At 72.7% G+C, this 40,418-nt stretch carries 33 protein-coding genes; 17 read left to right on the top strand and 16 right to left on the bottom strand.

All coding sequences use genetic code 11. The features are described from left to right. Nucleotides 1-353 precede the first annotated feature (353 nt). Entirely contained in the window at nucleotides 354-1,238 is an 885-nt protein-coding gene (locus E9565_RS17850; protein ID WP_236836216.1) for a discoidin domain-containing protein, read from the top strand. A gap of 149 nt (nucleotides 1,239-1,387) precedes the next feature. Next, complete coding sequence (locus tag E9565_RS17845) at nucleotides 1,388-3,523, top strand: acyltransferase family protein (protein ID WP_236836214.1); 2,136 nt, start codon at nucleotides 1,388-1,390, stop codon at nucleotides 3,521-3,523. A gap of 243 nt (nucleotides 3,524-3,766) precedes the next feature. Here E9565_RS17845 and E9565_RS17840 read toward each other — a convergent pair whose 3' ends face one another. From E9565_RS17840 to E9565_RS17830, 3 genes are all read right to left on the bottom strand, one after another. Beyond that, complete coding sequence (locus E9565_RS17840; protein WP_236836212.1) at nucleotides 3,767-4,546, bottom strand: hypothetical protein; 780 nt, start codon at nucleotides 4,544-4,546, stop codon at nucleotides 3,767-3,769. A 1-nt stretch (nucleotide 4,547) separates the two neighbouring features. Next, nucleotides 4,548-4,937 (bottom strand): S-adenosylmethionine decarboxylase, encoded by a 390-nt coding sequence (locus E9565_RS17835; protein WP_236827112.1) that lies wholly within the window; start codon nucleotides 4,935-4,937, stop codon nucleotides 4,548-4,550. Between the two features lie 99 nt (nucleotides 4,938-5,036). Next, entirely contained in the window at nucleotides 5,037-7,355 is a 2,319-nt protein-coding gene (locus tag E9565_RS17830; protein WP_236836209.1) for a bifunctional diguanylate cyclase/phosphodiesterase, read from the bottom strand. Between the two features lie 113 nt (nucleotides 7,356-7,468). Between E9565_RS17830 and E9565_RS17825 the strand changes: the two genes are divergently transcribed. After that, nucleotides 7,469-7,756 carry a hypothetical protein gene (locus E9565_RS17825; protein WP_236836206.1) on the top strand — a complete coding sequence of 96 codons (288 nt, stop codon included), beginning with the start codon at nucleotides 7,469-7,471 and terminating at the stop codon, nucleotides 7,754-7,756. 7 nt (nucleotides 7,757-7,763) lie between these two features. Here E9565_RS17825 and E9565_RS17820 read toward each other — a convergent pair whose 3' ends face one another. Further along, nucleotides 7,764-8,546, bottom strand: a complete 783-nt coding sequence (locus tag E9565_RS17820) for a hypothetical protein (RefSeq protein WP_236836203.1) — start codon at nucleotides 8,544-8,546, stop codon at nucleotides 7,764-7,766. Nucleotides 8,547-9,280: 734 nt separating this feature from the next. On the opposite strand from E9565_RS17820, the gene E9565_RS17815 reads away from it, so the two are divergent. Further along, nucleotides 9,281-9,658, top strand: coding sequence for a hypothetical protein (locus E9565_RS17815; protein WP_236836201.1), 378 nt, complete (start codon nucleotides 9,281-9,283; stop codon nucleotides 9,656-9,658). Nucleotides 9,659-9,754: 96 nt separating this feature from the next. On the opposite strand, the gene E9565_RS17810 is transcribed toward E9565_RS17815, so the two are convergent. Together E9565_RS17810 and E9565_RS17805 are read right to left on the bottom strand one after the other, a co-directional pair. Then, nucleotides 9,755-10,564, bottom strand: coding sequence for a glycoside hydrolase family 16 protein (locus E9565_RS17810; protein ID WP_236836199.1), 810 nt, complete (start codon nucleotides 10,562-10,564; stop codon nucleotides 9,755-9,757). A gap of 87 nt (nucleotides 10,565-10,651) precedes the next feature. Then, the gene (locus E9565_RS17805; RefSeq protein ID WP_236836198.1) at nucleotides 10,652-11,449 is read right to left on the bottom strand and encodes a hypothetical protein; all 798 of its coding nucleotides are present in this window, start codon (nucleotides 11,447-11,449) and stop codon (nucleotides 10,652-10,654) included. Between the two features lie 246 nt (nucleotides 11,450-11,695). Here E9565_RS17805 and E9565_RS17800 point away from each other — a divergent pair, with 246 nt between their 5' ends. Together E9565_RS17800 and E9565_RS17795 are read left to right on the top strand one after the other, a co-directional pair. Beyond that, the gene (locus E9565_RS17800) at nucleotides 11,696-12,484 is read left to right on the top strand and encodes a sugar transferase (protein ID WP_236836196.1); all 789 of its coding nucleotides are present in this window, start codon (nucleotides 11,696-11,698) and stop codon (nucleotides 12,482-12,484) included. A 234-nt stretch (nucleotides 12,485-12,718) separates the two neighbouring features. Then, the gene (locus E9565_RS17795; protein ID WP_236836194.1) at nucleotides 12,719-13,093 is read left to right on the top strand and encodes a hypothetical protein; all 375 of its coding nucleotides are present in this window, start codon (nucleotides 12,719-12,721) and stop codon (nucleotides 13,091-13,093) included. A 217-nt stretch (nucleotides 13,094-13,310) separates the two neighbouring features. Here E9565_RS17795 and E9565_RS17790 read toward each other — a convergent pair whose 3' ends face one another. The 3 genes from E9565_RS17790 to E9565_RS17780 all read right to left on the bottom strand — a co-directional run bounded on the left by E9565_RS17790 (nucleotide 13,311) and on the right by E9565_RS17780 (nucleotide 16,268). Next, complete coding sequence (locus E9565_RS17790; RefSeq protein ID WP_236836192.1) at nucleotides 13,311-14,297, bottom strand: LCP family protein; 987 nt, start codon at nucleotides 14,295-14,297, stop codon at nucleotides 13,311-13,313. A gap of 223 nt (nucleotides 14,298-14,520) precedes the next feature. Next, complete coding sequence (locus E9565_RS17785) at nucleotides 14,521-14,694, bottom strand: hypothetical protein (RefSeq protein ID WP_236836189.1); 174 nt, start codon at nucleotides 14,692-14,694, stop codon at nucleotides 14,521-14,523. Nucleotides 14,695-14,822: 128 nt separating this feature from the next. Further along, nucleotides 14,823-16,268: a Coenzyme F420 hydrogenase/dehydrogenase, beta subunit C-terminal domain gene (locus E9565_RS17780; RefSeq protein WP_236836187.1), complete on the bottom strand. Its 1,446-nt coding sequence runs from the start codon at nucleotides 16,266-16,268 to the stop codon at nucleotides 14,823-14,825. A gap of 764 nt (nucleotides 16,269-17,032) precedes the next feature. Between E9565_RS17780 and E9565_RS17775 the strand changes: the two genes are divergently transcribed. After that, nucleotides 17,033-18,352 (top strand): UDP-glucose/GDP-mannose dehydrogenase family protein, encoded by a 1,320-nt coding sequence (locus E9565_RS17775; protein WP_236836185.1) that lies wholly within the window; start codon nucleotides 17,033-17,035, stop codon nucleotides 18,350-18,352. A 141-nt stretch (nucleotides 18,353-18,493) separates the two neighbouring features. Then, nucleotides 18,494-18,679 carry a hypothetical protein gene (locus E9565_RS17770; RefSeq protein WP_236836183.1) on the top strand — a complete coding sequence of 62 codons (186 nt, stop codon included), beginning with the start codon at nucleotides 18,494-18,496 and terminating at the stop codon, nucleotides 18,677-18,679. A gap of 869 nt (nucleotides 18,680-19,548) precedes the next feature. Here E9565_RS17770 and E9565_RS17765 read toward each other — a convergent pair. The 4 genes from E9565_RS17765 to E9565_RS17750 form a co-directional block, all read right to left on the bottom strand. Next, complete coding sequence (locus E9565_RS17765; RefSeq protein ID WP_236836180.1) at nucleotides 19,549-21,690, bottom strand: glycosyltransferase family 4 protein; 2,142 nt, start codon at nucleotides 21,688-21,690, stop codon at nucleotides 19,549-19,551. Between the two features lie 168 nt (nucleotides 21,691-21,858). Further along, nucleotides 21,859-22,830 (bottom strand): glycosyltransferase family 2 protein, encoded by a 972-nt coding sequence (locus E9565_RS17760; protein WP_236836178.1) that lies wholly within the window; start codon nucleotides 22,828-22,830, stop codon nucleotides 21,859-21,861. Between the two features lie 20 nt (nucleotides 22,831-22,850). Continuing rightward, on the bottom strand, nucleotides 22,851-23,420 hold the full coding sequence (locus tag E9565_RS17755; RefSeq protein WP_236836176.1) for a CHAP domain-containing protein: 570 nt from the start codon (nucleotides 23,418-23,420) through the stop codon (nucleotides 22,851-22,853). Beyond that, entirely contained in the window at nucleotides 23,414-24,565 is a 1,152-nt protein-coding gene (locus E9565_RS17750; protein ID WP_236836174.1) for a polysaccharide lyase, read from the bottom strand. Before E9565_RS17750 ends, E9565_RS17755 begins: the two co-directional genes overlap by 7 nt. 252 nt (nucleotides 24,566-24,817) lie before the next feature. On the opposite strand from E9565_RS17750, the gene E9565_RS17745 reads away from it, so the two are divergent. The 5 genes from E9565_RS17745 (at nucleotide 24,818) to E9565_RS17725 (ending at nucleotide 30,985) form a co-directional block, all read left to right on the top strand. Beyond that, nucleotides 24,818-25,849 (top strand): glycosyltransferase, encoded by a 1,032-nt coding sequence (locus E9565_RS17745; protein WP_236836171.1) that lies wholly within the window; start codon nucleotides 24,818-24,820, stop codon nucleotides 25,847-25,849. Nucleotides 25,850-25,899: 50 nt separating this feature from the next. Further along, on the top strand, nucleotides 25,900-27,405 hold the full coding sequence (locus tag E9565_RS17740; protein ID WP_236836168.1) for a lipopolysaccharide biosynthesis protein: 1,506 nt from the start codon (nucleotides 25,900-25,902) through the stop codon (nucleotides 27,403-27,405). Next, nucleotides 27,402-28,640 (top strand): polysaccharide pyruvyl transferase family protein, encoded by a 1,239-nt coding sequence (locus E9565_RS17735; RefSeq protein ID WP_236836166.1) that lies wholly within the window; start codon nucleotides 27,402-27,404, stop codon nucleotides 28,638-28,640. The genes E9565_RS17740 and E9565_RS17735 overlap by 4 nt, the downstream gene beginning before the upstream one ends. A gap of 219 nt (nucleotides 28,641-28,859) precedes the next feature. After that, complete coding sequence (locus tag E9565_RS17730; RefSeq protein WP_236836163.1) at nucleotides 28,860-30,023, top strand: acyltransferase; 1,164 nt, start codon at nucleotides 28,860-28,862, stop codon at nucleotides 30,021-30,023. Next, nucleotides 30,020-30,985, top strand: a complete 966-nt coding sequence (locus tag E9565_RS17725; protein WP_236836159.1) for a glycosyltransferase — start codon at nucleotides 30,020-30,022, stop codon at nucleotides 30,983-30,985. Before E9565_RS17730 ends, E9565_RS17725 begins: the two co-directional genes overlap by 4 nt. Nucleotides 30,986-31,082: 97 nt before the next feature. Here E9565_RS17725 and E9565_RS17720 read toward each other — a convergent pair whose 3' ends face one another. From E9565_RS17720 to E9565_RS17710, 3 genes are read right to left on the bottom strand one after another with little or no spacing between them, the layout of a single operon-like run. After that, nucleotides 31,083-32,573 carry a hypothetical protein gene (locus E9565_RS17720; protein WP_236836157.1) on the bottom strand — a complete coding sequence of 497 codons (1,491 nt, stop codon included), beginning with the start codon at nucleotides 32,571-32,573 and terminating at the stop codon, nucleotides 31,083-31,085. Further along, nucleotides 32,570-33,298, bottom strand: coding sequence for a YveK family protein (locus E9565_RS17715; protein WP_236836153.1), 729 nt, complete (start codon nucleotides 33,296-33,298; stop codon nucleotides 32,570-32,572). Before E9565_RS17715 ends, E9565_RS17720 begins: the two co-directional genes overlap by 4 nt. Then, nucleotides 33,295-34,314: an alpha/beta hydrolase gene (locus E9565_RS17710; RefSeq protein WP_236836150.1), complete on the bottom strand. Its 1,020-nt coding sequence runs from the start codon at nucleotides 34,312-34,314 to the stop codon at nucleotides 33,295-33,297. Before E9565_RS17710 ends, E9565_RS17715 begins: the two co-directional genes overlap by 4 nt. Before the next feature lie 316 nt (nucleotides 34,315-34,630). On the opposite strand from E9565_RS17710, the gene E9565_RS17705 reads away from it, so the two are divergent. The 4 genes from E9565_RS17705 to E9565_RS17690 form a co-directional block, all read left to right on the top strand. Continuing rightward, nucleotides 34,631-36,547 (top strand): hypothetical protein, encoded by a 1,917-nt coding sequence (locus E9565_RS17705; protein WP_236836149.1) that lies wholly within the window; start codon nucleotides 34,631-34,633, stop codon nucleotides 36,545-36,547. 2 nt (nucleotides 36,548-36,549) lie between these two features. Then, nucleotides 36,550-38,055 (top strand): lipopolysaccharide biosynthesis protein, encoded by a 1,506-nt coding sequence (locus tag E9565_RS17700; protein WP_236836147.1) that lies wholly within the window; start codon nucleotides 36,550-36,552, stop codon nucleotides 38,053-38,055. An 81-nt stretch (nucleotides 38,056-38,136) separates the two neighbouring features. Continuing rightward, nucleotides 38,137-38,940 carry a hypothetical protein gene (locus E9565_RS17695; RefSeq protein ID WP_236836144.1) on the top strand — a complete coding sequence of 268 codons (804 nt, stop codon included), beginning with the start codon at nucleotides 38,137-38,139 and terminating at the stop codon, nucleotides 38,938-38,940. Nucleotides 38,941-39,034: 94 nt separating this feature from the next. Then, nucleotides 39,035-40,418, top strand: a 1,384-nt coding sequence (locus tag E9565_RS17690) for a hypothetical protein (protein WP_236836142.1), incomplete at its 3' end; no start/stop codon positions are given.

The raw sequence follows: 40,418 nt of genomic DNA, 5'->3' as shown, positions 1-40,418 counted from the left end.
CCACGTACTTCGGGTCCTTGGTGCTGGCGGCCGGGTCGCTGCTCACCCGCTTCGGCGTCTTCGAGGCCGGCATCGCCAGCACCAAGGACCCGAAGTACGTGGTGGTCCCGCAGAAGGAGCGGCTGGCCGCCCGGCAGCAGGAGCACGCCGACACGACCACCCGCTGACCCGGGGAACGGCCGGGTCAGCGCTTATCGTGACCGGGCGCCCGGAGGACGCGGCGCTGATCGATGCGCTGCGCGCCCGCGACCGGCGGGCGCCCCTGGGGGTGGCGGGACCTGCTTCACGACGACGGCTCGGCCACGGCGGCCCCGGTACCCGCTGACCCGCCGCCACCCTCGGGTACCGCTCCGGTGACCCCGCTGCCCAGCGTCGGGCCCCAGGCGTGGCTCGCGGAGGCGGTCGGCAACCTGCCGGCCGCGCGGGAGAACGCCCCGCCGCCGCCCGCACCGCCCGCGCCGGCCGCACCGCTCGCGCCGCCGCCCACGATGCCGACGCGCGAGCTCCCGCTCCCCGGCCGGCCCGCGGCCCAGGCCCCGGCGCCGGTCCAGGCTCCGCCGCCGGTGCCGCCGGTGCCGCCGGTGCCGCTGGTCACCGCCCGCCGGCGGCCGGCGCGCACGTACCTCGTCGCCGGCGGGCTGGCCCTGGCCCTCGGGTTCGTGGGCGCCCTCGCGGCGGCCGGCGTCTCGGGCCCGCCGGCCGAGCCCGGCGCGGGTGCCCCGCAGGAGGCCGGGAACGGCGGCGGCGCGGCGGTCGCGGGCACCGGATCGGCCGCCCCGCTGCAGCCGGTGTCGGTGCGGGCGACCTGCCAGGCGCCCTCCAGCGCCGACTCGCTCGGCAACCAGATCACCTACGAACCGCAGCTCACGCTGGACGCCCTGGGCGCCACGGCCTGGCGCTGCGCGGGCGCCGCCGTGGGGCAGCGGCTCGTCTACGACTTCGGGGCGCCGGTCACGGTGACCTCGGTGGGGCTGGTGCCGGGCTACGCGAAGGTGGACCCCGCCGACGGGACGGACCGCTTCCTGGAGAACCGGACCGTCACCGAGGTGGCCTGGCGGTTCGACGACGGCACCGTGCAGCGGCAGTCGATCGCGTCGCCGACCCCCGCCGCGGTCGACCTCGGTCTCCCCGGCGGCGTGCGCACCCGCCAGGTGGTGCTGGAGATCGCGGGCACCGGCAACGACGCCGCGATCCGGGACTTCACCGCGATCAGCGACGTCCGCTTCGCCGGGCACTGACCCGGGCGCCCCGGGGCGCTGCCGCGCTGGTCACCCGGGCGGACGCACCGGCCGCGACCGGCGTCGGGCACCGCCGGGATGCACCCGGCCTGGGGAACCGGGCCGGAACACGCTCCCGGTGGCCCGTCCGCGCCAGTACGTTCGTGCGCATGTCCGCTACCGACCAGGCGACGACCCGGACGACGCCGCGGCCCCCCGGCGGCCCGCTGCGCTTCCGCGCCGACGTCCAGGGCCTGCGCGCCGTCGCGGTGGCGCTGGTCGTCGCCGACCACGTGCTCGGCTGGCCGCACGGCGGGTTCGTCGGCGTCGACGTCTTCTTCGTGATCTCGGGCTACCTGATCACCGCGCTGCTGCTGCGCGAGCTGGCGAAGTCCGGCCGGGTCTCCTTCCGCGACTTCTACATCCGGCGGGCCAAGCGCATCCTGCCCGCGGCGATGGTCGTGCTGGCGGTGACCGTGGCCGCCGGGTACGCCGTCTTCTTCCTCCCCCGGGCGAACCAGACCGCGCTGGACGCGCTGGCCGCGGCGCTGTTCGTCGAGAACTGGCACCTGGTCGCCGCCGGGGCGGACTACCTGCAGGCGCAGGGCCCGGTGTCGCCGGTGCAGCACTACTGGTCGCTGTCGATCGAGGAGCAGTTCTACGCGCTCTGGCCGCTGCTGCTCTTCGCCGGCTACCGGGCGCTCGACCTCCGCCACCGGCCGGGGCGGCTGGTGTGGTTCATCGGCGCGGGGATCGCCCTCTCGCTGGCGTGGGCGGCCTACCGCACGAGCACCGCCCCGACGGCGGCCTACTTCGACACCCTGGCGCGGGCCGGCGAGCTGCTGTCCGGTGCGCTGATCGCCGTCCTCGCCGGGCGGGTGGTCATCGCCGACCGGCTCCGCCCGCTGCTGACCCTCGGCGGGCTGGCGGTCATCCTCGGCTCCGCCGTGGTCATCTCGCCGTCGTCGGCGTTCCCCTTCCCGTGGGTGCTGCTGCCGGTCATCGGGACGGCGGTGGTGCTGCTGGCCGACCCGCCGGCCTCCCCGGCCACCGTGGTGCTGACCAACCCGGTGTCGCAGGCGATCGGCCGGTGGTCGTACTCCATCTACCTGTGGCACTTCCCGGTGGTGGTGTTCGGGTTCGCCACCTTCGGCGACGAGCTCCCGGTGCAGCTGGCGCTGCTGGCACTCACGCTGGTGCTCTCCGCCGCCTCCTACCGCTGGGTCGAGCGGCCCGTCCTGAACCTGCGTCCCCGCCCCCGCTACGTGTCGGGGTGGGAACGGCCGCCGGGGACCGGGGTGCTGCTGCCCGTCACCGTGGCCACGGTCCTGCTCGCGGTGGGCCTGGCGCAGTTCTGGGGCCCGTCGTGGCTGCGCGGCACCGGTACCGCCGGCGAGGATGCCGCGGTCGTCGCGGGGGAACGGCCCAGCGCCGCCGAGCTCGCCGAGCAGGTGGAGGCGGCGCTGGCCGCCGACTCCTGGCCGGCCGACCTCACCCCCTCGCTCGACGGGCTGGGTCCCGAGCAGCAGGCCGAGGAGATGGGCACCCAGGCACCCGGCTGCCGCAACACGGTGACCGCCGGGGGCGAGCCGCTGGTCTGCCAGGACGGGCCGGAGGACGCGCCGCGGACGGCGCTCCTGGTCGGTGACTCGGTGGCGATGAGCTGGGGGCCGACGGTCGACGCGCTGTTCGAGGGTGACGACTGGCAGGTGCTCGGGCTGGGTTACGCCTCCTGCCCGTTCGTCGACGTCGCCGTCGCCCCGCCGGCCGAGCCGCCGGGCTTCCCGGAGGACTGCGCGGCCGCGCGGGAGACCACGCTGCAGTTCATCCAGGAGACCGAGCCCGACGTGCTGGTGCTGTCGGCCGGGCAGGGGTACTTCGGCAACTTCGTCAGCGGCGCGGTCGACGAGGACGCCGTCGAGGAGTGGCAGAGCGGCCTGGAGTCCACCCTCGAGACGGTGGCGCCGTCCGTCGGCTCGGTGGTGGTGCTGGGCAACCCGCCGCTCGGCGAGGACCCGCGGGAGTGCGGTGGGCGGCTCGGTGGGCCGGACGACTGCGTGCGGACGATCAGCCGCGGCTTCCAGGACAAGGCCGCGGCCGAGCGGGCCGCGGTCGAGGCGGCGCAGGCCGACGGTGCGGACGTCACCTACGTGGGCACCGAGGAGATGTTCTGCGCCGACGGCCGCTGCCCCGCGTTCGCCGGCTCGGTGCTGCTGCGCACCGACGAGACGCACCTGACCGCGGCCGCCGCGGACCTGGTGGCGGGCGCCGTGCGGGAGATGGTGCCGGACGGCGTGCGGTCGTGACCCCGGTGCCGCCCCGGGCGCTGGTGCGGGTGGGCCCGCCGGTCCGGCCGCCCGCCGCACACCGGGGGGCGGGGCAGCAGGTCTCTGCCCACCGGGGCGGGGCAGAGCGCGACTGCTCGAGGAGCACGTGCTGACCTCCGGGAGCCCCGCCGGCGTCGGCACTTTGTGCACGAAGTGCCAGCTGCCCCGCGTCTCCCGAGTCTCTCGGGAGGCGCGGGGCAGCGGCGTTCCGGCGGGCGCCGGCTACGCGAGCGGTACCTCGGAGCGGCGGGCCGTCGGCGGCCGCCAGCCGGTGGTGTCGCGGCGGGGGGCCTCCTCGAGCGCCGGCTCCGCCGCGTCGGCGAAGGTGCCGCGGGCCGCCGCCAGGTCGGCCGGGTCGACGGTGATCGAGCGGAAGATCCCGTGGTCCAGCGCCGGGGCCAGGTCCGGGCGGGAGCCGTACACCTCGGCCTCCGCCGTCGCCACGGCGAAGACGCACGGGGTGCTGGCCGGCGAGCCGAGGTAGGGCTGGGAGGTCGCGCCGGCCATGGCGTGCCAGGGCAGGCCCATCGCGCGCACCAGCCGGTGCACCCGGTCGTCGAGGACGGTGACCATGCCGGGGACGCCGCAGTTGCGGGCGTACCGCCAGATGCCGTGGCACAGCGCGACGCTCACCTCGGCCCCGGCCGCGCCGGCGCGGTAGCGGGGGTCGACGGCGAGGCTGGCGACGTCCCACACCGTCCCGGGCTCCAGGTCGACGGTGGCCAGGCTCTCGGCGACCGGCAGGTGCCAGGGGGCGCCGGCGATGTCGAGCAGGGTCTTCACCGGGGTCGCGCCGTCGGTGATCAGCCGCGCGGTGCCCAGGGCGACGCCGCTCTCGTCGTCGATGACGGTGACGAAGCGGGAGCGCTGCTCGAACGGGCCGTACTCCTGCGCCAGGAGCTCGGGGGTGTTGCCGAACGCCTGGAGGAAGACGTCGGCCTCGACCTGCCGCGCGGCCTCCCGCTCGGCCGGCGTGTGCGCGACCAGCAGCCGGAACGCCATCTCAGAAGCCCTTCGCCACGACGGTGCGGGCGTCGAAGAAGTCGGCGGTGAACGCCACCGCGACGTCCGGGTCGAACGCCTTGCAGGTGTAGATGTCCACGGAGAAGAACAGCCGCGGCTGCTCCCAGGCGTAGAAGTGCGCGCCCGAGGTCTCCCAGTGGATCCAGCCCGCCCAGCCGTACAGGTCGGAGCGGTGCGTCACCGGCTCGAGCAGCTGCACCATGTCCACCTCGCGGGAGAGCGCCGAGAGGTACGTGCGGATCTGGGCGTCGTCCACGGGAGCGGCCGGGTAGCCCTCGATCACCAGGCGCTGGCGGAGGATCTCCGGGGCGAGGTCGCGCCAGGCGAGGGGGAGGGCGACCAGGTCAGAGGCAGGGGAGGGCGGCGTCACCCGCTCATAGTCCACATCCGGTAGCGGACAGTGTTCACCCAGGTCGGCGTGTCGCCCGGTCGTGCGTCACCCCGAGGGCGTCGTCCTGACCCGGAGGGGTCAGCCCGCGCTACCGCCCGTGTGCAGCTGCGGGATCAGCGCGCAGTCGAGGAGCCCGGAGTCCGAGGCGTCGAGCCAGTCGAGGAAGTCGTCGACCGGCATGGGCCGGGCGATCGCGTAGCCCTGCGCGACGTCGCAGCCGAGGCGGGCGAGCGTGGCGCTGGTCGCCAGCGTCTCCACGCCCTCGGCGACCAGGCTCAGCCCGAGGGCGTGCGCGAGCGCGACGGTGCTCTGCACGATCGCGGCGGCCCGGGGGTCGCGGTCGACGTCGGCGGTGAGCGTGCGGTCCAGCTTCAGCTCGTCGGCGGGCAGGTGGCGCAGGTAGGCCAGCGAGCTGTAGCCGGTGCCGTAGTCGTCGATCGAGGTGCGGACGCCGGTGGCCCGCAGGTCGGCCAGCACCGTGCGGCCGCGCTCGGGGTCGGCCATGAGGGTGTCCTCGACCAGCTCCAGCGTGAGCGCCCGCGGGGGCAGGCCGTGCCGGTGCAGCGCCGCGGCCACCTTGCCGGCGAGGTCGAGGTCGGTGACGTTGGCCGCCGACAGGTTGACCGACACCGGGATCTCGCGCCCGGGCCACCAGCGGGCGGTCGCCTCCAGGGCGAGCTCGAGCACGCGGTCGGTGAGCGGGCGCAGCAGGCCGGCCTGCTCGGCGGCGGGCAGCAGGGCGGCGGGGGAGAGCAGCCCGCGGGTGGGGTGCTCCCAGCGGACCAGCGCCTCCGCACCCACGATGCGGCCGTCGCGCATGTCCATCTGCGGCTGCAGGAAGACCCGCAGCTCGTCGCCGGCCAGCGCCGTCCGCAGCTCCTCCATGGTGCGCAGCCGGTCGCTGCCGGCGGTGCCGGTGACCGGGTCGGGCACGTAGACGTGCACGCCCTCGCGGGCGCGCTTGGCGCTGTACATGGCGACGTCGGAGCAGTGCAGCAGCTCCTGCACGGTGCGCGCGGGCACCGGGGTGGTGGTGACGCCGATGCTCACGCCCACGTGCAGCCGGACGTCGGCCACGGTGAAGGGGGCCAGCAGCAGGTTGCGCAGCCGGTCGGCCAGCGCGCGGGCCTCGGCGGTCGACGCGGCGGGCATGAGGACGGCGAACTCGTCGCCGCCGAGCCGGGCCAGCAGGTCGCCGGCCCGCAGCGAGCCGCGCAGCCGCGGCCCGATCTGCCGGAGCAGGTCGTCGCCGGCGGTGTGGCCGAGGCTGTCGTTGATCTCCTTGAACCCGTCGAGGTCGAGCAGCAGCAGGGCGGCGGGCCGCTCGGGGGTGGCCGCGGTGACGACGCGCTGCGCCCGCTCCAGCAGGGCGCGGCGGTTGGCGAGGCCGGTCAGCTCGTCGGTGCGCGACTCGAGCACCACCTGGTTGTAGCCGCGCACCTCGCGGAAGGTGACCGCGATGCGGACGACGCCGGCCAGCACGCAGGCGATCGCCAGCCAGCCGGCGAGCTCGGGGACGGGCTGCGACCACGGGCTGAGCACGACGAGGCTGGCGCCCAGGCAGGCGAGCGGGACGGCGATCAGCCGCCAGCCGATGCGCGAGCCGCTGCTGCCCAGCCGGCGGGGCGGCTCGACGGCGCCGTCGGCGGCCCAGGCGGCCAGGATCACCGAGAGCAGCCAGCCGAGCTCCAGCGGCCCGCCGTCGACGTAGGTGCCCCGCACCTTGAGGGCGAACAGGATCAGGTCGGAGACGGCGATCATGCCCAGCGCCGCGCCGAGCAGCACGAAGGTGCGGTCCAGGCGCACGCCGAGGATGCCGCCGACGGCCATGACGACGGCGATGAGCAGCACCGTGGTGATCGGGGCCATGAGGTCGACGGCCGCGATCGGCTTCTCGCCGGGGTCGGTGAGCAGGTAGGGGCCCAGCAGGAAGGCGACGCCGGCGGAGAGGCTGCCGAGCGCGGCGACGACGCCGTCGAGCCACATGCTGGGGTGGAAGCGCGGCACCCGGGCGCGGATGAGCACGACGACCGGCACGTACATGGCCAGGTAGGCCGCGAACATGACGCCGTGGCTGAGCGTGGAGGCCGGTTCGTTGCCCTGCAGGCCGGAGGAGAGCACCCGCAGCGCGTTGCCGAGGGCGCCGAGGACGAGCGCGCCGCCCAGCGCGGCCCAGGCGAGCCGCTCGGTGCGCACCCGGCGCGCGGTCAGCAGGCAGGCCGCGGCGGCGGCGAGGTAGGGCAGGTTGTAGAGGACGACGTCGTACGCGCGGTCCCAGGCCGCTCCGGCGGGCCGCGGTCCGATGCCGGTGGCGTAGAGCGCGGTGAGGCCGATCGCCAGCAGCAGCGCACGCCCGGGACGGCGACGCGTGGTCGCCGTCTGCTGCTGCTGGTCCATGGAAGAGGGCATCGGCCGCGGGGCGGCTGTTCTTCAGTGCCGCGTGGGCGGGCTCACCCCGTGGGGGGAGCCGTCCCGTCACGGGCGGGCCCGCGGCTGCCGATGAGTGCGGTGTGGAGCGAACGCACGAGCAGGAGTCGGCGACGGCGGAGCGGATGAGCGCCACGGTCTCCTTCCGCACCGGGTCGGCGGAGAGCTACGGCCGCCACGCGGCCCCGCCGTCGGCGTACGGGCCGGCCGACGTGCACCGGCTGCCGCCGGTGTCGCGCGCCCGCCTGCAGGCGGCCGAGGAGGCCGGGGACGACGCCGAGGAGGCCGCCTCCGCGCGTGCGGAGGGCGAGACGCCGGAGAGCAGCAGCGGCTTCTGGGCCCGGCTGCGCCTGCTGCCCAAGGCGGCGTAGCGGCCCGTCACCGGCAGACGGGGACGGCGAGGTCGGTGTTGTGCAGGTACGGCCCACCCGGCGGGTCGCCGTTCATGTAGGAGTTCGCCGGCGTCCAGAGGCCGTTCCAGGGCTCGGTCTCGATGAGGTACCAGAAGCCGTCGGGGCTGACGCTGGGCACGCTCGGCGCGTAGTAGCGGCAGCGCACGTGGATCGTGGTGTGCGGCGGGACCGGTGCGCCCCGCCCGGAGAGCGTGCGCGGGTCGGCGAAGGTGTTGGCGCCGATGCTGCCGGCCTCCTCCTCGACGAGGGTGCCGTCGCCGGTGCTGGGCAGCGGGAGGTCGACCAGGTCGGTGGCGCCGATCGTCGGGTCCGCTGCCGTGCCGCGCTCGCCGATCAGGAAGGCGGTCAGCGCGGAGGAGAGGACGGCGGTGAGCACCAGGGCGGCCGCCACCAACGCCCAGGGCGGCAGCCGGCGGCGGGTCGGCGCGGGCTCCGCGGCCGGGTCCACCTCCAGCACGAGGCCGGCCGCGGTGGCGCCGCGGTAGGGGCCGCAGGAGTCGACGAGCGCCGGCACACCGGCGGCCTGGGGGTAGCCGGGCAGTTCGGCGCGCGCCCAGGCGTCCAGGTCGCGGACGGCGCCGGTGACCTTGGTGCGGGGGTAGCTGCCGGCCATCCAGTTGTCGAGGGTGCGGGCGCTGACCAGGCCGCCGCTGCGCGTGACGAGCTGGTCCTTCCCGCCCGCCGAGGCGATCAGCCAGCCGACCTGGGTGACGAAGGGGTCGGCGGCCGTCTCGCTCGTCTCGCTCATCGGCACCCCCGTGCTCCGGAACTGGTCCGGGCAACCTAGCGCAGCGGGCGAACCAGCAGGTGGAGGCGGCGCAGATCGGCCTGCGCCCAATCTGCGCCTCTCCTTCGTTGCCCGTGGGCGGCGGCGCCGGGTTCAGTGGCGGAGGCGCGCGACCCCGATCCGGACGGGGGCAGCGCGCACCCCACCGCCCGCACGTGGGCCGACCGCGCACGGGGGTGGTCGGCCCGTGACGGCGGTGCGGGCGCAGCGGCCGTGACCCCGCCGCTGCGCCCACCGGTCCGGGGCTGCGCCCACCGGTCCGGGTGGGAGGGCTGCATCCCGCACCTGGTGTGCGGCTGGCGGATCTGCGGCCCGCTGCGGGTGGGTGCTCGGCGGCCATGGGGCGTGTCCCCTCGGTGACCGGTCGGCGCAGCGCGGAGTCCCGTAGACGCTCTGTGCCGACGTACGCGCAGCTCCGACCGCTGACGGCCGACCCCGGTGAGGTGTGCGGTGACTTCCACCGCGTAGAACCGGTGCGCCCAACAAAGTCGTGAGCCATGCGTGTCATGCGTCACTGCACCGACCGGCTTCTACTTCGCCACCGGCAACGCGCCGGCCGCGATCTCCCTGCTCCCGCTCGTCGCGGCCTACGGCCCCTACCTCGTCTGGCGACAGCTGCACACCTTCTGGATGCAGCGGTTCAACGTGGGGCCGGAGCAGGAGAGCGGCTGGCAGGGCGGCTGGTCGGCACGGGGGTGCAGCCGGTCTACGCGCTCGCGGTCGCCTACGCGCTCGTCGGCCGACGGCTCACCTTCAAGGTCACGCCCAAGGGTGTTGGCTCCGAGCGGGTGACGCCGCTGCCGGTGTTCCGACAGCACCTCGTGATGGCTGCGCTCATGGCCACCGCGGTGGTGTGCGGGTTCATGCTGGGACGTACCGGGTGGCCGATGCTGGCCTGGGCGACGGTCATCGTCGCGGCGATGGTGGTCGTGCCTCTCCTGGAGCTGCCCACCCGCGTCACCGCCATGGCGGGGCGCCGGCCGGCGGCCGCGGTGGTCGGCCGGCATCGTGCCTCGCACCTGCCGGTGAGGTGGTCCTTGTGGGGGCGGGCATCCCCCGGCAGGAGGGCCTGAACCACACGTCGCCGTCCTGCCGCCGTGGGCAGCGGAGCAGGACGTGCGTCCGGTGGGGCAGCCGGCGCCCGAGCCGGCTGGGGCAGCGGCGCGCGCTCACTCCGGGGCGTAGACCCGCACCCAGTCGACGAGCATGGTCGCGGTCCGTGGCGTGGAGGCGTCGGGGGGGCCTGGGAGCCGGCCCCCCACCGCGACGTTTAGCAGCACGTACTGGGGGCTGTCGAACGGCCACCGGCCGCCGTCGGGCACGTCCGCCCGGCTGACGCTACCGGTCGTCCGGTCGTCGATGGAGAAGGTGATCCGATCGTCGGACCAGTCAGCTCCGTAGACGTGGAAGTCCTCCGACAGCGGCTCGTCCACCGGTGTGACGACGCTCTGCAGCCAGTTGGTGCCGTCGGGTCGCGGTCCGTGCACCGTCTGGAGCGCCTCGGTGGCCGGGCCGATCGACTCGATGATGTCGATCTCCCCGCAGGCCGGCCAGCCCACTCGCTGGATGTCCTGGCCGAGCGTCCAGGCGGCCGGCCAGATGCCGTTGCCCGATGGCACCTTGGCCCGCACCTCGATGCGTCCGTGATGGAGCGTGCGAGCGCCGAAGGTGGTGACGCGGGCCGACGTCCAGAGCGGATTATCGGCGGGGCCGGTAGCGCGCGCGGTGATCGCGAGGTTGCCTTCGCCGTCGAGCGCCAGGTTCGCGCGCTCGGCCGTGTAGGTCTGGAGCTCCTCGTTCCCCCATCCGCCGCCCCCGAGTTCCGGCGTCCACACGTCCGGATCGGGCGGGGTGCCCGCGGGCCCGTCGAACTCCTCGGCCCACAGCAGGGGCGCGTCGTCCGACCGTTCGGCGCCGCAACCGGCGACCACGGCCACCAGGGCGAGGCTTCCGGCGGTCGCCACCAGCCGTGTCGTCATGCGCACGCGTTCCATCGTCCCAGTCCGCAGGGCGGCGACAGGTCGCTCGAGATCGGGAGCCTTGACCCGGCGATGGGCCGCCCGCGATCAGACCAGACGGCTGTCGATCGACTGCTGCCAGGCCAACTCGTCGATGACGGCGCGCTTCTCGACGTCGTCGAAGCGGACGTCCTTCCACCGCCGGCGCTCCTCGCCGAGGGGGCCGCCGCGGTGCCACTCGCCCTTGCGGGTCAGAAACCAGGAACGGCCGTGGTAGCCGGTGCCCTCGAAGGCCCAGCCGGTCAGGCGGGTGAGGCCGGTGCGCCGGGTCTCCGGTTCGCGGGCGTAGGGGAGCAGGTAGAGGCAGACGTCGGTGAACTGGGCGGCGGTGAGCCGGCGCAGCACGTGCACCGCGGAGCGCACCTGCTGCTCGGTGCGGCGCTCGTCGCGGGCGTAGAGCAGCCAGAGGGCGTCCTCGTCGGCGAGGTCCAGCAGGGTGGTGCGCTGGCGCAGCCGCTCGGCCTCCGCGGCGGCGGACTCCTCGGCGCCACGATGCTCCTCGGCGACGGCGGCCGCGCGGGCGCGCAGGCGGGCGGTGGCCAGGTCGCGGTCGCAGACCCGCCAGCCCTGCCAGAGGTCGGAGTGGTCGGCGCAGACGGCCTTCGTGCACTCGGTGCACTCACCGACGGCCGGCTCACCGCAGCGGCAGGTGGCGCCATCGTCGTCGCGTGTCTGGATGTAGACGGTGCCGCAGCGGCGCGGTGCCGGCGGTGAGGGAACCGCCGCGGGCTCTGCCCCGGCAGCTGCACCGACGAGGTGCTCGACGCGGGCCTCGGCGTCGCACCGCCAGTAGCCGGTCAGGATCTGCGTGCGGCTGTCCGTCGCTCCACAGCAGGGGCAGGGCATGCTGCGCAGCGTAGGAGCGCCAGCGTGTCTGGAAGCTATAAGAAGGACGTGTCGTCGATACCTCGGCACGCTCGCCACATGCGTCACGACGTCACCCCTGAGGGGCTCAAGCGGCCTATGAATCAGCCCGAAACCTACTGCGTCTGCGACTGCACTGGCCCGCCTGCCCACTGAGTGTGCGGCTGACGGTCCACGTCAGCTGTCGGCGGCGACCGCCGTCGTGGCGGGGTCATCGAGGTCGACACGGTGGCGGTCCTGCCCTCCCCTGAGCTCGACGGCCCTTCCCTGCGGCAGCTGGGCTGGGATCTGGAGGACACGCAGGCCGAACTGCTCCTGGCGCCCGCGGTCACCGAGGTCGCCGGCCCGCGCGTGCGGATCCGGCCCGTGGCCGAACTGCCCCTCATGCATGTCGAGCGTCCCGAGTTCACGGGTCACCGCCGCATCGTCAAGAACCTCTTCGACCGCTCGGCGGCGCTGTTCGGCATCCTGCTGATCTCGCCGATGCTGGTCGCTCTTGCCCTGGCGGTGAAGCTGACCAGCCGTGGGCCGGTGTTCTACAAGCACGAGCGGATCGGCCGGGGCGGCCAGCCCTTCGAGGTCTACAAGTTCCGCAGCATGGTGCCGAACGCCGACAAGCTCGTGGACACGCTCTTCGAGGAGAGCAACGAGGGCAACGACGTCCAGTTCAAGATGAAGCGCGACCCGCGCGTCACCCGCGTCGGCGCGGTGATGCGCCGGTACTCGCTGGACGAGCTCCCGCAGCTGTTCAACGTGCTGAACGGCAGCATGAGCCTCGTCGGGCCGCGCCCGCACGTCACCCGCGAGGTCCAGCAGTACGGCTTCGACATGGCATGTCGACTGCTGGTCAAGCCCGGCATCACGGGTCTCTGGCAGGTCAGTGGCCGCTCGGACCTCTCGTGGCACGACTCGGTGCGACTCGACGTCCGGTACGTCGAGAACTGGACCCTGACGTTCGACCTGATGATCCTGTGGAAGACCTTCGGCGCCGTTCTCCGCGGCTCGGGCGCCTACTAGCGCTCGCCGCACCGAGACGCACCCGGACTCAGCCCGCTGGCGTCCCTAGGTGCCGACCGAGACCTTCTCCGGAGGTGCGGATGGCATCTCGGTTCCCCTAGTAGGTGACCGAATCCAGGGGTTGGTGACGTTCCCGCGGGAACGTCACCGGCGCTTCGGCGTACTTGATCACGTGAGGGGCGAGGGTGCCCAGGCTCGGCGTTGCTGATCCGACGTCGAAGCTCGTAGGTACTCGTGGACGGCGATCTGGACGCCCTCGCCACGGCACTTCATGTACGCACCGACGATCTGTTGAAGGCTTCGCCCGAGCGGGCACCGGTACGCCCCGCGGTCGGGATCGCGCCGCGGATCAACGACGCCCAACTGATAACCCTGGGGGTGATGCAGGCTCTGCTGGGCCGCACCAGCGAGGCGCGCAGGCTGCGCTGCGCGCACGCCCAGCTGCGGCACCTTTTCCCGCATCTGCCCCAGCAGCCCGGCTACAGCAAGCGGCTGCGCCGGCTGGCCGACACCCTCCGCTGGCTGATCGCCGTACTGCCCTTGACACGGACCTGTCGTCTGACGACGTGTGGGTCTGGGTGCGCGTCCTGCAACGGGTCCTGGCGCTGACCGCCGCGATCTGGCACAACGACCACATAGGCGCAAGACCCCACGAGCACTGATCGCCTACGACCACTGAACCTTGGGATCAGTCATCTAGCTTCCCTGTAGCAGCGGATCGCGCCTTCACCGGCCGAGATGAGTCGGCTTAGCCGAAGGCCGTAGAGATGGACGCTGCGACGCCTAGGGCGGGACGTGTCGTGCCAGGGGCGGGATGGGTGCGGCCTCAGCGGGGGACGTCGGGGAGTGCCTCGTCGGCGAACTCGGCGGCGTTCTGGCCGAGCGAGTCGCTGCGCAGGTACTCCCACATCCGCTCGGCTGCGTTGCCGTCCAGGTAGACGACGCTGGCCACCCCCTCCGTGCCGGTGCCCAGCACCGGGGCGGTGAAGAACTCGACATCGCCAGGCGTCACGCCGCGCATCGAGTAGGCCAGGCTCAGCAGGTCGCCGTTGCTGAGGGTGTCGTCGACGCTCACGGCACTCGTGATGGCCAGCATGGCCGCGTCGAGCTTCGGCGGGCTGGTGAAGGTCTCGGAGCTGAACAGCTTGTCGAACACGGCCCGCAGGTACTGCTGCTGCCGCTTCACCCGGTCGAAGTCCCCACCGGGCAGGCCGTAGCGCTGCCCAAGGTACCAGCGGGCCTCGTCCCCGTTGAGGTGGTTCATGCCGGCCTCGAAGGTGTACGGGCCGTTCTGCGTCGTCTCGGCGACCACGACGTCGACGCCGCCGAGGTCGTCGGTCACCTGGATCAGGCCGTCGAAGTCGATGGCGACGTAGTGGTCGATGCGCACCTGGGTGAGCTGCTCGACGGTCTGCACGAGCAGCGACGGCCCGCCGAACGCGTAGCTGGCGTTGATCTTGTTCATGCCGTGGCCGGGGATCTCCACCCACGAGTCGCGGGGGATGGAGATGAGCTGGGCGTGCTGCCGGTCGGCCGAGAGCCTGGCGAGCATGATCGCGTCCGAGCGGCCTCCGGGGGCGACGCCCTCCGCGCTCTCCGTCCGGGTGTCCGAACCGACGAGCAGGAAGGTCACCGGCTCTTCGCCGGCGGTCTGCTGCGGGGTGGCGGGCGCCGGGCGGGCTTCCTCAGGGAGCCCGGCGAAGACGTCGGAGACGCGGTCGATGTTGCCGGCCCACCGGTCGGCGAGGAACCAGAATCCGCCACCGAGCAGCAGTACCAGCGCGAGCGTCAGGACGCCGAGGCCGATCAGCACCCGCCGCGGCCCGCGGCGGCGGGCGCGGTCCTCGTCCGGGTTCTCGGCACCGGCTACGACAGGGATGGGTGTGGTGTCACCCGTGCGCCCACTTCCGCGCCCTCCATCGCCGTCGCTCTGCATCGTCTGACCCCCGTCGCCGTGGAACCCGGCCGAGGGTACGGCGACGCTGGAAGGGCGGGGGCGGCCCTGCCCCTCCTGGGTGAGGCTCAGGTGCCTTCGATCAGCGCGAGCCGGCCACCCGCATCGTCCACTCCGTCGGCATGAAGTCGGGAACGGTCCAGGCACCTGGCGCTGATCCCCGCATATCTGCGAGGCGGACCGACTTCCCGATGAGCAGGGCCACAGGCAGCGCGACGGCCGCCCAGGTGCTCAGGAGCATCAGCATGCCGCTCACAGTGTCCTTCTCGACGGAATGGCAAACCGGCTCCTGCAGTCCGACCCCGGAACGTCACGTTGCTGAGCGCGGTTCCGCCCCACCTCCGCGTCGTCGCGGTTGCCCTCGGCATCGCTGCCGCCGGACCGTCAGAGATTGCGGCGCAGGTAGCCGGCCCGCCGCAGCCGCCCGGTCACCGCCCGCCGGACCTCGCGCACCGCCCGGTCGAGCAGGTCCCGGGTCATGAGTGAGCGGTACTCCGCGATGAGCGGATCCATCCGGCGCCAGAACAGGGCGAGGTCACCGGTGTTCCTGGCCTCCCGGAACGCCTCGTGGCTCAGCGCGCTCATCGCGCTGCGGGCCTCGAAACGGCGTCGCTCCCGCCGGGTCAGGTGGCGTCCTGTCGCCACCACCCGCTTCGGTGGCACCCACCGCCCCTGCGCACGAGCCGCCGCGACCCGGTAGGCGAGGCCTTCCCTCCGGTGCCGGAAGTTGGCGTCCTGGGAACGCAGGCTCGCAGACGTCGACACCTCCTCGAGGCGGACGTCCCCGCGCGCAGCGCCGTCAGCGAGCAGCGCCGACAGGGCCGGATCCCGCACGACGACCAGGCTCGTGCCGCGCCAGTCGGCGGTGTACTCGGGCAGCCAGGCGTCACCGAACGACACGTCCGCGGTCTCCCCGCTGATGTCGTCGCAGAAGTCGCACGCGTCGAACTTGAACAAGCCGAGGCCCCAGTCGGTGCCGGGCAGCTCCTTGACCGAACGCGTGACGCTCTCGCCGTCAGACCGGGTCGCTCTCGTCCCGTACGCGTTCGCCGGTAGGCCCTCGAGCTTCTCCCGGAAACTGACGGCGGCGAGCTCGTCGGGGGGAACGGCCATCTGCCAGCCGAGGAGCTCGCCGTACGCCGTGCTCTTCATGTGCCCGCAGAAGATCGCGGCGGTGTAGACCACGCGGCTCCGCAGCAGGTCGTCGACCCGCATGAGATTGCGCAGACCCTTGATGAAGCACGGGACGCCGATCACGAGAACGCGTTCATGGGCGCTCACCGCTTCGGGCAGCGCTGCGTGCAGCGTCACCGAGTGGTAGTGCGACTTGCTGCCCGAGAGGAGTTCCTCGACCGTGGTCGAGACGGCGTACCGGAACCGTGGGTCCTGGGTGGAGCTCTCGGGCAGGACGTGGACGACGGCGTCGATGAGGTTCCGGCGGAGCAGCGTCGCAGCGAACCACGAGGCCAGTCCACCGGAGCTGCCGGCCCGCCGGTACTCGTCACCGGCGTGTCCGGCCCAGATCCTGTCGTGGTAGCCGACTGGCGGGTCGTATCGGAGCTCGGAGGTCGGGAGGAAGCGTCGCGCGAGCGCGTCCTCGTCCTCCGACTTCTCGGCGAACGGGCAGATGGCCGTCAGCGGTCGACCGGCCGATCGCCCGGGTGCATCCTTCAGGTAGGCCTGCCACCGGCCGTGCTCGTCCAGTCGCATGCCCAGCACGTCGGGCTCCGCCACGGCGCACGTGCCGCAGCCGATGCAGAAGCCACCGTCGATCACCGTCGACGCGAGCGCGGACGCCTCTTCAGGGGCCGGTGTCGGCGGCGCCGTCACCGGGCGCCTCTGCTTCCGGCGCGGTCGCGAGCGGAGTCGGAGGCCGGGTTCCCGGGCCACTCGACCGTGTTCATGCCCGACCCCCCGTGTGTGACGACGACGGCCCCGAGGGTAGGCGGCGAACGGAACCGAGAGCCCGGCTCCCCCCATGGGGATGGACGCGGCCGTGGCCGGCGACCGGTAGCAGAGGGCCGCGTCACCCGAGGTGTCGGCGCTGGCCCGCCCCTCGCCTGCTCGGTGGGAGGTACGCGGACTCACCTGTCGCGGTCGTGGCCCAGTCGCGTGTCGACAGGGGCGAGTGGGGTCGTCCGTCGTCCACGACGACGTTCGGTCGGTGATCGAGGATCGACTCCCGCTGGTCGGCCAGTCGGATGGTCCGGCCGATGAACAGCGCCAGAATGAGAGCGCACAGCACCCACAGACTCACTGCGAGCAGAGCCCATTCCATACGACTCTCGCAAGGAAGGCGGATCCACCCGGTGGACCCGATTCGGTGTGGGATTGTGCGCGCCCGACGCGGGCTGTCTGGAAGTGTTCCACCGTTTCCATTGTCGGTGCCAGTGCGTTGGGGGGATGTCCGGTGTGTGACGCCCGCCGGAACGGTGCGGGAAGACGCGGTGCGGGGCGCGCGTAGCCCTACGTGGTGACGGCGGCCCGCCGCTGTCTGGCCTTCGCGGGGAGCGGCGACGTAACGTCCGGGTGCCACGGCGCTGAGTGGCGAGACAGCTCGCCCAGTGAGCCGTCCTGGGCTGGAGGAGAATCGCATGAAGATCTCGGTCATCGGTTGCGGCTACCTCGGTGCGGTGCATGCCGCCTCGATGGCCGAGCTCGGTCACGAGGTGGTGGGTGTCGACGTCGATGCTGCGAAGGTCGAATCCCTGCAGCGCGGGGCCCCGCCGTTCCACGAGCCCGGCTTCGGGGAGCTGCTCGGCCGGACCCTCGCCTCCGGGCGGCTCACGTTCTCCACCGACTTCGCCGACGCGGCCGGCTCCCGGGTGCACTTCGTCTGCGTGGGCACCCCGCAGAAGCGCGGCGAGTACGCCGCCGACCTCCGGTACGTGGAGGCGGCCACCGAGGCGCTCCTCCCGGTACTCGCGTCCGGAGACCTCGTGGTGGGCAAGTCGACCGTGCCGGTGGGGACGGCGGCACGCCTGGCCGAGATGGTCGAGGGGAAGGTGCCCGGGGCGCTGCTGGCGTGGAACCCGGAGTTCCTGCGCGAGGGCTTCGCCGTCCAGGACACCCTGCACCCCGACCGGCTGGTGTACGGCCTGCCCGCGGGCGCCGACGGCGACACCGCCCGCGCGCTGCTCGACGAGGTGTACGCGCAGATCGTCGAGCGCGGCACCCCCAAGGTGGAGAGCGACTACGCGACCGCCGAGATGGTCAAGACGGCGGCGAACTCGTTCCTGGCCACCAAGATCTCCTTCATCAACGCGATGGCCGAGCTGTGCGAGGCCACCGGTGCCGACGTGAAGCTCCTGGCCGACGCGATCGGCTACGACGACCGGATCGGGCGGAAGTTCCTCAACGCCGGCCTGGGCTTCGGCGGCGGCTGCCTGCCCAAGGACATCCGGGCGTTCATGGCCCGCGCCGGTGAGCTGGGCGCCGACCAGGCGCTGACCTTCCTCAAGGAGGTCGACAACATCAACATGCGCCGCCGGATCCGCATGGTGGAGCTGGCACGTGAGGTGTGCGACGGCTCGCTGCTGGGCAAGCGGGTCGCCGTCCTGGGCGCGGCGTTCAAGCCCGACAGCGACGACATCCGCGACTCCCCGGCGCTCAACGTCGCCGCGCAGCTCCAGCTCCAGGGCGCCGTCGTCCGGGTGACGGACCCGGCCGCGGTGGAGAACAGCCGCCGGCAGTGGCCGCACCTGGACTACGCGGACAGCCCCGAGGAAGCAGCCGAGCAGGCCGACGCGGTCCTCGTGCTCACCGAGTGGCGGCAGTACCGCGAGCTGGACCCGCAGGAGTTCGGCAAGGTCGTCCGGTCCCGGCGCATGCTCGATGGACGGAACGCGCTCGACCGCGACCTCTGGGAAGCCGCTGGCTGGACCTACCGGGCCCTGGGCCGCCGCGCGACCTGACGACTGCCCGGGGCCGGCGGCGGGGGAGTCGCCGGCCGACCCGAGTGCCACTGGTGCGACTGCTGTGACGCATGGGACGACACGGCATCTCCAGTAGTCGAGCGGTGACACCCAGCGAGGACCACGGTCCATGATCACTGCATGCTGTGGGCCTGGAGCGTCGGGATCGTCGTGTGGTTGTTCCTGTCAGGGGTCGTCGCGGTGACGCTCGGCCGTGGGATCCGACTCGCCGACGACCGGGCGTCCGTGGACGGGAGCCAGCACTGGGTGGGAGCTCGCACCGTCACGGCGCCGCGCGGGCAGGCCGCCGCCGCATCGGGCGCCTGACCGGCTGTCGCCCGAGTCGGCGGGGCGACCTCCTCCGAGACTTCCGGTAGTCGGTCAGATCCTTTGGGTGAGGGCGCTCGGCGCTAGACCGGCACGCCGACTGCAGCGACCGGGATGCCGGCGGTCGGTGTTCCGGCGTGGCCTAACTTCGCGGGCATGGCGCGTCGACCCTCCCCCTCGGTGGACCGTTCGGGACGGCGCTGGGCGGTCGGCGCGGGCCTGGGCGTGCTCGGTCTGCTGGTCGTCCCGGTTGCAGTCGTGCAGGGCTCGGTCGGCTCGACCGCCGACCGGCTCGCACCGTTGCCGGCGGTGCCGCACGAGAAGCCCTTCGATGAAGCGCTGGCCCCGAGGCCGGCCGAGGGGATCGCCGTCGCCCCGGACGTGGCTACCGAGACGCCAGGCGAGTCCGGCAGCGCAGCCACGGCCGCCGGCGCCACTCCCGCCACGCCCTCTCTGCTGCCCCGGGCGGTCGCATCGCTGCTCGAGTCGTCAGCCCCCTGGGCCCCGCTGTCGTCTGCGCCGAGTGGCCGGTCATCGGCGTCGGCGCCCTCGATCCGCTCGGTCGAGAGAACCGGCGCGGCAACCCGGCCCAGTCCCGTGCCCCGGTCGTCTCCGCCGTCGCCGAGCGGTTCCGTGCAGCCCACCCTCCGGTGACGACGACGCAGCCTCCGGTGACGACGACGCAGCCTCCGGTGACGACGACGCAGCCTCCGGTGACGACGACGCAGCCTCCGGTGACGACGCAGCCTCCGGTGACGACCACGGCTCCCGAGGAGACGACGGTGCCCGAGGAGACGACGGCTCCCGAGGAGACGACGGCGCCACCGCCGGAGTGACGGCGGCGCGCCTGGAGCGTGGGCGCCGTCGGTTCAGGAGCGGACCGATGCCCCCCTGCGCTCGGCGAGCGCCGCCAGCCACAGGGCCTCGACTCGCGGGAACACCGCCGCCGAGCTGAAGCGCTCCTCGAACGCCGTCCGGGCCGCCCGGGCGAGATCGTCCCGCCGGTCGGCATCGGAGATCACGTCCTGCAGGGCGGACCGCAGCGCGTCGGGGTCCGCGGGCGGGACCACGACGCCGCAGCCATCGAGCACGGCGGCGATACCACCGACGTCCGTCGAGACGACGCAGTTGCCCCGCGCCATGGACTCGAGGATGAACATCGGCATCGCTTCCTGGCGCGACGGGAGGACCGCGACGCGCGACTGGTCCAGCAGCGCCATGAGCTCCTCGTGCGGCAGGGCGCCGGCGAACGTGAGCCCGCGGATGTCGCGGCGGATGAGCCGCTCGTCCTCCACGGGCCCGGCCACCACCAGTTCCCAGTCCGGCGCGTCGATCTTCTCCCAGGCGTCCTGGAGGACGTCGATCCCCTTCCGGTAGGAGACCACACCGCCGAACACCACCAGGTTCCGCTTGGGGCTGGGCCGGCTGCCGGGGATGGCGTTGGGGATCAGCGCCACCCGCGACTGCGGCACGGCGCGCTGCACGACCTCCGTCGCCTCGCCCGAGAGGGTGATGACCCGGTCGGCGCCACCCAGCACCCAGGCGGTGAGGCGCGGGTGCCGGGCGGCGAACAGGGCGAACGAGCTGCCGTGCAGATGGGCCACCGTGGCGAGCCCGCGCAGGTGTGCCACGCGCAGCAGGACGCCTTCCCGGAGGAAGGAGCCACCGCCGGAGAGGTGCGCCACCAGCACCGAGGAACGGCGCGGCAGCCGCAGGATCCGCAGCAGAGCGGATGCCCCCTTGACCGCCGCGGCCCGCAGGTCGTGCGGGTTGCCGCGCGAGGTGATGACCTCCACGTCGACCTCGGGGAACCGCCACTCGAGGTAGCCGTTGACGACCTGCGTCATGCCGCCCGCGATGTCTCCGACGCGGCCGAGGTGGTGGACGGAGGGCCGAGGGGCTCCCGGGGATCGCCCCAGCGCCTGCTGGATCTCGCCGCGGTGCCTGCTCAGCCGCTGACGCGCCTCCAGCAGGTGGTCGAAGAGCTCGGTCCGGCGAGCGGCGAGGGCGCTGAGGCGCCGAGCGATCTCGTCCTCGTCATCCGAGCCGGCGTCGACCGTGGCCCCCTCGATCCCGATCGTCCGCAGGTGCCGGTCGACCTTGTCGGAGGGGATGACCGGCGAGCCCACCGGGACGGCGCCGTCGGTGAATGCCGCGATGACCACGTGCAACCGGTCGGAGATCACCATCGCCGCACGCCGGTAGACCTCGCGCAGCCGGTGCTCCTGCAGGTCGTGAGGCGTGTCCGGCGGCCAGTGGATCGCCTCCCCGCCGAGATCGTCGGCGAGCCGCCCGGTGCGCTCGTCGTCCACCCGCACCTGGGTGACCACGGTGATGCGCCAGCCGTTGCTCTCGGCGAAGCCGCGCACCGCGCGGATCCATGCTCGGCTGGGGTACGGCCGGTCCACGTCGCCACGCATGGAGACCACGAGCACGTCGCGTTCGGGCGCGAGTTCCCGGAAGGACGCGACGTCGGCGTCGCCGCCGCCCTCGCCGAACGCCAGGTCCGGCATGACCCCACCTCGCCGCATGTACCGAGCAGTGGCGTCGTCCCGCCAGAGCGTGACGTCGGACAGCAGGATCGACGGCAGCATCAGCGCTCGGGGTAGCGGTGCGAAGTCTCGCGTGCCCACGCCCGCGCGGACGGCCGCCCCGCGGCGAAGCCGCAGCGCCATCAGCAGGGGGAGCAGCGAGAGGTGCTCCTTCATGCCGATCAGCGTCAGCTGGATCTCGCCTGGTTTGAACGCGTAGGCGGCCCGCCCCCGCAGCGCCGCGGACAACGCTGCGCCGTACCAGGTGCGCAGGGACCGGTACACCTTGTCGTCCGGAGCGAGCTGCAGCCCCTCGTCGTAGCCGGCAGGGGAGCGGCCGACGTAGACGTGCAGATCGCCCGCGGGCCGGATCCAGTCGAGGAGCTGCCGACGCAGCACGATGTCGCCGATGTTGTCGTACTGGCCCCGGGCGACCGCGAAGACCTGGGTCGCCCGTGGAGCGGAGTGCCTGGCGCTCATCGGGCCACGTCGGAGCGACCTCGGGAACGCCTCATGCCAGCTCCTCCACGCCTTCGGGCGGCGGCGCCGCCGGTACGGATCTCCGCCGACCCTACTGGCCCGGCCGGCGGCCGCAGTGGGCTCGAGACGGGGTCGTCACCCGACAGGTGGAGACGTTGCGGGGATGCCTCACCGGTCAGCGGCGGCGAGCAGCTTCCGGTACAGGGGCAGCGACATCTTCGCCGACACCGCGAACGCGAGTCGCTTCAGGTCACGGCGCCGGGCGAGCAGCAGCATGTCCGGCACGCGGACCCGGGACCGCAGCTGCCGGATGCGCTGCCGGCGCGCCTCCGCCGTGTAAGGCCCCTGTACCGCGTCCTTGAGGCCGGAGAGCGTGAGATACCGGAGGGCGAAGTAGCGGTAGTCGTCGCTGTCGACCACTTCCTGGCCCAGCCGTCTGGCGGCGGACTCGACGGCGCCGGCGAGGAGGTCCAGCGACTCGGCGCGGCTGGAACGGCTGGTGATGATCGAGCCCGGGCGCACCCGGTAGTCGTACACGTGCGCCGGGGTGAAGCAGACCTGATCGGCAGCGGCCAGGGCCTGGGCGACCAAGGCCAGGTCGGACTGCACCCGGGCGGGCGTGAACTCGACGGACAGCAGGAGGTCCCGGCGGAAGAGCTTGTTCCACAGGTGGCCCGTGACACGCCCGACGAGGAGCAGGTGGAACGCGTCTGCGCCCGTCACCGGGGGGCCGGTCGGCGGTACGAGCGGAGCCGGCGTCCGACCCGACTCGAAGACGTACCGAGCCGCAGCCACCACGACGTCGCTGCCGGGATTCTGCTCGGCGGCCGTCACCAGGTGCTCCGCGGACCCTGGCGACCAGTCGTCATCCGAGTCCACGAACCAGATCCACTCCGAGGTGGCCTGCTCGACGCCGCAGCGGCGGGCGCGGGCCACCCCCCCGTTCTGCGGCAGTTCGATCAGCCGGATCCGGGGGTCCCGGTCGGCCGCGGCGCGGGCCAGCGCGCGGGAACCGTCCGTGGAGCCGTCGTCGACCACGACCAGCTCGACGTCGACGCCCGTCTGGCCGAGGATGCGGTCGATCGCGTCGACGAGGTGGGCCGCGTCGTTGAAGACGGGCAGGACGACGCTGATCCGCATGGCACCTCCGCGACCGGTTCTCAGGCGTACGAAGGGTAGGCGTACGTGATGCGTGCAGCGTCCCACGGCCGGGCGAAGCGCCGTACGAAGCGTTCCGCGGGCGGCAGGCTCACCGGGTGGTCGCCCTCCATCGTCTGCGCCACGCCGTCCGTCACGGAGGTGACCAACCCCACGCGGTACGGGAGGACAGGTCCATCGGCGTAGAAGATCAGGGCGCCGACCTCCGGCCGGTCGCCGAGCGAGTCGGCGCGGTCGAAGAAGTCGTAGAGCTCGGCCACGTCGTCGGTCCTGGGGAGGCCCCGCGCGCGCAGGAGCCAGGAGATGAACAGCGCGCTCCACTCCTCTGCGGGGGCGCCGTACCACTCGGCCCACTGGCTGCCCAGCAGGCGCACGCCGGCGGAGGCGTCCGCGTCGGCGAGCACGTCGGCGAGCGCCGGTCGCGGGTCCTCGGCGGGCTCGGTCGGCGTCGTCGCCCCGGGCGTGGTCGGCGGCCCGTCCTGCTGGGAGGTGACGACGGCGATCCCGCCGAGCAGCAGGGCGCCGGCGCCGGCCCCGAGGAAGGCGCGCCGGGAGATCCCGTCCCTCACCACGCCGCCGGCTCCCGGTAGGAGCGGGGATCCGCCTCCTCGACCGTCTCCGCGATCCGGTGTCCGGTGTGCCACACGGTCACCCGGTCGAAGCGGTCGTTGATCCGGTAGATCTGCATGTCGGTGCGGAACTCCTCGGAGTCCTCCCGGAAGAGGACGCGCGGGATGCGGTGCAGGCCGTGCAGCGGCATCGGGCGGACCCGCGTGGACTCCCCCTGGTTGGCGTAGACCTCGATCCACCCCGCCTCCACCATGGCCGAGGCGCGGATGCGGAGCACGACGTCGGTCCAGTGCCCCCGGCGGTAGGGCAGCCACAGCAGCGGCGCCGGATCGCCGGGGTTGAGGTCGTTGCCGCTCAGCTTGAACTCGTCGAGGGGCGTGTCGACGGTCGGCCGGCTGGCGTGCAGCACCAGCGGGGCGCTGGTGTTGTACGGCGGGCCGTAGAACTGGAACAGCGCGATCCACCCGGTAGGACGGTCGCCCGGGTTGGTCACGTCGTCGTCGGGATAGGACGTCGGGAAGTCGTCATCTGGCAGGAACGCGAAGCCGACGCAGAACTCATCGCCCTCCTGGATGACCTGCGGGCTCGACGACTGGAAGCGCACCGTCGACGTCGTCGGCTGGTCGTCGTCGTCCTGGGCCCGGTCGGGGACGGAGACCCGCACGACGCGTCGCACCGGGCCCAGCAGGGGGTCGTCCTGCACGGACGCGTACCGGCCGCCGACCACCGCGGAATGGCCGGCCTGCCACCGGTCGGTCGATGCGCTGTAGTCGGCCGCCCACGCGAGTTCCGCCCGCCATCCGCCGGGGGGCACGTCTCCGGGCCCCGGCGGGTCGTTCGCCGTGACCACCGGTACGGGCTCGGAACGGACCGCCACCCCGTCCACCACCGCGGACGCCGTGAGCCAGAACATCGCGTCCCCCGGCGTCGCGACGTCATCCTCGTCGGACGCCTCGCCACCGGCGTCGCCTCGCCGGGTGGTGTCCCAGCGGATGACGTACTCCCGCCCGCTGCTACGGGTCGCTTCGAGAGGTTCCCCGGCGAGATCGCCGGTGAGGAGCCGGACATCCTCGACCGTGTCCCCGCCGGTGACCCGGATGCGGACGTCCTCCGTGCCGCTGACCCGTGCCCCGGGGGCGGGAGCCATCACTGCTATCCGGTTCATGTCCCTCCCGCGGACGATCGTACTGGGCGATCACGGGCGGGCGGCCCGGCCGCAGGCCCGCGGACCCGGCGGCCGCCACCTCGGCCGTGGGACGCTAGCGTCCTACGAAGAGCCGGGATCAGGGCGCCCGTCCGCGCGTGGCGCCGGTGGGGCCCTCGGCCCCGTGACGCGGCGGCCGAGCCGCACGGAGGAGGGAGCGCCGCCGTCGCCATGACCGTTGACGGTGGACAGGGGATGGATGAGGCCTCGGAGGCCCCGGGCCGCGGGCCCCGTCCGCTGATCGTGCTGCACTCGCTCCGGCCGCCCGACGGCACCACCAAGTACGTGGACCAGATCGTCGAGGGGGCGCCCCCGGACGTCGACGTGCGCCTCTTCACCTGGTGGACCGCCCTCTTCGGCCGGTACGACGTCCTCCACGTCCACTGGCCGGAGTTGCTGGTTCGCGACAGCCGGGGCATCGGCGCCCGCATCCTCAAGCGGCGGCTCCTGGCCGTGCTGCTCCTGCGGCTGCGGCTGCAACGCATCCCGCTGGTCTGGACAGCCCACAACCTCGGGCCGCACGAAGAGGGCAGCGCGGCGGAGCAGAGGGCCCTCGCGAAGCTCTCCCGGCGCATCGATCTGGTGATCCGGTTGAACGAGGCGAGCCCGGCCGTGGGCGGCGAGGTCTGGCTGATCCCGCACGGGCACTACCGCGACGCCTTCGCGCCGCACCGGAAGCCGGAGGCCGAGCCGGGTCGGGTCCTGTACTTCGGGCTGATCCGGCCCTACAAGGGCGTCGACCAGCTGATCGAGGCCTTCGAGAAGCTGCCGCGCAGCGATGCTCGACTGCGCATCGTGGGACAGCCGCACCCGGGGCAGGCCGAGGGCGTGCTCGAGGCGTGCGCGCGTGATCCGCGGATCAGCAGCACCCTGAGGTTCGTCGACGATGCCGAACTCGTCGACGAGATCTGCCGGGCGCAGCTCGTCGTCCTGCCCTACCGGGGCTTCATGCACAACTCGGGCTCGCTGCTCGCCGGGCTGTCACTGGGACGGCCGGTCCTGGTCCCCTCCTCACCGACCAACGAAGCGCTCGCCGAGGAGGTCGGACCCGGATGGGTGCTCCAGCACACCGGCGACCTCACGCCGGAGGTCCTGGAGGCGGCGCTTGACTCCACCGTGGCCCTCCCGGACGAACCGCCCCGGCTGGACGGCAGGGACTGGGCCTGGATCGGCTGTCGGCACCGCGACGCCTACCTCCGTGCGCTCGCCCTCAGGCGCGGTCGGTGACACGAGCAGCCGGGACCGGCCCGGCCGGCCGAGGCGGCGCGAGCCTGGGGGTGGCCGCCTCGCGGGGAGCGGTCGTCTCCCTGGGCGGGCAGATGGCCCGGGCGCTGCTGCAGGTGGTCGGCATCGTCGTCCTCGCCCGCCTGCTGTCCCCGGAGGACTACGGGGTGGTGGCGATCGTGGCCGTCATCGTGGGCATCGGGGAGTTGTTCCGCGATTTCGGGCTCTCGACCGCCGCCGTTCAGGCTTCGACCCTGAGCCGGGCGGAGCGGGACAACCTGTTCTGGCTGAACTCGGGCATCGGGGTGGTGCTGGCCGCACTGCTCTGCGCTGCTGCCCCGTTGATCGCAGCCGCCTTCGACGATCCGCGGCTCACGGCGGTGGCCATGGCGCTGTCCGTGACCTTCGTGCTCAACGGGCTGTCCACGCAGCACCGTGCGATGCACGTCCGCTCCCTGCGATTCGGCGTGCTCGTCAGCACGGAAGCGGCAGGGCAGGCCGTCGGAGTGGCCGTCGGCATCTCGCTGGCACTCCTGGGCCACGGGTACTGGGCGCTGGTGGCCCTGCAACTCGTCCAGGGGGCGGTGACGCTCCTGCTGCTCGCAGCCGGCGGGAGGTGGTTGCCCGGAGGCATCGACCGGGGCGCCACCATCCGGCCGTTCGTGGGCTACGGGCTGCCCTTGCTCGGCGCCCAGGTGCTCAACCTGGCGGGCACCAGCGCCGCAACGTTGACGATCGGGGCACGTTTCGGGACGGCGCCCGTGGGCCTGTTCGACCGGGCGTCGCAGCTGGTCAGACTGCTGCTGCTCCAGCTGCAGGCGCCCTCCACGCGGGTGGCCGTCCCGGTGCTGTCGCGGCTGCAGTCGCAGCCGAGGCGGTTCTCGGACTTCGTCTCCTACGGGCAGGTGGTGCTGCTCACGCTGATCGCCGTGATGTTCGCTCTGCTGGTCGCCCAGGCACCCTCCGTGGTGCACATCGTGCTCGGTGACCAGTGGGCCGACGTCGTCCCCCTGCTGCGCGTCCTGCTCATCGCCGGCTTCTTCCAGTCGGCGGCCTACGCCGTGTACTGGGTGTTCCTGGCCAGGGGGCTCACCCGGTCGCAACTGCGCTACGCGCTCGTGACGAGGCCGGCGATGGTGCTGCTCGTGATAGCCGGGTCCTCCTGGGGCGTCCAGGGCGTGGCGGTGGCGTACGCGGTCGCCGCGGCCTGTGCGTGGCCCGTCGCCCTGTGGTGGATCCGCCGGGCTGTCGAGGGGCTCTCCGGCAGGTTGTTCGGCAACGGGGTCCGTGCCGGTGTCCTGCTGGCCCTGGCTGCGACCGGTTCCCACCTGGCCGTCCTCCCGATCCCGGCGGATGCGCACCTCCTCCGGCTGCTCGTGGGGAGCGCCGGCGTGCTGGCGGTGGTCGTCGCCCTGGGGCTCCTCTGGCCGGCGTTCCGCAGGGACCTGGGGGCGATCGCCGCCCTGCGCGGCACGGTACGCAGCGCCCGGGGCGGTGGGACGACGACGGAGCCGGTGGACCCGCGGCCGCCGGCGCCGCGCGTGGAGGTGGAGTCGTGACCGTGCTCTTCTCCCGCGCCCTGCGGGTCTGGCGCCGGTCCGTCGTCGGCAGCGGGCTCCCGGGGCTGGTCGACCGGACGCTGGTCCGCCGGTCGTTCCGGGCCCGCACGCGGACCCCCCGGGCCACGCTCATCGTCTCGGCACCGGGCAACGGCAACATCGGGGACCAGGCCCTGCTCGAGGCGCTGATCGAGAACATCGGCGGTCCGGTGACGGTCATCGTGCCGGACGCCGCAGAGCCGGAGATGTCCGACGACTGCCGCCGGCGCGTGTCCGTCTGCCGGCTCCCCGGGCTGCTCTACGGCAACGGCGCCGAGCACCGTGCCGCGGTAGCGGGGTTCGGCGAGGCGCTGGCGGATGCGGCGCACCTCTGCATCGTGGGGGCCGACGTCATGGACGGCCGCTACTCGCTGCCCGCCTCCGTGCGCCGGTCGACGCTGGCCACCGCAGCGGCACGGGCCGGCGTCGACACGCGCGTCATCGGCTTCAGCTGGAGCGACCGGCCACGGTCAGCGGCCCGCCGATCCCTCGCCGCCGCCGGACGGAGCGGCGTCCGACTGCTGCTCCGTGACCCGGTCTCGGCAGCGCGGGCGCGCCGGGACGGGATCGTCGGGGTGCGCGAGGCGGCGGACGTCGTCTTCGCCGCTCGCTCGGTCGAGCGGTCCGCGGCAGCGGACGTCCTCGAGGGCGTCGACCGACCGGTCGCGCTCGTGAACGTCAGCGGTCTGCTGGCCGAGCGACTGGACCAGACCGACGACTACGTCGCCGTCGTGGACGGGCTCCGGTCGCGGGGCCTGCACGTCGTGCTGCTGCCGCACGTCGCCCGCGAGCGGGCCGGTGACCTGGCGGCCTGCGCGGCCGTGGCCGAACGGGCCGGGCCGACGGACGTGACGCACGTGCGCAGGCTCCTGACCCCCGCCCAGGTCCGCGGGCTCGCGGAGCGGTCGACGATCACGGTAACCGGTCGGATGCACCTGGCGGTGATGTCCCTCTTGCAGGGGGTACCGGCCGTGACGCTGGCGACGCAGGGCAAGGTCGAGGGTCTCATGCAGCTCTTCGGAGTTCCTGGACTGTGCGTGTCACCGGAGCACGGCTTCTCCGCCGACGTCATGGACGCCGTGGAGGGAGTGCTGGACGAGGCGTCGTCAGCCCGACGTGCCATCCGGACCGCGCTGCCACGGGTCGTGGAACTCGCCCTGCGCAACGTCGAAGGGTTGCCGGTGAGCGTGCGGTGACCGGTTCTCCGCGCCGGCCGCTGAGCAGCCCACCTTCGGCAGGGCCGCCCGGGCAACCGGTCTGGCGGGACGAGACCCGTCCGGGGGACCGTGACCTCCACTCCTTTCGCGTTCACTCGCCGGTTTCGTAGCATTGCGCACCGTTGGATCGATGCGTCGACGCATCCGAGCGGATCCACACCGCCGGCCGACGAGGGCCGGTGGGGGAATGGGGTGAGGATGTCGGGCAGCGCCGGCGGAGCGACGGCAGGGCGCCTGGCGTGGCTCGAGCCCACCAAGGGCGTCGCCATGTTCATGGTCGTCGCCTACCACGTCATCCTGTACCTGCAGTCGGCCGGCGTCGACGCCATGCTCGGCCGAGCCCGGGCGGCCTTCGAGCTGTTCCCCATGCCGGCGTTCTTCCTCCTGACGGGGATGTTCGCCGCCCGGCAGGCGCAGTTCAGCTTTCCTGCCCTGTGGCGCCGCAGACTCCTGCCGATCCTGTACCTGTACGTGGTCTTCTCCGTGATCCGGAGCCTCTTCACGTACCTGGTCCCCGGGATGGACCTCAGCTTCGGGGAGGAGGCAGCCACCCCGCCCGCCGAGCTGCCCTTGATCCTGGTGTGGCCCCGTGGTTACTGGTTCCTCTTCGCGCTGTTCCTCTTCACCCTGCTCCGCTGGCTGATCGCCCGGTTCCCCGGGTGGGTGCAGGTCGCGGGCAGCGCGATCGTCTCTACCCTTTTCAGCACCGGTCTCGTGGACGTCCAGAACGTCGGGTGGAACCGGGTCGGCGGGCTCTTCTTCTTCTTCGTCGTGGGCGCCGTGTGGTCCCGGCAGATCAGGGACCTCGTGGCACGCGCCCACCTGGGCCACCTGGTGGCCGCGGGCGTGGTGTTCGTCGTCGTCTCTGTGCTGATCCTGCTGGGCCTGCGCTGGATCCCCTTCCTGGCGCTGATGGGTCAGGTGGCAGCGGTCGCGGCCGGCATCATGGTGGTCGCCCGCCTCGTGCGGTGGCGCCTCATCGGGGTGTTCGAGACGCTCGGCGTCAACAGCCTGAAGATCTACCTGCTGCACATGTTCATCGTCGCGATCCTGGTCGCGCCGCTGCCTCTGCTCGATCCGGAAGGCTGGCCGCGGTGGCTGGCGGTGGCCGTCCAGCTGATCTACACCGTCGTGGCGGCGGTCGCTGCGCTCGCCCTGGCCCGTGTCACCAGCCGTGTGAGATGGCTGTACGTGCCACCCGCGTTCCTCCGCTCCTCCGCCCGCTCGGGTGGCGGCACCCAGGGTGCACGCCCTCTGCCCTCCGCAGACGGGAGCGCCGCGACTGCGCAGCAAGCGGTCGGGGACGCCGCCCCGGACGAACGTTCCGCCCCGCCCGCCACGACGTCTGAGGACCCCCGATGAGCCTGTCGCCCCTGCCCGACCTCCAGGACGGGCGCCGGCGCCGGCTCGTGCTGGCCGCTTCGACCGGTGGGCACCTGGCGCAGCTCGTCCGACTCGCGCCGGGACTGGGCGCCTCCGACGACTCCCTGTGGGTGACCTTCCGCAATCCGCAGAGCGAATCGCTCCTCCAGGGCCGCGATGTCCTCTTCGTGCCCTACATCCGCCCCCGCGACGCGAAGTCGATCGCGCGTGCGTTCCTTGAGATCCTGCCCCGCATCCGCCGGGGCAGCTATGCCGCGGCGGTGAGCACCGGTGCCGCCGTGGCCCTGGCCGCGTTGCCGGCCGCACGACTCGCCGGAGTGCCTTCGCTCTACATCGAGAGCGTCTCCCGGCTGCAGGGGCCCTCGCTCAGCGGGCGCATCATCGCCGCGCTCAGGTTCGCCGAGATGAGGAGCCAGCACCCGGGGTGGGCGGGGGGCAGGTGGGGGGTGCACCCCAGCGTGCTGTCGACCTACCGGCCGCAGGCTCTGTCCGGGGTCACCCCCGGGAAGCCGTCCCTCTTCGTGACCCTGGGGACCATCCGGGGGTACGAGTTCCACTCCCTGATCGACCGGATCATGCAGCTGGGCCTGGCCGACGAGCGCACCGTCTGGCAGCTGGGCGACACCCGACCGCGCAGGCACCTGCCGGGACGGGTCGTCGCCGAGCTCCCGTCCGCAGAGTTCGATCGGCTCACCGCGCAGGCCGACGTCGTGATCACCCACGCCGGCGTGGGAACCGTGCTGCAACTGCTCGACCGGGGCATCGCGCCGGTCGTCGTCCCGAGGCGGCGGGCACGGGGCGAGCACGTCGACGACCACCAGCACCAGCTCGTGCAGCTGCTCGCCGACGCCGGCGTCGGGTTCGCCGTCGAGGTGGACGACCTGACCGCCGACGTGGTGGCCACGGCCGCGGCGACCGGGGTGCAGCGGCTCACCGCCTGACGACAGCCGAGCGAGCACCGCCTCGTGCACCGGCGAGCCGGCTGCCGACCGAGCCCCGGGTCGGGCGCGGTCTCCGCCTGCCCGGGCGCCGTGCCGCTCAGCTGTGGACGGCACCGGCCCGTGGGCCGTCGTACGCCGGCGATCCGGCCTGCGGCCGGTCACCGCCGGCCTCCCGAGCGCGCGACCCGGAGCGGAAGGATGCGGCGATGCCGGCGACGGCGAACATGAACGGATAGGACGGCGGGGACACGAAGACAGGGGACGCCAGGGACTCCACCAGCAGGAGCACCATCCAGCCGATCCCGGTGAGCCGAATCCAACGGACCAGCCTGTCCTCGGCGGGTGAGGTCCGACGCATGAGAGACACCAGCATGGCCAGGACGCCCGCGGCGAAACAGGCTGCGCCGAGCCACCCGGTCTCGCCGAGGATCGCCGGCCACTGGTTGTCGTTCAGGTACTGCCCCGTCCCCGGGCTCAGGCCGTAGCGGCCGGGAAAGCCGAGTTCGTAGTAGATCGGGCTGTAGATCGCGGCGGCCGTGGAGCTGCCGTACATGCCGAAGCCGGCACCGAGCGGGAAGTACTGTGCGGCGACGAGGAAGCCGCCGTACGTCAGCTCCGACCGGGCCGAGTCCTGGAGGACGTAGAGCGCGAAGTCCGCACCGACCAGTTCCAGCAGTGGTGGCGCCGCGACGAGCGCGAGGACCGGTGCGGCGCAGAGCAGCGCCATCGCGCCTGCCGGGCGGAGGAACCGGGCGCCGATCGCGCTCATCGTGGCGAGCAACCCGACGATCGACTTGACCTGGAAGGTCAGGAAAGCGAGGCCTGTGGTCACGGCGGTGAGCAGCGTGTTGGCCAGCGAGCGGCGGACGACGAGCCCATAGGTGAGGCAGGCCACGGCCAGGGCGCCGCAGAAGCGGCTGAACGCGGCGGGGTGCTGGAAGAGGCCGCTCAGCGCGGGAAGCGGGCCCACGCCGTTCATCGGTGGGTTGCCGGTCAGGAGGTTCGCCCAGGTGGCCGGTGCGACGAGGTTGAGCAACCCGGTCAGTGCCACGACGGCGATGGTGGCGAGCCCCACCCGGATGAGGACGACCAGGTCGTCCCGGGTCCAGCGCAACTGCGCCAGCGCGAGGGCGAAGAGCACCCCCTTGACGGCGATGAAGGCAGCCGGGACGGCGATGCTGAACGGCCCGTCCGCGGACACGGTGCTGAGCAGCCCGATGGCGACGAATCCGACGAACCACCCGAGGCCCGGGAGCCAGACGATCCGCCCCTCGGTGATGAGCCGCCGGGAGAGCAGCGCGGTGACCGCCAGGGCGATCATGCCTTCGTCCGCGTAGCCCCCGAGCGTCCCCAGGAAGGCCTCCAGCAGCGTCGAGGTGACGATCACCAGCGCCGTGATGAGAGCGAAGGCCTTGGGACGGAACGCCGCCACCAGCAGCATCGCTCCCGCGGCGACCGCCACGATCGGCAGGACGGGATGGAGGTAGGACAGCCCCACCAGCAGCAATGCCGTGGCAGCTGCCAGCGCCGCCCACGCGACAGCCCGGGCGGCTGCCCACCTCGGCCGCACGGACGACTCGGTCGTCATCGCGATCGGGACGGACCCGCCGCGAGTGCCTGGCGGAACACGATCGTGACGAAAGCCACCAGCAGTCCGATGGTCAGCGCGATCGCCAGGTTGACCAACAGGATGGGGGAGACGGGTGTGGTCGGGACGATGGGCGATTCCACGACGCTGCCGCTCACCTGCACCGCGCCGTCCGCGGGCGTCTGCTGCTCGATCTGGTCGATCAGCGTGGTGGCGATCGCGTTGGCCAGCTCGGCGGCCTCCTGGCCGGAGGAGCCCTCGACGGTGACCCGGATGATCGACGTCTGCGGAACGAGCTCGCTGGTGACGGCGTCGACCACCTCGGTCGACGCCAGGCCGGCACCGGACAGCTCGAGAGCCGGGTCGAGCACCGCCGGAGTCTCCGCGAGAGCGGCGTAGGTGGCCACCTGGTTGGACACGAACGACGATGCCTGGGCCATCGTCACGGCGTCCCCCGAGACGGCGGGCGAGACCAGCACCGCCGCCTGGGTCTCGTAGGTCGGGGGAGTGACCTGGGTGATGGCCCAACCGCCGACGAGCGCAGCGGTGAGCGCCGCCACGACGATGAGCCAGTTGCGGCGGATGATCTGCAGGACGTCCCGCAGGGTGGCGTCACCGCTGGATGCGTGGGAGGGGGACCCTGAGCGGGCAGGACCGTGCCCGTGGTCCGTGGGGTGGTCGTTCAGCGGGACCTCCGAGGCGGCGGGTTCACGGATCGTGGTCACAGGTGCGTCTCCAGGAACGAGATCATCGAGCGGCGGGCATCGGAGTCGAGCAGAGCGAGTCCGTGGTTGGACGTCTCCCGGATGATGAGGTCGGCAGGAACGCCGGCGTCCTGTAGCGCCGCCGCCATGGCTTCTGCCTGCTCGGCCGGCACGATCTCGTCCGTGCCGCTCACCAGGAGCATCGGGGGATCGGACGGGTCGAGGGCCGAGATGGGCGAGGCCTCGGCGGCCTGAGGGCATTCGGCCACGGAGCTGCAGCCCAGGTAGCCCAGCACCAGGTCGGTCGCCCGAGGGCTGGGTTCGCCGAGTTCCTGCGCCTCTGGGGTCATCAGGGAGACCCCGCTCAGCGACACGACGGCGCCCACCCGCTGACCGGTGTCCGTGGGCCCGGAACCGCGGGTGCCGGTGGACTGGGCGATGATCGCGCCTGCGGAGCTGCCCACGACCCCGATGCGAGCGGGATCGATGCCGAAACGCTCCACCTGTGCCGGCTCCCGCAGCCAGGCCACGGCGTTGCCCACGTCGTCGATCTGCGCCGGGTAGGTGTGCGCGGGCGCGAGCCGGTAGTCGACCGGGAAAGCCGCCATGCCCTGTTGGGCGATGTACTCGCACAGCCGGCGCATGCCCTCGCTGTCACGGTCGCCCGAGGTGAACCCGCCCCCATGCAGGAGGAGCACCGCCGGCGTGGCCTCCTCGCTGTTGCGCGGAAGGCAGGCGTCCAGCTCGAGCACCTCCGCGCCTTGCGACCAATAGCTGAGGTCGGCCTGCACCTCGACCCCCGGCGGGGTGGTCAGGCGCTCGGGAGGTGCGCCCGGTTCACCGCAGGACGCCAGACCCACGATGGTGAGGACCGCGGCGAGCGGGACTGCGATCCGCCGGCGCGTCGAGATCACAGCAGGCGAGCGGGCAGGCATCGACGTCTCGGCTCCCGTCAAGGTGGCTGTGGACGAGAACCGTCGTCGCGCAACCGCTTCTCGTTCCAGGCCGTCGGTGGACCGGCACGGTGCCGGTCGCATCTCTCAAGCTCGTCTGCACAGTAGTTGCGAAACGGCGATCACAGGGCCACGCCTCGGACGACGTCGCTCTTTCGGGCTGCCCGATCCCTGCTCCATGTGGGTGAGAGACGTCTTTCCCGGGAGCAACACCGGTCGAATGCGGCGTGACGTGCGCCAGAATGCACGGGAGACGATGCGCGCGGGCGTGAACAGCTGCGGGCCGCGCGGTACCAGCCGACGGGGAGCGCGACCGCGTCCCGTCACGGAAGAGACCCGGCCCCGGCCGGTCGCAGGAAGTAGGACGATGTCCGGAATCAGCTCCGTCTCGGGTCGATGCGTGACGGTGGCTCGGCGGGCGCTGCCGTTCCGCCGGACGCGGACGCGGCGCTACCTCAACGCCGGCGTGGACCTGGACGACTTCTTCGACTTCCTGAACGGTCAGGGCATCCGGTACGCCGTCCTGCGCTGGTTCGAGACGCTTCCCGAGGTCGCTCCCGGTGAGGACATCGACATCTTGGTCGCCGACGAGGACCTCGACCTGGTCGGGGCCGTGCTGACGTCCCACCGGCTTCCGCCACGACGGCAGAAGTTCGACGTCTACTCGGTGACGGGCCTGCCGGGCTCTGATTACCGCAGCATCCCGTACTTCTCGGAGCCGCTCGCCCGCGCGGTGCTGGAGCGGGCGGTGCTGCTGCGGGACCGCTACCGGGTGCCCTCTCCGCTCGACCACTTCGATTCCATGGCGTACCACGCCGTATACCACAAGGGTGACGCATCGGGGCTGCCTCGATCTGCCGGGGCGGCCCCGCTCGCCACGGCGGGTCTGGAGCACGACTACCTGGAGATCCTCGGGGAACTCGCCGAGGCGGCCGGGGTGTCGGTGCCTCTCACCATGGACGATCTCGACGCCTACCTGACCGGCAAGGGACTGCGCCCCCCGCTCGACACGCTCGACAAGCTCTCCGCGTCCAACGACTGGCTGCGTCACCGGATCGAGGAGCAGTACGGCCCCGTCGACGGCGGCATCCCTGGACTGAGCGTCTTCGTCCTGCGCGAGCGCGCGATCTCGATGCTCGCCCGCCTGCAGGACGAACTGCCCCGCGAGGGCTTCGAGCCCTTGGAGACGGTGTGGCTGGATCCCGCCGCCGTGCAGCGGGCCACCGCCGCCGTCCGCGGCGGCAACTGGGGGCGGGGCCCCTTCGCCGTCGGTGGGGGTCCGCCGGCGGCCTACGTCGTCGCCTACGACTTGCGTGCCGCCCTCCCCGGGGCGCCCGTCGGGACGGCCGGCACCGATGACGCGCGCCGGGTGCTGGAGTCCAAGCTCGCCATCCGGCGGCGACTCCTCGCCGGGGTACCGCCGGAGCATCGCTACAACCCGGTGCACAGCTCCGACGATCCCCGTCAGGCGCTGGACTACCTCGCGGTCCTCCGCGACGACGACGTCCTCGACCGGTGCCGCCAGAAGATCGGGCGCATCCGCGCCGAGACGGTCTTCCCCTTTCCGGTGGTCGAGTTGCTTCCGAGCCACCGCCGCAGGGCGATCTCCGCCGTGGTCGTGCACCCCGAGTTCGGGGAGTGCGTGTGCAAGCTGTTCTACCCGAGCGCGGTCCGTTTCCTGGCTCGCGAGCTTCGTGCGCGGACCGACTTCGCGGCTCTCCCGGAGGTGCCCGCCATGCTGGCATCCGGGGCGAACTGGATCCTCTCGCCGCGGTACACCGACACGGGCGCGCACGTCCGTCGCAGGCTTCCCGGGGTCCAGCACGTGCAGCTGAAACCCCAGGTCTCGCTGGCGATGGCGGAGCTCGCCCGGGCCCTGCACGAGAAGGGCAGCTTCCTGCTGGACCTGTCGCCGGCCAACCTCCTCACCGACCGGGCCGAGGGGCTGAAGGTGATCGACTGGGAATTCCTGCAGGAGTTCCCGGGCGAACCGCCGGGCCTGCTCCGCTCACCGACCGTCCTCGGTCGTGCCGACGACCTGGTCGACGTGGACACGCCGCTCGGCGTGAGCACCTCGGGCTCCGCGGCCGTCACCGTCTTCAACCCGATGGTCACCGGGCTGCCGCGCCGTCTCCTGCTCGGTGCTGCGCGGCGCAGCAGCCCGATCGTGGCCCTGGCCGAGCTGGGCATGGTCGTCGGCTGGTTGCGCCGGGGGGTGCGGTCGGCCGTGAGGGACGCGCTGAGGGGATCGGAGCGGGTGGCTCGGCGGTCGGTCCGCCGCTCGGTCGCCGCCCTCGCGCAACGCAGAACGGTCTGACCATGGGCTTGGTCCGAACGGCGATCCGGGGCCTCTCGTGGTCGATGCTGGCCGCGGTCGGCCAGGCGGTCCTCCAACTCGTCGCCATCGTGGTGCTGTCCCGGCTGGTGACCGTGGAGGAGTTCGGCATCGCGGCCGCGTCGATGGTCGTGCTGAGCCTCGTCGTCATGGTCAGCCAGCTCGGGGTGGGGCCCGCGCTCGTCCAGGCCCGACGGCTGGACGGGGCGGACGTCGCGACGGCGTTCTACCTCTCCACCGCGCTGAGCATCGTGCTGGCCGCCGGACTGTTCCTCCTGGCCCCCCTCGTGGGACCCCTCGTGGGGCTGCCGCCGGATGGCTCCTACCTGCGGCTGGTGAGCATGGCGCTCGTGCTGGGGGCGCTGAGCGCCGTCGCCACCGGCCTGTTGCAGCGGCGGCTGCGGTTCCGTGCCCTCGCGCTGCTCCAGCTGTTCTCCTACGGCTTCGGGTACCTCGGAACCGCAGTGGTGCTCGCCTACGCGGGCGCAGGCGCCGCTGCGCTGATCTGGGGGCAGATCGCGCAGTCGCTGCTCCTGGCGATCGGTGGGTACGCGCTCGAGCGGCACGACGTCCGGCCGCACCGCCCCGCGGCGATGCTGGCGAGCGGGAAGAAGGTGTTCCGGTTCGGTTCCGGCTACTCGCTGTCGCAGCTGGGCAACTGGGTGGGGACCAACGGCGACAACCTCGTGGTGACGTCCATGCTCGGGCCGGTGGCTCTCGGCCTCTACTCCCGCGCCTACCAACTGCTCGTCACGCCGGCCCAGCTGATCGGGACAGTCGCGGACAAGGTGCTGTTCCCCGCGATGTCGCGGGTCCAGCACGAACCAGACCGGCTCGCCCGGGCCTACGTGGTGGCGAACTCGCTGGTGGCCGTGGTGACCTTGCCGGCGAGCGTCCTGCTCTGCGTGCTGGCGCCGGAGATCGTCCGCATCCTCCTGGGGCCCGGCTGGTCCGGCGTCACGCTGCCGCTGCAGATCCTCGCGGTGGTGCTGCTGCCACGCACCGCGTACAAGATCAGCGGATCGCTGACCCGCGCCACCGGGGCCGTCTTCGGCGGAGCCTGGCGCCAGTGGCTCTATGCGGTCGAGGTCGTGGCAGCGTGCTGGATCGGCAGCCATTGGGGTGTCGTCGGTGTGGCCGCAGGCGCGTCCGGGGCCATCGTCGCGCACTGGGCCACGATGCTGAAGTTCTCGGGCCGGGTACGGCCAGGACTGGTGCACTCGGTGCTCCGCGCCTACGCCCGGTCGCTACCCACGACGGCGGTGACGGCGGCCGTGGCCGTTCCCGTCGCCGTGTGGCTGCGCTCCTACTCGTCGGAGGTCCTCACCCTCCTGGGTACCGGATCGATCGCGGTCGCGGCGGGCGGACTGACGCTGCTCCTCACCCGGAGGCTCTTCCAGGAGGAGTTCCGGTTGCTCCGCTCCGGGCGGCGGCCCCGCCGGGCCGCGCCGGCTCCGGTTCCACCGACTCCCGAACCCGCCGACCTCTGAGGTGACCGGAACGCCGACAACCCGCTCTGCCTCTTTCCAACACGGAGGGTAACGGAGCGCCGCACCTTCGACTGGACCGACGTGTCGATCCGGCGACGATCGAGCCCGGTCGTGACCGGGAAGGCAAACCTTGGACGTATGGGCAACGGGCACAGGTGGCGTGCGGGCTCGTCGGCGGCTGCGATGGTGGCCGTCCTGATCACGCTGGGTGCGTGCGCTCCCGGCGCGGCGGGCGGCGGTGCCGTCGGTACCCCGGGCGCGGGGGAGGACGCGGCGGGCACGACCGTTCCCGGTCAGGGCGCGGGCCGGGCCGGGACGCCCACTCAGTCCAGCGAGCCCGCAGTGCACCCCGTCACCACGGTCGTGATCAGCGGTGATCCAGCCGTCGCCACTGCCGTGGCGTCTGCAGAGGGTGCCTGGCCGACCGTTCTGGCCGAACGGCTGGGCCAGGCGGGCGCTCCGATCGCGGTGACGACTGCAGGGGAGGGTGGAGGCGCTTTCGTGCCGGACCACCCTGCCGCGAGCTCCTTCGTCGATCTGGTGCGCGCTGAGGTCCAGCACTCCACGCAGCTCGTCGTGTTCCACGACACCAGCACGGAGGAGGCAGCGGCCGGGGCGATCGAGGAGGCGGCTGCGGCCGCCTTCAAGGCCACGGAGGAGGCGGCGCCCGACGCCCGGATCGTCCTGATCGTCACCGCGACGGAGAGCGACACCCGAGAGGCGCTCGCGTCGGCCGCCCGAGGTGCCGAGCTCCCCGTCACCCTGGTTGACGCCGTCTCCGACGGCTGGCCCGCCTCGCCCGACCAGGAGGAGTTCGCCGACCGGCTCGCGCCGCACGTCGTGGAACTCGTCGGGGCGCTGGCTCGCTCAGGCGCCTTCGAGTAGCGCGCCGAGGGCTACCTCACCCCAGTCAGGCTCCGCTACTTCTCCGCTCGAAAGTCAACTGTTCGTCACATGGAGCGCTACCGAACGTCGTGACATGCGGGCGATCGAGCCGGCCAGCGTGAGAGCGCCTCGATCGGGGCTTGTGCGTCCTTACGCTGCGCGCGGCTGTCTCGCTGACCGGTGTGGTCTGCGCCCTACATCACGGGGATCTCCCATGCATCGTCCTGGTCCGGCGTTCGCGACGGCGGGCCCGTCGCCGACCGAGGACAAGCCGCAGAGCAAGTTGTGGTTCCACGACGGCTCGTGGTGGGCGCTGATGCGGACGAACGTCAACGGTGCTGACGGCAACCCGGACGTCACCGTTCACCGGCTGCAGCCGGACCACACCTGGCTCGACACCAGGACAGTGGTGGACAAGCGGGCCGCCAGCACCGGTGACGCGCTGTGGGAAGGGGGCAAGCTGTACGTGGCCAGCCGGGTCACGAACGGCGCGCTGCAGGCCGCCCGGTTGTCCTACAACCCGGCCAGCCGGACCTACTCCATGGACAGCGGCTTCCCGAAGTCGGTGACCTCCGGCAGCATCGAGTCCACGACGATCGCGCGGGACAGCCGCGGCCGCCTGTGGGTCACGTTCACCAAGCCGAACCCGAGCAACACCGGCCAGGACCAGGTGTGGGTGGCGCACTCGACGACGAGCGACACGACCTGGACGGCGCCGTTCCTGGTGCCGGTGCCGGACAACGTCATCGGTGCCGACGACCTCTCGGCGATCGTGGCGTTCGGCGGCAAGATCGGGGTGATGTGGTCGGACCAGCAGTCCAGCGCCATCCGGTTCGCGGTCCACCCCGACACCGCGGCGAGCAACGCGGGCTGGACCATGGAGACGCCGTTCTCCGGCACGCGCAGCGCCGACGACCACGTCAACCTGAAGTCGCTGATGGAGGACGACGGCCGGATCTACGCGGCGATCAAGACGTCCCGCGGTGACGCGTCCACCGACTCCCGGTCCGACCCGAGCGTCGTGGTGCTCTCCCGCTCGTCGACGGGGTCGTGGACGCCTACCACGGTGGCGACCGTGTCCGAGAAGCTGACCCGACCCCAATTGGCGCTCGATGCGACGAACCGCCAAGTCTACGTGATCATGTCCACCGAGAGCGGCGGCAGCATCTACTACCGCCGAGCTTCGATGGGCGCGAATCTGTCGTTCTCGCCGCGCGCCACACTGCTCTCGTGGTCGGGAGCCCTGATCAACAACGCGACCACGGCCAAGGCGCCGATCACTGCAGCAACAGGCCTGGTCGTGCTGGCCAGCGATGAGAAGAACACGAAGCGCTACTACCACGCCGAGCTGGACCTGCCGGGCGGCGGTGGCGGCACGACCGACACGACGGCGCCGTCGGTGCCGGGGGGTGTGGCGGCGGTGGCTGATGGGCCGGCGCAGGTGACGGTGAGCTGGTCGGCGTCGACCGATGACGTGG

It is taken from the genome of Blastococcus sp. KM273129, from assembly GCF_021698995.1.
GTDB lineage: Bacteria > Actinomycetota > Actinomycetes > Mycobacteriales > Geodermatophilaceae > Blastococcus.
This window is presented reverse-complemented; position numbering and strand designations above follow the sequence as displayed.

Excerpts from the sequence above, each read along its gene's own strand:
- E9565_RS17820 (WP_236836203.1), bottom strand. The coding sequence starts at position 8,546 with ATGAGCGAGACGAGCGAGACGGCCGCCGACCCCTTCGTCACCCAGGTC.
- E9565_RS17710 (WP_236836150.1), bottom strand. The coding sequence starts at position 34,314 with ATGCGACCGGCACCGTGCCGGTCCACCGACGGCCTGGAACGAGAAGCG.
- E9565_RS17730 (WP_236836163.1), top strand. The coding sequence starts at position 28,860 with ATGTCGGGCAGCGCCGGCGGAGCGACGGCAGGGCGCCTGGCGTGGCTC.
- E9565_RS17745 (WP_236836171.1), top strand. The coding sequence starts at position 24,818 with ATGGATGAGGCCTCGGAGGCCCCGGGCCGCGGGCCCCGTCCGCTGATC.
- E9565_RS17750 (WP_236836174.1), bottom strand. The coding sequence starts at position 24,565 with ATGGCTCCCGCCCCCGGGGCACGGGTCAGCGGCACGGAGGACGTCCGC.
- E9565_RS17845 (WP_236836214.1), top strand. The coding sequence starts at position 1,388 with ATGTCCGCTACCGACCAGGCGACGACCCGGACGACGCCGCGGCCCCCC.
- E9565_RS17765 (WP_236836180.1), bottom strand. The coding sequence starts at position 21,690 with ATGAGCGCCAGGCACTCCGCTCCACGGGCGACCCAGGTCTTCGCGGTC.
- E9565_RS17720 (WP_236836157.1), bottom strand. The coding sequence starts at position 32,573 with ATGACGACCGAGTCGTCCGTGCGGCCGAGGTGGGCAGCCGCCCGGGCT.
- E9565_RS17775 (WP_236836185.1), top strand. The coding sequence starts at position 17,033 with ATGAAGATCTCGGTCATCGGTTGCGGCTACCTCGGTGCGGTGCATGCC.
- E9565_RS17725 (WP_236836159.1), top strand. The coding sequence starts at position 30,020 with ATGAGCCTGTCGCCCCTGCCCGACCTCCAGGACGGGCGCCGGCGCCGG.
- E9565_RS17760 (WP_236836178.1), bottom strand. The coding sequence starts at position 22,830 with ATGCGGATCAGCGTCGTCCTGCCCGTCTTCAACGACGCGGCCCACCTC.
- E9565_RS17840 (WP_236836212.1), bottom strand. The coding sequence starts at position 4,546 with ATGGCGTTCCGGCTGCTGGTCGCGCACACGCCGGCCGAGCGGGAGGCC.
- E9565_RS17810 (WP_236836199.1), bottom strand. The coding sequence starts at position 10,564 with ATGACGACACGGCTGGTGGCGACCGCCGGAAGCCTCGCCCTGGTGGCC.
- E9565_RS17770 (WP_236836183.1), top strand. The coding sequence starts at position 18,494 with ATGCTGTGGGCCTGGAGCGTCGGGATCGTCGTGTGGTTGTTCCTGTCA.
- E9565_RS17700 (WP_236836147.1), top strand. The coding sequence starts at position 36,550 with ATGGGCTTGGTCCGAACGGCGATCCGGGGCCTCTCGTGGTCGATGCTG.
- E9565_RS17830 (WP_236836209.1), bottom strand. The coding sequence starts at position 7,355 with ATGGACCAGCAGCAGCAGACGGCGACCACGCGTCGCCGTCCCGGGCGT.
- E9565_RS17805 (WP_236836198.1), bottom strand. The coding sequence starts at position 11,449 with ATGCCCTGCCCCTGCTGTGGAGCGACGGACAGCCGCACGCAGATCCTG.